Annotated in this window: 66 protein-coding genes and 1 tRNA gene; 27 read left to right on the top strand and 40 right to left on the bottom strand. The window is 66.6% G+C overall.

The genetic code is table 11. The features are described from left to right. Positions 1-46: 46 nt before the first annotated feature. The 3 genes from XINFAN_RS10610 to ptsP all read left to right on the top strand — a co-directional run bounded on the left by XINFAN_RS10610 (position 47) and on the right by ptsP (position 5384). Complete coding sequence (locus tag XINFAN_RS10610) at positions 47-1459, top strand: FAD-binding oxidoreductase (RefSeq protein WP_124086696.1); 1413 nt, start codon at positions 47-49, stop codon at positions 1457-1459. Between the two features lie 406 nt (positions 1460-1865). Further along, positions 1866-3125, top strand: coding sequence for an aspartate kinase (locus XINFAN_RS10605; RefSeq protein ID WP_124086693.1), 1260 nt, complete (start codon positions 1866-1868; stop codon positions 3123-3125). A gap of 15 nt (positions 3126-3140) precedes the next feature. Beyond that, positions 3141-5384: a phosphoenolpyruvate--protein phosphotransferase gene (gene ptsP / locus XINFAN_RS10600; protein ID WP_124086691.1), complete on the top strand. Its 2244-nt coding sequence runs from the start codon at positions 3141-3143 to the stop codon at positions 5382-5384. A gap of 130 nt (positions 5385-5514) precedes the next feature. On the opposite strand, the gene XINFAN_RS10595 is transcribed toward ptsP, so the two are convergent. The 5 genes from XINFAN_RS10595 to XINFAN_RS10575 form a co-directional block, all read right to left on the bottom strand. Beyond that, the gene (locus tag XINFAN_RS10595) at positions 5515-6477 is read right to left on the bottom strand and encodes an ABC transporter substrate-binding protein (protein WP_124086688.1); all 963 of its coding nucleotides are present in this window, start codon (positions 6475-6477) and stop codon (positions 5515-5517) included. 74 nt (positions 6478-6551) lie between these two features. Further along, complete coding sequence (locus XINFAN_RS10590) at positions 6552-7523, bottom strand: ABC transporter permease (RefSeq protein WP_124086685.1); 972 nt, start codon at positions 7521-7523, stop codon at positions 6552-6554. Then, on the bottom strand, positions 7516-9018 hold the full coding sequence (locus XINFAN_RS10585) for a sugar ABC transporter ATP-binding protein (protein ID WP_233352188.1): 1503 nt from the start codon (positions 9016-9018) through the stop codon (positions 7516-7518). The genes XINFAN_RS10590 and XINFAN_RS10585 overlap by 8 nt, the downstream gene beginning before the upstream one ends. Then, the gene (locus XINFAN_RS10580; RefSeq protein ID WP_199286403.1) at positions 9015-10154 is read right to left on the bottom strand and encodes a Gfo/Idh/MocA family protein; all 1140 of its coding nucleotides are present in this window, start codon (positions 10152-10154) and stop codon (positions 9015-9017) included. The genes XINFAN_RS10585 and XINFAN_RS10580 overlap by 4 nt, the downstream gene beginning before the upstream one ends. After that, positions 10155-11213, bottom strand: coding sequence for a sugar phosphate isomerase/epimerase family protein (locus tag XINFAN_RS10575; RefSeq protein WP_124086679.1), 1059 nt, complete (start codon positions 11211-11213; stop codon positions 10155-10157). A 136-nt stretch (positions 11214-11349) separates the two neighbouring features. Here XINFAN_RS10575 and XINFAN_RS10570 point away from each other — a divergent pair, with 136 nt between their 5' ends. From XINFAN_RS10570 to XINFAN_RS10560, 3 genes are all read left to right on the top strand, one after another. Beyond that, positions 11350-12360, top strand: a complete 1011-nt coding sequence (locus tag XINFAN_RS10570; protein WP_124086677.1) for a LacI family DNA-binding transcriptional regulator — start codon at positions 11350-11352, stop codon at positions 12358-12360. Between the two features lie 250 nt (positions 12361-12610). Beyond that, positions 12611-13777, top strand: a complete 1167-nt coding sequence (gene ctaA / locus XINFAN_RS10565) for a heme A synthase (RefSeq protein WP_124086674.1) — start codon at positions 12611-12613, stop codon at positions 13775-13777. Next, positions 13777-15255: a carboxypeptidase M32 gene (locus XINFAN_RS10560; protein WP_124086672.1), complete on the top strand. Its 1479-nt coding sequence runs from the start codon at positions 13777-13779 to the stop codon at positions 15253-15255. Before ctaA ends, XINFAN_RS10560 begins: the two co-directional genes overlap by 1 nt. A gap of 151 nt (positions 15256-15406) precedes the next feature. Here XINFAN_RS10560 and XINFAN_RS10555 read toward each other — a convergent pair whose 3' ends face one another. From XINFAN_RS10555 to XINFAN_RS10535, 5 genes are all read right to left on the bottom strand, one after another. Then, positions 15407-16096: a phosphoribosylanthranilate isomerase gene (locus XINFAN_RS10555; RefSeq protein WP_124086669.1), complete on the bottom strand. Its 690-nt coding sequence runs from the start codon at positions 16094-16096 to the stop codon at positions 15407-15409. Continuing rightward, on the bottom strand, positions 16093-16455 hold the full coding sequence (locus XINFAN_RS10550) for a LapA family protein (protein ID WP_233352187.1): 363 nt from the start codon (positions 16453-16455) through the stop codon (positions 16093-16095). The genes XINFAN_RS10555 and XINFAN_RS10550 overlap by 4 nt, the downstream gene beginning before the upstream one ends. A 549-nt stretch (positions 16456-17004) precedes the next feature. Continuing rightward, complete coding sequence (ihfB, locus tag XINFAN_RS10545) at positions 17005-17286, bottom strand: integration host factor subunit beta (RefSeq protein WP_124086668.1); 282 nt, start codon at positions 17284-17286, stop codon at positions 17005-17007. A 157-nt stretch (positions 17287-17443) separates the two neighbouring features. Next, positions 17444-19123, bottom strand: coding sequence for a 30S ribosomal protein S1 (gene rpsA / locus XINFAN_RS10540; RefSeq protein WP_124086665.1), 1680 nt, complete (start codon positions 19121-19123; stop codon positions 17444-17446). A gap of 521 nt (positions 19124-19644) precedes the next feature. Beyond that, positions 19645-20259 carry a (d)CMP kinase gene (locus XINFAN_RS10535; protein WP_124086662.1) on the bottom strand — a complete coding sequence of 205 codons (615 nt, stop codon included), beginning with the start codon at positions 20257-20259 and terminating at the stop codon, positions 19645-19647. 175 nt (positions 20260-20434) lie between these two features. Here XINFAN_RS10535 and trpB point away from each other — a divergent pair, with 175 nt between their 5' ends. Beyond that, positions 20435-21667: a tryptophan synthase subunit beta gene (gene trpB / locus XINFAN_RS10530; RefSeq protein ID WP_124086659.1), complete on the top strand. Its 1233-nt coding sequence runs from the start codon at positions 20435-20437 to the stop codon at positions 21665-21667. Between the two features lie 336 nt (positions 21668-22003). Here trpB and XINFAN_RS10525 read toward each other — a convergent pair whose 3' ends face one another. Together XINFAN_RS10525 and XINFAN_RS10520 are read right to left on the bottom strand one after the other, a co-directional pair. After that, positions 22004-22396: a group III truncated hemoglobin gene (locus XINFAN_RS10525; protein WP_124086657.1), complete on the bottom strand. Its 393-nt coding sequence runs from the start codon at positions 22394-22396 to the stop codon at positions 22004-22006. 62 nt (positions 22397-22458) lie between these two features. Continuing rightward, positions 22459-22836 (bottom strand): DUF2237 family protein, encoded by a 378-nt coding sequence (locus XINFAN_RS10520; protein ID WP_124086654.1) that lies wholly within the window; start codon positions 22834-22836, stop codon positions 22459-22461. Between the two features lie 278 nt (positions 22837-23114). Between XINFAN_RS10520 and ileS the strand changes: the two genes are divergently transcribed. Continuing rightward, positions 23115-26063, top strand: coding sequence for an isoleucine--tRNA ligase (ileS, locus tag XINFAN_RS10515; RefSeq protein ID WP_124086642.1), 2949 nt, complete (start codon positions 23115-23117; stop codon positions 26061-26063). Between the two features lie 89 nt (positions 26064-26152). On the opposite strand, the gene XINFAN_RS10510 is transcribed toward ileS, so the two are convergent. After that, positions 26153-26359 carry a hypothetical protein gene (locus XINFAN_RS10510; protein WP_124086639.1) on the bottom strand — a complete coding sequence of 69 codons (207 nt, stop codon included), beginning with the start codon at positions 26357-26359 and terminating at the stop codon, positions 26153-26155. Between the two features lie 97 nt (positions 26360-26456). Here XINFAN_RS10510 and XINFAN_RS10505 point away from each other — a divergent pair, with 97 nt between their 5' ends. From XINFAN_RS10505 to XINFAN_RS10475, 7 genes are all read left to right on the top strand, one after another. Next, positions 26457-27380, top strand: a complete 924-nt coding sequence (locus tag XINFAN_RS10505; RefSeq protein ID WP_124086637.1) for a LysR family transcriptional regulator — start codon at positions 26457-26459, stop codon at positions 27378-27380. A gap of 75 nt (positions 27381-27455) precedes the next feature. Beyond that, positions 27456-28046: a DUF1176 domain-containing protein gene (locus XINFAN_RS10500; RefSeq protein ID WP_124086635.1), complete on the top strand. Its 591-nt coding sequence runs from the start codon at positions 27456-27458 to the stop codon at positions 28044-28046. Then, positions 28043-28489 carry a methylated-DNA--[protein]-cysteine S-methyltransferase gene (locus XINFAN_RS10495; protein ID WP_124086633.1) on the top strand — a complete coding sequence of 149 codons (447 nt, stop codon included), beginning with the start codon at positions 28043-28045 and terminating at the stop codon, positions 28487-28489. Before XINFAN_RS10500 ends, XINFAN_RS10495 begins: the two co-directional genes overlap by 4 nt. Positions 28490-28555: 66 nt before the next feature. Continuing rightward, positions 28556-29392, top strand: a complete 837-nt coding sequence (locus tag XINFAN_RS10490) for an EamA family transporter (RefSeq protein WP_124086631.1) — start codon at positions 28556-28558, stop codon at positions 29390-29392. 226 nt (positions 29393-29618) lie between these two features. Continuing rightward, entirely contained in the window at positions 29619-30311 is a 693-nt protein-coding gene (locus XINFAN_RS10485; RefSeq protein WP_124086629.1) for a DUF484 family protein, read from the top strand. Between the two features lie 26 nt (positions 30312-30337). Continuing rightward, positions 30338-31240, top strand: coding sequence for a tyrosine recombinase XerC (locus XINFAN_RS10480; RefSeq protein WP_124086732.1), 903 nt, complete (start codon positions 30338-30340; stop codon positions 31238-31240). A 36-nt stretch (positions 31241-31276) separates the two neighbouring features. Next, positions 31277-31981 (top strand): CDP-alcohol phosphatidyltransferase family protein, encoded by a 705-nt coding sequence (locus tag XINFAN_RS10475; RefSeq protein ID WP_124086626.1) that lies wholly within the window; start codon positions 31277-31279, stop codon positions 31979-31981. Between the two features lie 135 nt (positions 31982-32116). Here the strand turns inward: XINFAN_RS10475 and fsa are convergent, their stop codons facing one another. Further along, positions 32117-32770 (bottom strand): fructose-6-phosphate aldolase, encoded by a 654-nt coding sequence (fsa, locus tag XINFAN_RS10470; protein WP_124086624.1) that lies wholly within the window; start codon positions 32768-32770, stop codon positions 32117-32119. A gap of 140 nt (positions 32771-32910) precedes the next feature. Between fsa and XINFAN_RS10465 the strand changes: the two genes are divergently transcribed. Then, positions 32911-35100: a primosomal protein N' gene (locus XINFAN_RS10465; RefSeq protein ID WP_124086621.1), complete on the top strand. Its 2190-nt coding sequence runs from the start codon at positions 32911-32913 to the stop codon at positions 35098-35100. Between the two features lie 191 nt (positions 35101-35291). On the opposite strand, the gene XINFAN_RS10460 is transcribed toward XINFAN_RS10465, so the two are convergent. Both XINFAN_RS10460 and XINFAN_RS10455 read right to left on the bottom strand, forming a co-directional pair. Further along, a complete protein-coding gene (locus tag XINFAN_RS10460) occupies positions 35292-36353 on the bottom strand; it encodes a quinone-dependent dihydroorotate dehydrogenase (protein WP_124086618.1) in 1062 nt (353 codons plus the stop codon). Continuing rightward, positions 36350-36688 carry a DUF952 domain-containing protein gene (locus XINFAN_RS10455; protein ID WP_124086616.1) on the bottom strand — a complete coding sequence of 113 codons (339 nt, stop codon included), beginning with the start codon at positions 36686-36688 and terminating at the stop codon, positions 36350-36352. Before XINFAN_RS10455 ends, XINFAN_RS10460 begins: the two co-directional genes overlap by 4 nt. Positions 36689-36842: 154 nt before the next feature. On the opposite strand from XINFAN_RS10455, the gene XINFAN_RS10450 reads away from it, so the two are divergent. Both XINFAN_RS10450 and XINFAN_RS10445 read left to right on the top strand, forming a co-directional pair. Then, positions 36843-36916: transfer RNA gene (locus XINFAN_RS10450), tRNA-Gly, on the top strand. 168 nt (positions 36917-37084) lie between these two features. Then, positions 37085-38356, top strand: coding sequence for a tyrosine-type recombinase/integrase (locus tag XINFAN_RS10445; RefSeq protein ID WP_124086614.1), 1272 nt, complete (start codon positions 37085-37087; stop codon positions 38354-38356). On the opposite strand, the gene XINFAN_RS10440 is transcribed toward XINFAN_RS10445, so the two are convergent. The 18 genes from XINFAN_RS10440 to XINFAN_RS10360 form a co-directional block, all read right to left on the bottom strand. Next, positions 38338-38547, bottom strand: a complete 210-nt coding sequence (locus XINFAN_RS10440) for a hypothetical protein (protein ID WP_124086611.1) — start codon at positions 38545-38547, stop codon at positions 38338-38340. The two genes, XINFAN_RS10445 and XINFAN_RS10440, sit on opposite strands and share 19 nt — an antisense overlap. Further along, on the bottom strand, positions 38547-40709 hold the full coding sequence (locus XINFAN_RS10435; protein ID WP_124086609.1) for a DNA cytosine methyltransferase: 2163 nt from the start codon (positions 40707-40709) through the stop codon (positions 38547-38549). The genes XINFAN_RS10440 and XINFAN_RS10435 overlap by 1 nt, the downstream gene beginning before the upstream one ends. Continuing rightward, positions 40702-41124, bottom strand: coding sequence for an ASCH domain-containing protein (locus tag XINFAN_RS10430; protein WP_124086607.1), 423 nt, complete (start codon positions 41122-41124; stop codon positions 40702-40704). The genes XINFAN_RS10435 and XINFAN_RS10430 overlap by 8 nt, the downstream gene beginning before the upstream one ends. Further along, complete coding sequence (locus XINFAN_RS10425) at positions 41117-41374, bottom strand: hypothetical protein (RefSeq protein ID WP_124086605.1); 258 nt, start codon at positions 41372-41374, stop codon at positions 41117-41119. Before XINFAN_RS10425 ends, XINFAN_RS10430 begins: the two co-directional genes overlap by 8 nt. Continuing rightward, positions 41367-41630, bottom strand: coding sequence for a hypothetical protein (locus XINFAN_RS10420; RefSeq protein ID WP_124086602.1), 264 nt, complete (start codon positions 41628-41630; stop codon positions 41367-41369). Before XINFAN_RS10420 ends, XINFAN_RS10425 begins: the two co-directional genes overlap by 8 nt. Beyond that, positions 41627-42046, bottom strand: a complete 420-nt coding sequence (locus XINFAN_RS10415; protein ID WP_124086600.1) for a hypothetical protein — start codon at positions 42044-42046, stop codon at positions 41627-41629. Before XINFAN_RS10415 ends, XINFAN_RS10420 begins: the two co-directional genes overlap by 4 nt. Continuing rightward, positions 42039-42464 (bottom strand): DUF4326 domain-containing protein, encoded by a 426-nt coding sequence (locus XINFAN_RS10410; protein WP_124086599.1) that lies wholly within the window; start codon positions 42462-42464, stop codon positions 42039-42041. The genes XINFAN_RS10415 and XINFAN_RS10410 overlap by 8 nt, the downstream gene beginning before the upstream one ends. Then, positions 42457-42723, bottom strand: a complete 267-nt coding sequence (locus XINFAN_RS10405) for a hypothetical protein (RefSeq protein ID WP_124086597.1) — start codon at positions 42721-42723, stop codon at positions 42457-42459. Before XINFAN_RS10405 ends, XINFAN_RS10410 begins: the two co-directional genes overlap by 8 nt. Further along, entirely contained in the window at positions 42723-43010 is a 288-nt protein-coding gene (locus XINFAN_RS10400) for a hypothetical protein (protein ID WP_124086595.1), read from the bottom strand. The genes XINFAN_RS10405 and XINFAN_RS10400 overlap by 1 nt, the downstream gene beginning before the upstream one ends. After that, positions 43010-43201, bottom strand: coding sequence for a hypothetical protein (locus tag XINFAN_RS10395; protein WP_124086592.1), 192 nt, complete (start codon positions 43199-43201; stop codon positions 43010-43012). The genes XINFAN_RS10400 and XINFAN_RS10395 overlap by 1 nt, the downstream gene beginning before the upstream one ends. 61 nt (positions 43202-43262) lie before the next feature. Beyond that, positions 43263-43418: a hypothetical protein gene (locus tag XINFAN_RS21700; RefSeq protein WP_160144591.1), complete on the bottom strand. Its 156-nt coding sequence runs from the start codon at positions 43416-43418 to the stop codon at positions 43263-43265. 3 nt (positions 43419-43421) lie between these two features. Further along, positions 43422-43859, bottom strand: coding sequence for a tellurite resistance TerB family protein (locus tag XINFAN_RS10390; protein WP_124086589.1), 438 nt, complete (start codon positions 43857-43859; stop codon positions 43422-43424). 131 nt (positions 43860-43990) lie between these two features. Beyond that, positions 43991-44869: a DUF2303 family protein gene (locus tag XINFAN_RS10385; RefSeq protein ID WP_124086586.1), complete on the bottom strand. Its 879-nt coding sequence runs from the start codon at positions 44867-44869 to the stop codon at positions 43991-43993. Positions 44870-44898: 29 nt separating this feature from the next. Beyond that, positions 44899-45231 carry a YfdP family phage-associated protein gene (locus XINFAN_RS10380; RefSeq protein ID WP_124086583.1) on the bottom strand — a complete coding sequence of 111 codons (333 nt, stop codon included), beginning with the start codon at positions 45229-45231 and terminating at the stop codon, positions 44899-44901. A 2-nt stretch (positions 45232-45233) separates the two neighbouring features. Beyond that, the gene (locus XINFAN_RS10375) at positions 45234-45428 is read right to left on the bottom strand and encodes a hypothetical protein (RefSeq protein WP_124086580.1); all 195 of its coding nucleotides are present in this window, start codon (positions 45426-45428) and stop codon (positions 45234-45236) included. An 11-nt stretch (positions 45429-45439) separates the two neighbouring features. Continuing rightward, on the bottom strand, positions 45440-45634 hold the full coding sequence (locus XINFAN_RS10370) for a hypothetical protein (protein WP_124086577.1): 195 nt from the start codon (positions 45632-45634) through the stop codon (positions 45440-45442). Then, complete coding sequence (locus tag XINFAN_RS10365) at positions 45631-45888, bottom strand: hypothetical protein (RefSeq protein ID WP_124086572.1); 258 nt, start codon at positions 45886-45888, stop codon at positions 45631-45633. The genes XINFAN_RS10370 and XINFAN_RS10365 overlap by 4 nt, the downstream gene beginning before the upstream one ends. Continuing rightward, the gene (locus XINFAN_RS10360) at positions 45885-46109 is read right to left on the bottom strand and encodes a hypothetical protein (protein WP_124086569.1); all 225 of its coding nucleotides are present in this window, start codon (positions 46107-46109) and stop codon (positions 45885-45887) included. The genes XINFAN_RS10365 and XINFAN_RS10360 overlap by 4 nt, the downstream gene beginning before the upstream one ends. A 77-nt stretch (positions 46110-46186) precedes the next feature. On the opposite strand from XINFAN_RS10360, the gene XINFAN_RS10355 reads away from it, so the two are divergent. Next, positions 46187-46540 (top strand): hypothetical protein, encoded by a 354-nt coding sequence (locus XINFAN_RS10355; RefSeq protein ID WP_124086566.1) that lies wholly within the window; start codon positions 46187-46189, stop codon positions 46538-46540. Positions 46541-46543: 3 nt separating this feature from the next. Here the strand turns inward: XINFAN_RS10355 and XINFAN_RS10350 are convergent, their stop codons facing one another. The 4 genes from XINFAN_RS10350 to XINFAN_RS10340 form a co-directional block, all read right to left on the bottom strand. Further along, positions 46544-46747 carry a hypothetical protein gene (locus XINFAN_RS10350; protein WP_199286402.1) on the bottom strand — a complete coding sequence of 68 codons (204 nt, stop codon included), beginning with the start codon at positions 46745-46747 and terminating at the stop codon, positions 46544-46546. Positions 46748-47191: 444 nt separating this feature from the next. After that, positions 47192-47365, bottom strand: a complete 174-nt coding sequence (locus tag XINFAN_RS21695) for a hypothetical protein (RefSeq protein WP_160144590.1) — start codon at positions 47363-47365, stop codon at positions 47192-47194. 40 nt (positions 47366-47405) lie between these two features. Continuing rightward, a complete protein-coding gene (locus XINFAN_RS10345) occupies positions 47406-47666 on the bottom strand; it encodes a hypothetical protein (protein ID WP_124086561.1) in 261 nt (86 codons plus the stop codon). Positions 47667-47702: 36 nt separating this feature from the next. Continuing rightward, a complete protein-coding gene (locus XINFAN_RS10340) occupies positions 47703-48353 on the bottom strand; it encodes a LexA family protein (RefSeq protein ID WP_124086559.1) in 651 nt (216 codons plus the stop codon). A 393-nt stretch (positions 48354-48746) separates the two neighbouring features. Here XINFAN_RS10340 and XINFAN_RS21690 point away from each other — a divergent pair, with 393 nt between their 5' ends. After that, a complete protein-coding gene (locus tag XINFAN_RS21690) occupies positions 48747-48914 on the top strand; it encodes a hypothetical protein (protein ID WP_160144589.1) in 168 nt (55 codons plus the stop codon). Positions 48915-49010: 96 nt separating this feature from the next. Continuing rightward, positions 49011-49214, top strand: a complete 204-nt coding sequence (locus XINFAN_RS10330; RefSeq protein WP_124086557.1) for a hypothetical protein — start codon at positions 49011-49013, stop codon at positions 49212-49214. Positions 49215-49222: 8 nt separating this feature from the next. Here XINFAN_RS10330 and XINFAN_RS10325 read toward each other — a convergent pair whose 3' ends face one another. Then, positions 49223-49504 (bottom strand): hypothetical protein, encoded by a 282-nt coding sequence (locus XINFAN_RS10325; protein WP_124086554.1) that lies wholly within the window; start codon positions 49502-49504, stop codon positions 49223-49225. Positions 49505-49685: 181 nt separating this feature from the next. Between XINFAN_RS10325 and XINFAN_RS10320 the strand changes: the two genes are divergently transcribed. Then, positions 49686-50105 carry a hypothetical protein gene (locus XINFAN_RS10320; protein ID WP_124086551.1) on the top strand — a complete coding sequence of 140 codons (420 nt, stop codon included), beginning with the start codon at positions 49686-49688 and terminating at the stop codon, positions 50103-50105. 31 nt (positions 50106-50136) lie between these two features. Here the strand turns inward: XINFAN_RS10320 and XINFAN_RS10315 are convergent, their stop codons facing one another. Continuing rightward, complete coding sequence (locus tag XINFAN_RS10315) at positions 50137-50355, bottom strand: hypothetical protein (protein WP_124086547.1); 219 nt, start codon at positions 50353-50355, stop codon at positions 50137-50139. 373 nt (positions 50356-50728) lie between these two features. On the opposite strand from XINFAN_RS10315, the gene XINFAN_RS10310 reads away from it, so the two are divergent. From XINFAN_RS10310 to XINFAN_RS10290, 5 genes are all read left to right on the top strand, one after another. Then, entirely contained in the window at positions 50729-50941 is a 213-nt protein-coding gene (locus XINFAN_RS10310; RefSeq protein WP_124086544.1) for a hypothetical protein, read from the top strand. Next, positions 50938-51204: a hypothetical protein gene (locus XINFAN_RS10305; protein ID WP_124086541.1), complete on the top strand. Its 267-nt coding sequence runs from the start codon at positions 50938-50940 to the stop codon at positions 51202-51204. Before XINFAN_RS10310 ends, XINFAN_RS10305 begins: the two co-directional genes overlap by 4 nt. Then, positions 51201-51893: a hypothetical protein gene (locus XINFAN_RS10300; protein WP_124086538.1), complete on the top strand. Its 693-nt coding sequence runs from the start codon at positions 51201-51203 to the stop codon at positions 51891-51893. Before XINFAN_RS10305 ends, XINFAN_RS10300 begins: the two co-directional genes overlap by 4 nt. Next, entirely contained in the window at positions 51890-52492 is a 603-nt protein-coding gene (locus XINFAN_RS10295) for a hypothetical protein (RefSeq protein WP_124086535.1), read from the top strand. The genes XINFAN_RS10300 and XINFAN_RS10295 overlap by 4 nt, the downstream gene beginning before the upstream one ends. Next, positions 52489-52918 (top strand): hypothetical protein (locus XINFAN_RS10290; protein WP_148087145.1); only part of this gene is annotated, 430 nt, incomplete at its 3' end. The genes XINFAN_RS10295 and XINFAN_RS10290, both read left to right, overlap by 4 nt.

Genomic DNA, 52918 nt, shown 5'->3' with positions numbered 1-52918 from the left:
TTTCTTCGAAGAAATCGGCGCCACCCGCGCCGCCCGGAGGATTCTGATGCTGAATCCCTTCGATGCGCCGTTCCGCGCCCGCCTCGCAGCACTTCTCCCGGAGGGCACCCTGCGAGAGGCCGCGCCCCGCCATCTGGCCGAGCCGCGCGGGCGCTGGCAGGGGCGGCCTGGTCCGCTCGCCGCCCCCCGAACCACCGAGGATGTCGCCACGATCCTTGGCGCCTGCAATGCCGCGCGCGTCGGCGTGGTGCCCTGGGGCGGCGGCACCGGCCTCGTCTCGGGCCAGGTCATGCCCGACGGCCCGCTGCCGCTGATCCTGTCGCTGGAGCGGATGACCGCTTTGCGCGGGCTCTGGCCCGGCGAGAACGTGATCGCTGTCGAGGCCGGGATGACGCTTGCCGCGGTGCAGGACACGGCGCGGCAGGCGGGGCGGCTGTTCCCGTTGTCGCTCGCCTCGGAAGGCACCGCGACCATCGGCGGCAATCTCGCGACCAATGCCGGCGGAACACAGGTGTTGCGCTACGGCACCGCGCGCGAGCTTTGCCTCGGGATCGAGGCGGTCTTCGCCGATGGCAGGGTGATGCGGGGCCTGAAGCGGCTGCGCAAGGACAACACCGGCTACGATCTGAGGGATCTGATCCTCGGCTCGGAAGGCACGCTCGCCGTGATCACCGCCGCGAGCCTGCGGCTTTACGCGCCGCCCGCGCAGAGGCTGGTCGCGCTCATGGCGGTGCCGTCTCCCGCCGCCGCGCAGGGCCTGCTCGCGCTTTGCGAGGATCGGGCGGGCGGCCTCGTCAGCGGGTTCGAGCTGATCTCGCGCATGGGCTTCGATTTCCTCGCCGAGACCGGCCATGACATCCGTCCGCCCTTCGATCCGCTGCCGGACTGGATGGTGCTGATGGAACTCGGCCTGCCGCCGTTGATGGACGGCCCGGCCACCATGGCCGGGATTTACGACGAAGCGGCGCGGGCCGGGCTGGCCCTCGACGGCGTGATCGCGCAGTCGGAGGCCCAGGCCGATCAGCTCTGGGCGATGCGCGAGGCGATACCAGAGGGCAACCGCCGCATCGGCTCGATCTCCAGCCACGACATTTCCCTGCCGCTCGGCGCGATCCCCGACTTCATCGCTGCGGCGGGCGAGCGGCTGCGCGCCATGGCCGACATCCGCATCAACTGCTTCGGCCATCTCGGCGACGGCAATCTGCATTTCAACCTGTTCCCCGCGCGGGGGCACGGGCGGGGGGATTACGCGCCGCTTGCCGCCGCGCTGTCGGATGCGGTGCATGAGATGGTGGCGGCATATGACGGCAGCATCTCGGCCGAACACGGGATCGGCCGGCTGAAGACCGCCGATCTTGCGCGCTACGGCGATCCGGCCCGGCTGGCAATGATGCGCGCGGTGAAGGCGGCGCTGGATCCGGCCGGCATCCTGAACCCGGGCGCGGTGCTTCCCTTGTGACGATGACGGCCCCGCCGGGGGGTAACCAGCGGGGCCCAGGGGTGACGTCTGACGGTTTGCGGCTGTCAGCCGCCTGTTGCAGGCAGTCTTGCCGGCGGGGTGGGCCGGCAGGAACAGGTTTAGGCTGATTCTCGTTGCAAAAGGGTTAATCCGCGCGAAGCCGCCCGCGCCGCCAACGACCCCGCAGGCGGCGCGCCGGCCCTGCCCGCAGAAAGCGCAAAGTGGTTTTCATCCTGACCCAAATACCCCCGCCGGAGGCATTCCGCGCGTCAGCAAGGAAACCGGCCTCCCCCGCCTGCCGCCGCGCCGATTCCGCCCTTACGGCCCCTTGCGTGTGGGGGCGGGGTTCGGTAGGAAACCGGCGATTTCGACGGGCGCCCCTGCCCGCGGCCTCTCGGGAGGAACCATGCCGCTTCTGGTGATGAAATTCGGCGGAACTTCGGTTGCGGATCTCGACCGCATCGCCAATGCGGCGAAGAAGGTGCAGCGCGAGGTCGAGCGCGGCTATGACGTGATCGTCATCGTCAGCGCGATGTCGGGCAAGACCAACGAGCTGGTGGGCTGGGTCGAGGGCACCTCGAAACTCTACGATGCGCGCGAATACGACGCCGTGGTCGCCTCGGGCGAGAATGTCACCGCCGGGCTGATGGCGCTCAGGCTTCAGGAGATGGGCGTTCCCGCGCGCTCCTGGCAGGGCTGGCAGGTGCCGATCAACACCACCTCGGCCCATGGTGCGGCGCGGTTCGTCTCGATCCCGCGCGAGAACCTCGACGCCAAATTCGCCGAAGGCTTCCGCGTCGCCGTGGTCGCGGGTTTCCAGGGCCTCAGCCCCGAGGGCCGGGTCACCACTTTGGGCCGCGGCGGATCCGACACCACCGCGGTGGCCTTCGCCGCCGCCTTCGGGGCCGAACGCTGCGACATCTACACCGATGTCGATGGCGTCTACACCACCGATCCGCGCGTGTCGTCGAAGGCGAGGAAGCTCGACAAGATCGCCTTCGAGGAGATGCTGGAACTGGCATCCCTCGGCGCCAAGGTGCTGCAAACCCGCTCGGTCGAGCTGGCGATGCGCTACAAGGTGCGGCTGCGGGTGCTGTCCTCCTTCGAGGATACCGACGAAAACTCTGGGACCCTGGTCTGCGACGAGGAGGAAATCATGGAATCGAAAGTCGTCAACGGCGTCGCCTTCTCGCGCGAGGAAGCGAAGATCACCCTCTTCACCATCGAGGACCGTCCCGGCGTGGCCCAGGCGATCTTCGGCCCGCTGGCCGATGCCGGGGTGAATGTGGACATGATCGTGCAGAACATCAGCGAGAAGGACTATGACGAGCACCATTCCGGCGCCGTCACCGACATGACCTTCTCCTGCCCGATCGGCCAGGTCGAGCGCGCGAAGAAGGCGCTGGAAGAGGCGCTGGCCCGCGGCGAGATCAAATATGACGAGCTGATCATCGACACCGATGTGGCCAAGGTCTCGGTCGTCGGGATCGGCATGCGCAGCCACGCGGGCGTCGCCGCGCGCACCTTCCGGGCGCTTGCTGCCGAGAATATCAACATCAAGGTGATCGCCACTTCCGAGATCAAGATTTCGGTGCTGATCGACCGGAAATACCTGGAACTCGCGGTGCAGGCGCTGCATGATGCGTTCGAGCTTGAAAAGGCCTGATGCAGCGGAGGGCTGATGCCCGAACGGACCGAGAGTGAAAGCCGCAGGCTCTTGCGCCGCCTGCGCGATGTGCTGGCGACGCCCGGAAAGGGCCAGGACCGGCTGGACCGGATCACCCATCTGATCGCCGATTCCATGGCGACCGAGGTCTGTTCGGTCTATCTGTTCCGCGACGAAGAGACGCTGGAACTGTTCGCGACCGAGGGGCTGAAGAAAAGCGCGGTCCACAAGACCCGGATGCGCCTTGGCGAGGGGCTGGTGGGCCGTGTCGCGCGCTCGGGCCTGCCGGTGAACACCGCCAATGCGCCAGCGGAAAAGGGCTTCCGCTTCATGCCGGAAACCGGGGAAGAGATCTTCTCGTCCTTCCTTGGCGTGCCGATCCAGCGGGTGGGCGAGAAGATCGGTGTCCTCGTGGTGCAGTCGAAAGAGGCGCGCACCTTCTCGGACGACGAACTCGATGCGCTGGAAGTCGTGGCCATGGTGCTGGCCGAGATGACCGAACTCGGCGCCTTTGCGGGCGACGACGGCACCGGCCAGGCCCTGCACCGCCAGTCGCTGATGTTTCGCGGCACCAGCGGCCAGGAGGGCGCCTCCGAGGGACGGGTCTGGCTGCACGAGCCGCGCGTCGTCGTCACCAATCCGGTGGCCGATGATCCGCTGACCGAGATCGACCGCATCCGCGATGCCGTGGGCCAGTTGCGGGTCTCGATCGACGATCTGCTGGAGGCCGAACATCTCGACAAGGAACAGCGCCAGGTGCTGGAGGCCTATCGGATGTTCGCCCATTCGCGCGGCTGGCTCAGGCGGATGGAGGAAGACATCGCCCATGGCCTTTCGGCCGAGGCGGCGGTGGAGAAAGAGCAATCCGCCGCCCGGGCGCGGCTGGAGCAGGTGCCCGACGCTTACCTGCGCGAACGTCTCCAGGATCTCGACGACCTGTCGAACCGGCTTCTCAGGATCCTGACCGGGCAGGGGCAGGACACCGGCGCCGCGATGCCCGAGGATCCGATCCTGATCGCGCGCAACATCGGCCCGGCGGAACTGCTGGAATACGGCCGGCGGCTGAAGGGCGTGGTGCTGGAAGAGGGCTCGGTCGGCTCGCATGCCGCCATCGTCGCGCGGGCGCTGGCGATCCCGCTGGTGATCCATGCCGAACGCATCACCGCCGAGGCGCTGAACGGCGACCATATCCTCGTCGACGGCGATCAGGGCATCGTCCATCTGCGCCCCGAGGAAACCGTGGCCCGCGCCTTTCGCGACAAGATCGCCATGCAGGCCGAGGCGCAGAAGCGTTACGCGTCCTTGCGCGGCCTTCCGGCCGAGGCGAAATGCGGCGCGGTGATCGCGCTGCACATGAATGCCGGGCTGATGGCGGATCTGCCCAGCCTTGAGGGCTCGGGCGCCGAAGGGGTGGGGCTGTTCCGCACCGAGCTTCAGTTCCTGATCCGCAACAGGATGCCGAAACGTGCCGAACTCGCCTCGCTTTACAAGAGGGTGATGGAGGCGGCGCATGGCAGGCGCGTGGCCTTCCGCACGCTCGACATCGGCTCGGACAAGGTGCTGCCCTATATGAAGCCCAACGACGAGCCGAACCCGGCCATGGGCTGGCGCGCGATCCGGGTCGGGCTGGACAAGCCCGGGGTGCTGCGGATGCAGCTTCAGGCGCTGATCCGGGCGGCGGCGGGGCGGCCGCTGACGATCATGTTCCCCTTCATCACCGAGTATGAGGAATTCATCGAGGCCCGCGCCCTGACCCTGCGCGAGGTGCATCGCGAGAAATCGCTTGGCCATCCGGTGCCCGAGCGGCTGGAGATCGGCGCGATGTGCGAGACGCCCTCGCTGGCCTATGCGCCGCGGGCCTTCTTCGAGGCGGCGGATTTCATCTCGGTCGGCGGCAACGATCTGAAGCAGTTCTTCTTCGCGGCGGATCGCGAGAACGAGCGGGTGCGGCGGCGCTACGACACGCTGAACCTGAGCTTCCTGAGCTTCCTGTCGGGCATCGTGCGGCGCTGCGACGAGGTGCAGACGCCTTTGTCCTTCTGCGGCGAGGATGCCGGCCGCCCGGTCGAGGCGCTGGCGCTGGCCGCGCTCGGTTTTCGCAACCTGTCGATGCGCCCGGCCTCTATCGGCCCGGTCAAGGCGCTGATCCGCCGGATCAGCCTTGCCGAGGTGCGCGCGGTGCTCGACGAGGCGCAGGCGGCGGGCGATGCCAGCGCGCGGCCCCGGCTGATGGAATGGCTGTCGCGTCAGCCCGAATAGGGGGCGCAACCGGGGGGCCCGGCCCGCGGCGACCGCTTTTCCGTGGGGCTTTCCTTATCGGCTTTGCAGGTTCAGCACGGGCAGCGCCCGGAGGCCCCCGCCTATCCGGCGGGGGCGCCATCGGGCCCGGTCAGAACGGGCTGTCGGGGAAGTAGAACCGTTCGGCGTTCTCCGGCGTGATCAGGGTCGAGCCGATGATGAACCGCCCGTAGACCGGCGTGGACGACACGAAGTTCAGCGCCGTCATCTCGATTGCCGAAGAGATCAGTGCCGGCGGATAGGTCACGTTCACCGGCAGTTGCGGATCGCTGTCCATGATCCGTTTGACGATCTCTTTCATCCCGGCGCCGCCGATGATCCACATCTCGTCCTTGCGGCCGGCCTGTTCGATGGCGGCCATGGCGCCGATGGCCATGTCGTCATCCGCCGCCCAGACCGCGTCGATCTGCGGATATTTGGACAGGTAATCCTGCATCACCGTGAAGGCCTTGTCGCGGTTCCAGTCGCCGTGCTGCTTGTCCAGCACCTCGATGCCCGAACCCTCGATGGCTTTCTCGAAAGCGTCCACCCGCTCGTTGTCGAGCGTGGTGGCGATGCCGCGCAGGATCACGATCTTCGCGCCCTCGGGCAGGTTGGCCTTGAAATATTCGCCCGCGACGCGGCCGAAAGCCTCGTTGTCGCCCGCGACATAGAGGTCTTCGATCCCCTCGACCGAAAGGCCGCGGTCCACCACGGTGACGAATTTCCCGGCATCCTTCACCGCCTTGACCGGGCCGGTCAGCGGCTCGGATTCAAAGGGCAGCACCACCAGCGCGTCGATGTTGCGGGTGGCAAGCATATCCTCGATGTCCGAGACCTGTTTGGCGGATTCTCCGGCGGTGGCCAGCACGAAATCGAGCTGCGGATAGGTCGCTTCCAGCCGCGCGATGGTCTGCTGGGCATGCCAGTTCAGCCCGCCCATGAAACCATGGGTGGCCGAGGGGATCGACACCCCGATGACGTAAGTCCTGTCGTCCTGGGCGACGGCCGTGGTCGCCAGCCCGGCGGCCAGCGCCAGCGCCGCCGATGCGCCGAAGAATTGTCTGCGTTTCATGGTATTCTCCTCCCTCTGTGCCACGCGGAACGCGCGCGGCGGGTTGATCGCCCCCGGGGGCGGGGGCCTTCGGTTCACCGCCCCTCGGCGGATGTCTTCTTGCGCTGCAACACCACCGCCAGCACGATGATGACGCCCTGGATCGCGCCGTTCAGATAGGGCGAGACCAGGTTGGCGAGGTTCAGGATGTTCCCGATCAGGCTGAGGATCAGCACGCCCACCACCGTGCCCCAGACCCGGCCGAAGCCGCCCTTCAGCGCGGTGCCGCCGATGATCACCGCGGCGATGGCCTCCAGCTCCCACAAAAGGCCGGTGGAACCCGAGGCGGAACCGAGCCGCGGCACATAAAGGATGGTCGCCAGCCCGACCAGCAGCCCGAGGAACACGTAAGTCATGAGGCGGATCCGCTCGACCCGCACCGCCGAATAGCGCGCCACCTTGTCGTTCGATCCGATGGCCTCCGCGTAGCGGCCAAACCGGGTGTGGCGCATGGCGATCTCGCCGATTACCACGACCAGGGCGAAGGTGATGATCGGCCAGGAGATGCCGAAGATGCCGCCGTAATAGATCGGCCCGATATATTCGCGCATCGCGAAATCGAGCGACAGCGTGCCGCCGTCGGCAAGCCAGGTCACCAGCGAGCGGAAGATCCCCATGGTGCCCAAGGTGACGATGAAGGGCTCGATCCCGACGCGGGTGACGAGAAGGCCGTTCGCCAGCCCCGCCAGCAGCCCCACGGCCAGGGCGGTGCCGATCCCGATCAGCGCCAGCGGCAGGCCGACGCCAAGCTGCGGTTGCAGCGCGTTCATCGCCAGGATCACCATCCCCGCGACGAAAGCCGCCATCGAGCCGACCGAGAGATCGAGCCCTCCGCTGGTGATCACGAAGGTCATCCCGACCGCGATCATGCCGATGAAGGCCGAGCGCGCCAGCACATTGGTGATATTCGCCGCCGACAGGAAATTGTCGTTCAGCGAGGCGCCCAGCACGATCAGCAGGATCAGCGCCGCCAAAGGCCCCAGGGTGGAGAGGGAGAGATTACGCATTCTCGCTGGCCTTTTCGCTTTCGCTGGTGCCCATGACCAGCCGCACCACGGCGGTCTCGGTGATCGCCGCGCCCTCCAGCACGCCCGCCACCCGGCCCTGCCGCATCACGAGGATGCGGTCGGAAAGGCCGAGGATCTCGGGCATATCCGAGGAAATCACGATCACGCTCAGCCCTTCGCGGGCGAGGCGGTCGATGAAATGGTAGATCTGGCTTTTGGTGCCGATGTCGATGCCGCGGGTGGGCTCGTCGATGATCACGATCTGCGGCTCGGGCAGCATGGTCTTGGCCAGCAAGAGTTTCTGCTGGTTGCCGCCGGAAAGGTTCCCCACCGCCATGTCGCGCTTCGGCGCCCGGATGTCGAAATCCTGAATCGCCTTGCCAAGGGCGGCCTCCTCGGCCTCGCGCGAGAGAAACGGGCTGCCGAAGCGTTTCAGGGTGGAGAGCGTCAGGTTCTCGCGCAGGCTCTTGTCGAGCAGGAGACCGCGTTCCTTGCGGTCCTCGGTCAGATAGGCGAGGCCGTGGTCTTCCGCATCCGACAGCGAGCGGAGCGTGACGGGGGCGCCGTTGCGGCGCAGGGTGCCGGTGTGCGGGCGCAGCCCCACCAGCCCCTCCGCGAGTTCCGTGCGGCCCGAGCCGACGAGGCCGGAGATGCCCAGCACCTCGCCGCGGCGCAGCGAGAAGCCGATGCCCTCGACCAGCGGCGGCACCGCGAAATCCGCGACCTCCAGCACCACCGGGCCGAAGTCGCTGCGCCGCGGCGGGTAGATGTCCTTCAGATCGCGGCCGACCATGGCAGTGGCCATGCAGTCCTCGGTCAGCTCGCCCCTGAGCGCCCGGCGCACCACCGCGCCGTCGCGCAAGACGGTGATGCGGTCGGCCAGATGGTTCACCTCCTCCAGCCGGTGCGAGGTGTAGAGGAGCGCGACGCCGGCCGCCCGCAGCCGCTCGATCTGGCGGAACAGCACCTGCACCTCATGCGAGGTCAGCACCGCCGAGGGCTCGTCCATGATAAGCACGCGCGCGTTGCGCGACAGCGCCTTGGCGATCTCGACCATCTGGCGGTCGGAAACCGGCAGATCATGCACCCGCGCATCCGGGCTGACCCGGCATTCGAGCTGGTCGAGCAGCGCCTGCGTCGCGTGGCGCATCGCCTTGTGGTCGAGGAAGAAGCGCCCCATCTCGCGCCCGAGCCAGATGTTCTGGCTGACGCTCAGGTCCTGGGCGAGGTTGAATTCCTGGTGGATCACCACGACGCCCCTGGCCTCGGCCTCGGGTCCGCTGCGGAAGGGGGCGGGGGCGCCGTCCAGCAGCACCTGGCCCGAGGTCGGTTCGAGGAAACCGCCGAGGATCTTCATCATCGTCGATTTGCCGGCGCCGTTCTCGCCGATCAGCGCATGGACCTCGCCGGGGTGCAGATCAAAGTCGATGCCGTGCAGCACCTCGATCGGGCCGAAGCTTTTCGTCACATCCTTCAGGGCGAGGGCAGGGGTCACAGCGTCACCCATGCCGCATTGCGCCGCGCCGACTGCACGCAGGCCGCGACGAAGCGCATCCCGCTGAGGCCCTCGGCGAGGGTGGGATATGTCACCTCCGGCCCCGGCGCCTCTCCCGCCTCATGGGCGCGGATGGCGCGGGCGGCCTCAGTATAGAGGGTGGCGAAGGCTTCCAGATAGCCCTCGGGATGGCCGGCGGGAATGCGGGAGACGCGCGCCGCCGCCGGATCGGCTCCGGCGCCGTTGCGGCTCAGCAGTTGCTTCGGCGCACCGAGCCGGGTGAACCACAGCCGGTTCGGGTCTTCCTGCGCCCATTCCAGCCCGCCCTTGTCGCCATACAGCCGCAGGCGCAGCCCGTTCTCGTTCCCCGGCGCGACCTGGCTGACCAGCAGCGTGCCGCGCGCGCCACCCGCGTAGCGCATCAGGATATGGGCGTTGTCGTCCAGCACCCGGCCGGGCACGAAAGAGGACAGGTCGGCGGCAATCGCCTCCGGCTCCGTCCCGGTCACGAAACCGGCGAGGTTCCAGGCATGGGTGCCGATGTCGCCGAGCGCGCCGCCAAGGCCCGCGCGGGCCGGATCCACCCGCCATTCGGCCTGTTTCGAGCCCGCCGCCTCGGCCGGTTCGGTCAGCCAGTCCTGGAGATATTCGACCTGCACCAGCCGCAGCCGGCCCAGATCGCCGCGCGCCACCATGGCGTGGGCCTGGCGGATCATCGGATAGCCGGTGTAATTATGGGTCAGCACGAACAGCGCCTTCGACTGTTCCGCCACCTTCGCCAGCCGCTTCGCCTCGGCCATGGTGGCGCTCAGCGGCTTGTCGCAGATCACATGGATGCCGCGTTTCAGGAATTCGATGGCGGGCCCGGCGTGCATGTGGTTCGGCGTCACGATGGCGACGGCCCGGATGCCGTCTTTCCGCCGGGCCTCGCGGATCGCCATCTGGCGGTAATCGTCATAGACCCGGGCCGGATCCAGCCCCAGTTCCGCCCCCGAGGCGCGCGACTTCTCCGGCGTGGCGGAAAACGCCCCCGCCACCAGCCGGAACTGACCGTCCAGCCGCGCCGCGATGCGGTGGACGCCGCCGATGAAGGCCCCCTGTCCGCCGCCGACCATGCCGAGGGGGATCCCGCGCATCTAACCCTCCAGCCCCAGCATGCGACGGTTCGCGGCGCGGTCGGTGCCCGCATTGGCGAAATCGTCGAAGGCCTTGTCGGTCACCCGGATGATGTGGCGTTTCACGAATTCCGCCCCCTCGCGGGCGCCGTCCTCGGGGTGTTTCAGGCAGCATTCCCATTCGACCACCGCCCAGCCGTCGAAGCCGTATTGCGTCAGCTTCGAGAACACCGCGCCGAAATCCACCTGGCCGTCGCCGGGGCTGCGGAAGCGGCCCGCGCGGTCCACCCAGGACTGGAAGCCTCCGTAGACGCCCTGCCGCCCGGTCGGGTTCAGCTCGGCATCCTTCACATGGAACATGCGGATGCGCGAATGGTAGATGTCGATATGCGCCAGATAATCGAGATGCTGGAGCACGTAATGCGACGGATCGTAGAGCATGCAGGCGCGCGGGTGGTTCCCCACCCGGTCGAGAAACATCTCGTAGCTGGCGCCGTCGTGCAGATCCTCGCCGGGGTGGATCTCGTAGCAGATGTCGACGCCTTCCTCTTCGGCATGGTCGAGGATCGGGCGCCAGCGCCGCGCCAGTTCGTCGAACGCCTCTTCCACCAGCCCCGGCGGGCGTTGCGGCCAGGGATAAAGGTAGGGCCAGGCCAGGGCGCCGGAAAACGCCGCCATCGCCTTCAGCCCAAGGCGGCGCGAGACGGTCAGCGCCTTCTTCACCTGATCGGTGGCCCAGTCCTGCCGGGCCTTCGGATTGCCGCGGACATGCGGGGCGGCGAAACCGTCGAAAGCCGCGTCATAGGCCGGGTGGACGGCGACAAGCTGGCCCTGGAGATGGGCGGAAAGCTCGGTGATCGCAACGCCCGCCCCGGCGGCCTGACCGGCGATCTCGTCGCAGTAATCCTGCGATCCGGCGGCGCGGTCGAGGTCGAGAAAGCGCGCATCGCCCGAAGGCACCTGCACGCCGGTATAGCCGAGACCGGCGGCCCATGTCGCGATGGCGGGCAGCGAGCTGAACGGCGCCGCCTCCGCCGAGAATTGTGCGAGGAACAGGCCGGGGCCTTTGATCGTTCGCATCCTGCCCCTCCCCAAGCGTGATGTAATCGGTTGCATTCAGGATAGGCCTGTCATGTAATCGGTTGCAATATGATTCCCGCAACCCGAGCGCGGAATTGCGATTGTCTGCCGCAAGGCCCGGGCTTAGGGGTGGCGCATGAAGAACGACCGGCCACGGATCAGGGATGTCGCGCGCCTGGCGGGGGTTTCCACCGCCACGGTCAGCCGGGTGCTGTCCAATCCGGGCGTCGTCAGCCAGCAGACGCGGGCCTCGGTGCAGAATGCCATCGCCGCGACCGGCTACCGGCTGAACGAGGCGGCGCGCAACCTGCGCCACCGCCGCACCGGGGGGATCGTCGCGCTGGTGCCGAACCTCGCCAATCCGTTCTTCGCGCAGATCCTGTCGGGGATCGCCTCGGTCCTCGGCCCGGCGGGCTACAATCTGCTGATCGCCGATACCGGGCCTGACGGCGCCGGACGGCTGCTCGATTATGCCGAGCCGTCGCGCGCCGACGGGCTGATCGTGCTGGACGGCGCGCTGCCTGCCCATGCGCTGACCGGCCGCATCCCGCTGGTCGAGGCCTGCGAATGGGTGCCGGGCCTGTCGGCGCCCCGGGTCAAGATCGACAACCGCGCGGCTGCGGGGCTGGCGGTGGACCATCTGGCCGACCTCGGCCACCGCCGCATCGGCCATGTCGCCGGACCGCCCGGCAATGTGCTGAGCATCGCCCGCCTCGGCGGCTGGCGCGACCGGCTGAGCGCGCGCGGCCTGACGCCGGACGAGGCCGCGATCTGGCAGGGCGACTTCTCGCTCGATTCCGGGCAGGCGGCGGCGGCGGAATGGCTGGCGCAGCCCCCCGGCCAGCGCCCGACGGCGGTCTTTCTGGCCTCGGACGCCATGGCCTGCGGCTTCATCGCCGAGGTGCAGCGCCACGGTTTCACCGTGCCGCGCGACCTGTCGGTGGTGGGCTTTGACGATATCGAACTGGTCAGCCATGTCTCGCCGCCGCTGACCACGATCCGCCAGCCGCGGTGGATGATCGGCCGGGTCGCGGCCGAGCGGCTCCTGCGGCGGCTGGAGACCGGCGACACCCTGGACGACGACACGATCCTGCCGGTGGAGCTGGTCGTCCGTGGCAGCACCGCCCCGCCCGCGCCCGGGGTCTGACGGGCGGGCCTGGTGCGCCGCCGGCCTTGAAGCCGGACGCGGGGGGGCCCTGGTGTCGCGCCGCCGGCCTTGAAGCCGGACGCGGGGCGGGCCTGGTGTCGCGCCGCCGGCCTTGAAGCCGGACGCGGGGGGGCCTGGTGTCGCGCCGCCGGCCTTGAAGCCGGACGCGGGCGGCCTGGTGTCGCGCCGCCGGCCTTGAAGCCGGACGCGGGGGGGCCTAGTGTCGCGCCGTCACGAAGGAAGGCGCGAGATGGCCGGAAAACGCAGCATTTTTGAAGAAGTCGCGGCAGAGCCGCAAAAGCCGCAGACGGTTGGCGGGATGATCGACACCGGGGCCAGGGGCGCGCGGTCGGCGATCCGGCTCTGGCTGATCCTGCTGTTCCTGCTGGTGGTCGCGATGATCGTCGTCGGCGGGCTGACGCGGCTGACCGGCTCGGGGCTTTCGATCACCGAATGGCGCCCGGTGACCGGGGCGATCCCGCCGATGGATGCCGCGCATTGGGCGGCCGAATTCGAGAAATACCGGCTGACCCCGCAATACCAGCTCGCCAATGCCGGGATGACGCTGGAGGAGTTCAAGTTCATCTATTGGTGGGAATGGGGCCACCGTCAGCTGGGCCGCCTGGTCGGGCTGATCTGGGCCGCGGGTTTCCTGTGGTTCTGGGCCAGGAAATCCATCCCCTCGGGCTGGACCGGGCGGCTTTTGCTGGTGGGCGCGCTTGGCGGCCTTCAGGGCGTGATCGGCTGGTGGATGGTGGCTTCGGGGCTGACCGGGCAGATGGTCGCCGTGGCCTCTTACCGGCTGGCCACGCATCTGGGGCTGGCCTTCGTCATCCTTGGCTTTCTCGGCTGGTATGTGCTGCTTCTGGGCCGGACCGAGGCGGAACTGATGACCGCGCGGCGCGGGCGCGAGGCGAAGCTGTTCTCGCTCTCCACCGGGCTGATGCATTTCGCCTTCCTCCAGATCCTGCTCGGAGCCCTGGTTGCCGGGATCGACGCGGGCCGCGCCTTCCCGACCTGGCCGCTGATGGGCGAGGGCTTCTTCCCGCCCGACGCCTTCTACGCCACCGACATGCAGGGCAATGTCCTGCCGGTCTGGCATGCGTTCTTCGAGAACCCGGGCCTTGTGCAGTTCATGCACCGGATGGCGGGATATCTCTTGTTCGCCTTCGGGGTGGTGGTCTGGCTGAAAGGCCGCCGCTCGGCCCATGGCCGGACCCGTTTCGCCTTTAACATGGTGATGGCGGTGCTGGTGGGGCAGGTGGCGCTCGGCATCGCTGCGGTGCTGACGGCGGCGCATCTGCATGTGGCGATCACCCACCAGATCGGCGCGGTGATCCTGTGGGTCATGATCCTGCGCGCGCGTTACCTCTCGCAATATCCGGTTGCGGGTTCGATCAGGAAAGGAACCGCCTGATGGCGAAGAACGCCTATGAATCATTGCTGTTCCACGCCCGCGAGACCGCGGCGCTGGAACAGGTGGCGGGCCGGCTCGGCTGGGACCAGGAGACGGTGATGCCGCGCGGCTCGGCCGCGCAGCGCGGCGAGGAGCTGGCGGCGATGGAGGGCGTGCTGCATGCGCGCCGCACCGAACCGCGCATCGCCGAATGGCTGGCCGGGGCAGAGCCCGCCGATGAGGTGGCCGCGGCGCAGCTTGCGAAAATCCGCCGCGCGCATGAGCGGGCGCTGAAGGTGCCCGCGCGGCTGTCGCAGGAGATCGCCCGCGTGACATCGCTCGCGCAAGGGATCTGGGCCGGGGCCAGGGCGCGCGAGGATCTGGCGGGCTTCCTGCCGGTCCTCGGCGATGTGGTGCGGCTCAAGCGCGAGGAGGGCGCGGCGCTCGCGGGCGGCGGCGACATCTACGACGCGATGATCGACGATTACGAGCCCGGGATGACCGGCGCGGAAATCGAGACCATGTTCGCGGCGCTGCGGCCCCGGCTGGTCGCTTTGCGCGAGAGGATCCTCGGCGCGGCGTATCATCCGCCGGCGCTCGACGGCAGTTTCGGCGCCGATGCGCAACTGCGGCTGAGCCGCGACCTCGCCCAGGTTTTCGGCTACGATTTCTCGCGCGGGCGGATCGACATGGCGGTGCATCCGTTCTGCTCGGGCGGCGGCAACGACGTGCGCATCACCACCCGCGTCGCCGAGGCCGATCCGTTCAACTGCCTTTACTCCACCATCCACGAAACCGGCCATGCGGCCTATGAGCAGAACATCGACCCCGATTACCTGCTGACCCCGATCGGCGGCGGCGTCTCGATGGGCGTGCATGAAAGCCAGAGCCGGATCTGCGAGAACCAGCTCGGGCGCTCACGCGCCTTCACCGGCTGGCTCTTGGAACAGATGCGCGAGCGGTTCGGCGAGTTCGGCGTGACCGACCCTGGCGTGTTTTACGCCATGGTCAACCGTGTCGGCCCCGGCTTCATCCGCACCGAGGCCGACGAGGTGCATTACAACCTGCATATCATGATGCGCTTCGATCTGGAGCGCGCGCTGATGGGCGGCGATCTGGCGGTGGGCGATCTGGAGGCGGCCTGGAACGACCGGTTCCTTGCCGACTTCGGCGTGGCGGTGGACCGGCCCTCGCATGGCATGTTGCAGGATGTGCACTGGTCGGTCGGGCTGTTCGGCTATTTCCCGACCTATACTCTGGGCAACCTCTACGCCGGCTGTCTGCACAAGGCGCTGCGCGCCGCTCTGCCCGATCTGGACCGCGACCTCGCGGCGGGCGATCTCAGCCGCGCGAACGACTGGCTGCACGAGAACCTGCGCCGTCACGGCGGGCTTTACCAGCCGCGGGAACTGATCACCCGCGCCTGCGGCGAGGCGCCCTCGGCCGGGCCGCTGCTGGACTATCTGGAAGAGAAATTCGCCGGGCTCTACCGGCTCTGAGCGGGGCGAAGAACCCGGGCCTGGTTGGCCTGCATTGTCACGATAACCGCTGGGGGGATCGTCGGGGAATGTCCTGAACATCGTCGTCGGCAGCGCCCACGCGCCGGTGGGAGACGGTATTTTTCTGCCGCTCCGGCGAAAGGAGGCACCATTAAACCCCGGGATCAAACGCCCGGCGCAGTCTCGGCACGTCGTCCGGCTTCGTCGCGGCGGCGACGAAAGCGGCGATCTTCGCGTGATCCTTGATCCCCGGCGCGCTTTCCACGCCCGAGGAGACATCGACCTGGCGCGCATTGGTCAGCCGGATCGCCTCGGCCACGTTTTCTGCGCTCAGCCCCCCGGCCAGCATCCAGGGCCTGAGCCAGCGTCTTTGCGCCACCAGCCGCCAGTCGAACGAGAGGCCGTTGCCGCCCGGCAGCGCCGCGCCTTTCGGCGGCTTCGCGTCGATCAGCAACTGATCGGCGGCGAGCGCATGATCCATCAGCCCCGCCAGATCGCTCTCATCGGCCACGCCCACGGCCTTCATCACCGGCAGGCCGTAGCGCGCGCGCACCTCGGCCACGCGCGCGGGCGTCTCGGCCCCGTGCAACTGCCACATGTCCAGCGGTACATCGGCGAAGATCGAATCCAGCGTGGCGTCGTCGGCATCGACCACTAGCGCCACCTTGCACAGGCCCGCAGGCGCCGTAAGGGCGGCCGCGCGGGCCTCGTTGATGCTGACGTTCCGCGGCGATTTCGGGAAGAACACGAACCCCGCATAACCCGCGCCCGATGCGGCCACCGCGCGCACATCCGCCGCGCTGCGCAGCCCGCAGATCTTGACGCGGATGGCGGCGCTCATCGCCGTTCGTCCTCGGCCAGGATCGCCAGAACCTGATCCTGCGGCGGCACCAAATGGCTGTCTTTCAGCACCGCAAGCTCACGCTCCAGCCGGGCGACGGTGCGGGTCTGCTGCTTCGCGGCCTGGCGCAGCCGCAGCTCGCGCAGCCATTCCCAGACAAAGCCGACAAGGATCCCGAGCCCGACCGAGCCGAGGATGATGACAAACAGCGGCATGGTCCAGCCGGCGCCCAGGCCAAGCATTCCGCCCATATCCTCGGGCAGAAGCCGCAGCGTGACCGGGCCGCGATTGGCCAGCGCCAGCGTGAGCAGGAGAAGGCCCAGCAGACCGATGAAAAGAAGGCGCAAGTATCGCAGCATATCGGCCACCCCGTAACCCAGTCACCGGCCCGGCGGGCCGCTTTCGCCGAATATCGGCCGCAACGCGGCAGGGTTCAACCCGCCGCTGCGGGGATCGGAGAAAATTGAAAGCGGGCCGGGGCGGGAAACGGCGGCGGGCCGGGGCCAGTGTGCCGAAGCCCGCGCTGGCGAGGCGCAGCGGTCCTCGCGACGGTGGAGACGGAGCGAACAGCCGCGCGGAAATGACGCGCAGGCGGGGGCGCGGAAAACAGCCTGGACGGTGGGGCAGGGCGGGAGATGCAACCGGATGGCGGGCCGCGCGCGCTGCGGGCGGGCGTAAATGAGGCGAATCGCACAGCATCCCGGGCGGAAAACCAGGGAAGCGACGCCCCCGGGCGCAGGAGGCTGGCGGGAAGAGCGCGAAAGGCCCAGGCCGCAGCCAGACGGAAACGACGAGAATGGCGCAGCGGGCCGGAGATTCTGCTGTGGCCCGACTGTGGCCCGACGCCGGGGCGCCCTGGCGCGGGTTTGCCGGGGAAGCAGCCCGCGAGCGGGCTGCCCGCAAAACCCTCAGTCGGAATTCAGCCGGTCGCGCAACAGCTTGCCGGTCTTGAAGAAGGGGACGCGCTTGTCCTCGACCTGGACCGCCTCGCCGGTGCGGGGGTTGCGCCCGACACGCGCGTCGCGCTCCTTGACCGAGAAGGCGCCGAAACCGCGCAGCTCCACCCGGTCACCACGGGCAAGGGCCTCGATGATTTCCTCGAAAACGGTGTTCACGATCCGCTCGACATGGCGTTGGGTCAGATGCGGGTTGTCGTCCGCGATCTTCTGGATCAGTTCCGAGCGGATCATCTTTCCCCCCTTAGGCGCCTTACCGGCTGTCCGGTGCCGCTAATAAAAACAGAAAATCTGCACGAGGCAAATGAAAACAAGCACCTGGCGGCATTGGTGCAAAGAAAAGGCCCCGCCGGGGGCGGGGCCTTTCGGATTGTTTCGCCTGTGGCGCGGATCAGTTGCGTTCCTTGAGCGCGGCGCCGAGGATGTCGCCGAGGCTCGCACCCGAATCAGACGAGCCGTATTGCTGCACGGCTTCCTGCTCTTCGGCGATCTCGCGGGCCTTGATCGACAGACCCAGCTTGCGGGTCTTGCTGTCGACGTTGGTCACGCGCACATCCACCTTGTCGCCGGTCTGGAAGCGCTCGGGGCGCTGATCGGCACGGTCGCGGGCGAGGTCCGAGCGACGGATGAAGGACTTCATGCCGTTGTATTCGACCTCGATGCCGCCGTCTTCGATCGCGGTCACATTCACGGTGATGATCGAGCCGCGTTTCACGCCGTCGATCGCTTCCGAGAAGGTGTCTTCGCCCAGAGCCTTGATCGAGAGCGAGATCCGCTCTTTGTCGATGTCGACTTCCGAGACCGAGGCCTTGACGATATCGCCCTTGCGGTATTCCTGGATGGCTTCCTCGCCGCGCTTGTCCCAGGACAGGTCGGAAAGGTGGACCATGCCGTCGATATCGTTGTCGAGGCCGACGAACAGACCGAATTCGGTGATGTTCTTGACTTCGCCTTCGATGGTCGAGCCGACCGGATGGGTCTCGGCAAAGACTTCCCACGGATTGCGCATGGTCTGCTTGAGGCCAAGGCTGACGCGGCGCTTGGCCGAGTCGATCTCCAGCACCATGACCTCGACCTCTTGCGAGGTGGAGACGATCTTGCCGGGGTGCACGTTCTTCTTGGTCCAGGACATTTCCGAGACGTGAACCAGACCCTCGACACCGGCTTCCAGCTCCACGAAGGCGCCGTAATCGGTGATGTTGGTGACGCGGCCCTTGTGCACCGACGAGATCGGATAGGCTTTCTCGACCGCATCCCACGGATCGTTCTGGAGCTGCTTCATGCCCAGGCTGATACGGTGGGTTTCTTTGTTGATCTTGATGACCTGGACCTTGATGGTCTCGCCGATCGACAGGATCTCGGACGGGTGGTTGACACGGCGCCATGCCATGTCGGTGACGTGCAGAAGGCCGTCCACACCGCCCAGATCGACGAAGGCGCCGTATTCGGTGATGTTCTTGACCACGCCGTCCACGACCTGACCTTCATGCAGGTTGCCGATGACTTCGGCGCGCTGCTCGGCGCGGCTCTCTTCCAGAATGGCGCGGCGCGACACGACGATATTGCCGCGGCGGCGATCCATCTTCAGGATCTGGAACGGCTGTTTCATGCCCATCAGCGGGCCGGCGTCGCGCACGGGACGCACATCGACCTGGCTGCCCGGCAGGAAGGCCACGGCGCCGCCGAGATCGACGGTGAAGCCGCCCTTGACGCGGCCGAAGATCGCGCCTTCGACGCGCAGCTCATCGGCATAGGCTTTTTCCAGACGGTCCCAAGCTTCCTCGCGGCGGGCTTTCTCGCGCGAGATGACGGCCTCGCCGCGGGCATTTTCCACGCGGTCGAGATAGACCTCGACGGTGTCGCCGACATTGATCGAGGGCGCTTCGCCGGGGTTCGCGAATTCCTTCAGATCGACGCGGCCTTCCATCTTGTAGCCGACGTCGATGATGGCCTGGCCCGCCTCGATGGCGATGACCTTGCCCTTGACGACCGAACCCTCTTCGGGGGTGTCGATCTCGAAGCTCTCTTTCAGAAGGGCTTCAAATTCTTCCATAGCGTTTTTGGCGCACATGCAGTTTGATCCTTTTTCGGTGTTTACAGGCCATGCGGTTGGCTCCGCCGGTCTTTGGTGGCCCCTTGCAACGGCGCTGCACCCGGTAAAACCGGAATGACACGACTCATGCACGGGATGGGCGGGCTATAAAGCCAAACCGCCTTGCCGGCAAGGGAAACCGGGCCGGCGCTACGGCCCCGGCGCGGCTCCGCCGGAATCCGGCTCGCTGCCCGCCATGCGCAGCGTCAGATAATTGCCGGGATCCCTGGTCTCGGCCCCCTGCATCGCGCCGCGAAAGCCGAAGCTGTTGAACACCCCGACCGCGACACGCCCGCCCTCGGGGACAGCGATGTCGAGAGGCGGCGTCGAGCACCAGTCGATCCGCGCCTCGATCCGGGCCGGTCCGGCGGGGGGGGGCGATCAGCACCCAGCCATGGCGCTTCAGCTTCGCCATCTCGCAGCCGTTGACGAAGATCCGCCAGGCGCGGAAGAAATCATGGCGGCCTGGGCGGCGGATTTCGATCTCGCCCATCCGCATCTCAGCCATGACCGGCCCGCGCCAGCGCCGCGCGCACCTGCGTCCCGGCGGCGTCCAGCGCCGCCTCTGCGCTCATCGCGCTGGTGTCGATCAGCACCGCATCCGCCGCGGGCTTCAGCGGCGCATCGGCCCGGCCCATGTCACGCGCATCGCGCGCCTTCACGCCTTCCAGCACCGCCTCATAGCTCTGCGCCGCCGCCTCGCCGCCCAGTTCCAGCCAGCGCCTCTGCGCGCGCACCTCCGGGCTGGCGGTGACGAACAGCTTCACCTCGGCCGCGGGGCAGATCACCGTGCCGATGTCGCGCCCGTCGAGCACCGCCCCCCCCTCGCGCCGCGCGAAGCTGCGCTGAAACGCCAGCAAAGCCGCCCGTACCCCGGGGATCACCGCCACCCGGCTCGCGGCCTCGCCCGCCTCCAGGCTGCGCAGATCCGCGCGCATGAGGTCCGCCTCGCTCAGGGCTTCCGCCGCCGCCACCGGATCGCCGCCCTTCACCCCCACCGCGCGATACAAGAGCCCGGTGTCCAGATGCGCGAAGCCGAAGCGCTCCGCCAGCGCCCTGCCGATCGTGCCCTTGCCCGCCGCCGCCGGCCCGTCGATCGCCACTGTAAAGATCATCCCGCACATCCTTCCGGCCTCATTTTCTGTCTATAAATATCCCGGGGGTGAGCCGCAACGCGGCGAGGGGGGTGAAGATGCAGGCGCCATCGGTCCGAGCCTGCATCTTCGGGCCCCCTTTTCTCCGCCTGCCGGGGGCGCTACACCGGACCCCGTAAGCGCGAGGGAAAAAACCATGGCCGAAGACGGGATCAACAGCTTCATGACCGGGCCGGACGAGCAGGGCCGGTTCGGGATCTTCGGCGGCCGGTTCGTCTCGGAAACGCTGATGCCGCTGATCCTCGATCTCGAAGCCGAATACGAACGCGCCAAAACCGACCAGAGCTTCTGGGACGAGATGGCCGATCTGTGGAAATACTATGTCGGCCGCCCGAGCCCGCTCTATTACGCCCCGCGCCTCACCGAACATCTCGGCGGCGCGAAGATCTACCTCAAGCGCGAAGAGCTGAACCACACCGGCTCCCACAAGATCAACAACGTGCTGGGCCAGATCCTGCTCGCCCGCCGGATGGGCAAACAGCGCATCATCGCCGAGACCGGCGCGGGCCAGCACGGCGTCGCGACCGCCACGGTCTGCGCGCGGTTCGGGCTGAAATGCGTGGTCTATATGGGCGCCCATGATGTCGAGCGCCAGGCGCCGAACGTCTTCCGCATGCGGCTTCTGGGCGCCGAGGTGATCCCGGTCACCTCGGGCCGCGGCACGCTGAAGGACGCGATGAACGACGCGCTGCGCGATTGGGTGACGAATGTGCGCGACACGTTCTACTGTATCGGCACCGTCGCCGGCCCGCATCCCTATCCCGCCATGGTGCGCGATTTCCAGTCGGTGATCGGGCGCGAGACCCGCTGGCAGCTTGAGGAACAGGAAGGCAAGGGCCGGCTTCCCGACACCGTGATCGCCGCGATCGGCGGCGGCTCGAACGCGATGGGGCTGTTCCACCCGTTCCTCGACGATCCCAGCGTGAAGATCATCGGGGTCGAGGCCGGCGGCAAGGGCGTGGACGAGCGGATGGAGCATTGCGCCAGCCTGACCGGCGGCCGCCCGGGCGTGTTGCACGGCAACCGCACCTATCTGTTGCAGGACGACGACGGCCAGATTCTTGAGGGTTTCTCGATCTCGGCCGGGCTCGACTACCCCGGGATCGGGCCGGAACATTCCTGGCTGCATGACATGGGCCGGGCGGAATATGTCTCGGTCACCGACGATGAGGCTTTGGCGGCGTTCCAGCTTCTGTGCCAGACCGAGGGCATCATCCCGGCGCTGGAACCGAGCCACGCGCTGGCCCATGTGACCAAGATCGCGCCGGCGCTGCCGAAGGATCACATCATCGTCGTCAACCTCTCGGGCCGCGGCGACAAGGACATCTTCACGGTGGCCCGCCATCTCGGCGTCGAGATCAAGGGCTGAACCGCCCGGCGGTCGGGTAGCTGCGGGGGCGTGACCCTCGGGATGCGCTTCGCTGCTGCCCAATTTCGGCAGGAGGCTTGAGGAGGACCGCGAAATCCTTGGGGTTCGGAAGGCTTCGCCGTTCACCGGCGCGGGCTTGCCGCCAGACAGCATCCAGCCGCTCCCGAAGAATTTCGCGCGGCTGGCCTCGGCCCGCCCCCGCCGGTTGGTGACGACCCGCGGCGCTTTCAGGGCGAATACGAAATGCCTGGGCGTCGCGAACTGTTATCGGCGGAACGCGGCGGGCTTGTGCGAGCCGGGCCTTCCCCGTTCCCCCTCAGGATAGCACAGACAGACTCAGCTCAGCTTCGGGATCCCGCCGTAGTCCTGGAGGCCGAGGCTCAGCCCCCGCCCGATCCGGTGCGCCAGCGCCGACCAGGCGCTCGCGGTTTCGGGGGAGAGGCGGCGCGCCAGCACCTCGTCGAACAGTTTCAGCCAGGGGATGAACATCCCCGGCCGCACATTGCCCGCCGCCTTGTGGACCGCCATCGGATTGCCGTCATAGCTGCGCTCGAACAGGATCGCGTTGCGCCAGAAGGCTGCGATCTTCGCCTCATGCGCGGGCCAGTCGGCGACATGGGCGCCGAACACCGGCCCCAGCACCGGATGCGCGCGGATCAGCGCGTAGAACTCGGTGACCACGCCTTCGATCTGAATGTCTGAAATGGGAAAGCGGGGCGGAAGGCTCATGGGGTTTTCCTGCGGGAAATGTCGCAAAAGGGAAAGCGGGCAGGATGCCGCAGCCCGCCCCCTCAGCCCTCGTCGTCGCTGGCATAGAGCCGCAGCACCTCGATCGGCACCACATCGAGCGTGGCGTGATGGGTCGCGCGCAGCCGCAGCCGTGGTGCGGCGCCTTCCTCATGCGCTTGCAGGAAGCGCGTGGCGCAAAGACACCAGTGATCGCCCGGCTTCAGCCCGGCAAAGCCGAATTCGGGGCGCGGGGTGGACAGATCGTTGCCGAGATATTTCGACAGCGCCAGAAACTCGGCCGTCATCTCGGCGCAGACCGTGTGCATCCCCTGATCGGTCGGGCCGGAATTGCAGCAGCCGTCGCGGAAGAACCCGGTCAGCGGTTTCGCCGAACAGGCCTCCAAAGCCCCTCCGAGCACATTGACCGACGGATATTTCATCGCGCCTCTCCGCTTGCCTCATGCCCCAGCCTGGGCGCGTGGCGCGGCGGGGTCAACCCCGTGCGCACCCGGATCGGCGGCCCTCTGGACCGCACAAAAACCCCGTCCTATAAGCGCGGGCATGACCTGTCGCCTCGCGATCCTTCCCTGGCCCTCCGGTGGCCGAATTAGCGGCCCGGCGCGCTGACCCTCAGCACGCCGGGAGAGTCCGCCTGACCGCTCGCCAGACGGGGCCTCTGCGCCCCAAAGACCGCCCAAAGATCGAAGGATCGCATCCTATGTGCGCCGACACCACCGAGACCGCCACCGAAACAACCGTGGACTACCGCGACACCGTTTTCCTGCCCGAGACCGAGTTCCCGATGCGCGCCGGCCTTCCCGCGCGCGAGCCGGAATGGCTGGCCCGGTGGGAGCGGCTGAACATCTACCACCGCCTGCGCGAGAAAGAGGGCCGTCCGTCCTTCGTGCTGCATGACGGCCCGCCCTATGCCAACGGCCATCTGCACATCGGCCATGCGCTGAACAAGGTGATCAAGGACATCATCAACCGCAGCCATCAGATGATGGGGATGGATGCGCGCTACGTTCCCGGCTGGGACTGCCACGGCCTGCCGATCGAGTGGAAGATCGAAGAGCAATACCGCGCCAAAGGGCTGAACAAGGACGATGTGGATATCATCGCCTTCCGCCAGGAATGCCGCCGCTTCGCCGAGGGCTGGGTGGATGTCCAGCGCGAGGAGTTCAAACGGCTCGGCGTCTACGGCAACTGGGAAGACCCCTATCTGACCATGGCCTGGCATGCCGAGGCGGTGATCGCCGCCGAATTCATGAAACTTCTGATGAACGGCTCGCTCTATCAGGGATCAAAACCCGTGATGTGGTCGCCGGTTGAAAAGACCGCCCTCGCCGAGGCCGAGGTCGAATATCACGATCACACCAGCCATACGATCTGGGTGCGCTTCCGCGTGGCCTCGGCGGCGCAGTTCCCCGAGCTTGACGGCTGTATGAACACCGATCTCTTGCAGGCCTCGGTGGTGATCTGGACCACGACGCCCTGGACCATCCCGCAAAACCGCGCCGTGGCTTACGGTCCGGGGATCGGCTACGGGCTTTACCGGGTCGATCAGGTCGCCGAAAAATCCACCGCGACCGTGGGCGAGACGCTCGTGCTGGCCGACAGCCTTGCGGAAAGCGTGCGCGAGGCGGCGAAGGTCGAGGCCTGGACCCGGCTGCGCGACGTGGCCCCCGCCGAGTTCGGGGGCATGATCCTCGCCCATCCCTATCGCGGGGCGGAAGGCGGCAATGGCGAATGGGATTACGACGTGCCGATGCTGCCCGGCGATCACGTCACCGACGACGCCGGCACCGGCTTCGTTCATACCGCGCCGAGCCATGGCGACGACGACTACCAGCTTGGCCTGAAATACAGGCTGCCGATGACGTATAACGTCACCGAGGACAGTTCCTACCGTGCCGATCTGCCCCTGTTCGGCGGCCAGCATGTCATCCTGCCCGATGGCAAGGAAGGCCCGGCCAATGTCTCGAACATCAAACAACTGGCTTACGCGGGCGCGCTGCTCGCAAAGGGCAAGGTGAAGCACAGCTATCCGCATTCCTGGCGCTCGAAAGCGCCGGTGATCTTCCGCAACACGCCGCAATGGTTCGCCGCCATCGATCATGTGCTGGCGGACGGGATGGGCGAGTTCGGCGACACGATCCGCAAACGCGCGCTGACCTCGATCGAGGATCTGGTGGAGTTCACCCCGGTCTCGGGCAAGAACCGCCTGCATGCGATGATCCAGAACCGCCCCGACTGGGTGCTGTCGCGCCAGCGCGCCTGGGGCGTGCCGCTGACCTGTTTCACGAAAAAGGGCGCGAAGCCGACCGATCCCGATTTCCTTCTGCGCGATGAGACCGTGAACGCCCGCATCCTCGCGGCTTTCGAGGCCGAGGGCGCCGATGTCTGGTATCTGCCCGGCTTCAAAGAGAAGGCGCTCGACGGCATCGCCGATCCGGCGGACTACGATCAGGTGTTCGACGTGCTGGATGTCTGGTTCGATTCCGGCTCGACCCATGCTTTCGTGCTGCGCGACCGGGCGGACGGCACCGAGGACGGCATCGCGGATGTCTATCTGGAGGGCACCGACCAGCATCGCGGCTGGTTCCATTCCTCGCTGCTGCAAGCCTCGGCCACCCGCGGCCGTGCGCCTTACCGCAATGTGGTGACGCATGGTTTCACGCTGGACGAGAAGGGCATGAAAATGTCCAAATCGCTCGGCAATACCGTCGGCCCGCAAGAGGTGATCGGCGAATATGGGGCCGATATCCTGCGGCTCTGGGTGGCGCAGACCGATTACACGCTCGACCAGCGGATCGGGAAGGAAATCCTGAAAGGCGTGGCCGACAGCTACCGCCGCCTGCGCAACACCATGCGCTTCCTCCTGGGCGCGCTGAAAGGGTTTGACGAGGCCGAGCGGGTGGACCCCGCCGACATGCCCGAGCTGGAACGCTGGGTGCTGCATCGTCTGGCGCAACTGGATGCCGAGGTGCGCCGCGAATATCGCGCCTTCAACTTCTCGGGCGTGTTCCAGACGCTGTTCAACTTCGCGACCGTCGATCTCTCGGCCTTCTATTTCGACATTCGCAAGGATGCGCTCTATTGCGACGCGGCCGACAGCCTGCGCCGCCGGGCCGCGCGGACGGTGCTGGATCTGTTGTTCCGGCGGCTCGCGACCTGGCTTGCGCCGATCCTGCCCTTCACCATGGAGGATGTCTGGCTCTCGCGGCTGCCGGGCGAGGAGTCCTCGGTCCATCTGACCGACTTCCCCGACACCCCCGCCGGATGGCGCGACGAGGCGCTGGCCGCGAAATGGGAGAGCGTGCGCGCCGCGCGCCGCGTCGTCACCGGCGCGCTGGAGGTGGAGCGCACCGCCAAGGTCATCGGCGCCTCGCTGGAGGCGAAGCCCGTGGTCCATGTCGCCGATACCGCGATTCTGGCCGCGCTGAACTCGGTCGGGTTCGCCGATGTCTGCATCACCTCGGGCATCACGCTCTCTGATGCGCCGCAGCCCGCGGGGGCGTTCGCACTGGCCGACGTGCCCGGCGTGGCGGTGGTCTTCGCCCCGGCCGAGGGCGCGAAATGCCAGCGCTGCTGGCAGATCCTGCCCGATGTGGGCAGCCATGCCCATCCCGGCACCTGTGCCCGCTGCGACGCCGCACTGGCCTGATCCGGGCGCAAAACGAAAAGGACGCCGGGGGCCATGCCTCCGGCGTCTTCAGTTGTCCGGGTCCGACAGGGAAGCCGGCCGGGGGATCCTCAGATCGCGTTGCGCAGGCTGATGCGCGCCGACCGGCGCGGGTCGGCAAGCTGCGCGGCATAGGTTTCGGGCAGCAGGCCCTGGTGCATGGCCTTCAGATCGTCGCGGGTCAGGCCGATATCGTCCAGCAACCGATCATTCCCGCGTTCCAGCAGAAACGCGGTCGAGCGGCGAAGCTGCATCAGCGACATCAGACGGGTGAACATTCGGGCCTCCATTGGTTACGGCTTGTTCTCTCATGCGGTTTGACATTTCTCAAACGAATAGATTTAATGGGTGGTATTGATAAAAGTGATGGGTTCGATGGCAGGGGTTCCGCTGGAAAGCGATCTGATGCGCGGCTTTCTCGCCGTGGCCGAAACCGGCTCGGTCACCTTGGCCGCGGCGCGGCTCGGGCGGACGCAATCGGCGGTCAGCCTGCTGATCAAACGGCTGGAGGACAACCTGAACCAGCCGCTGTTCAACCGCCTTGCGCGCGGCGTCAGCCTGACCGCCCGGGGCGAGCAGCTTCTGCCCTATGCGCGCCGGGTGGTGGCGCTGCTGGATGACGCCGCCCAGGCGCTGCGCGAAAAGACCCTGACCGGCCCGGTGCGGGTGGGGATCCCCGACGAATATTCCGGCACCGTGCTGCCGCGCGCGCTCGCGGCCTTCGACGAGCGGCACGAGGGGTTGCAGGTCTCGGTGATCTGCGACCATTCCGAACAGCAGCTTGCGGCGCTTGAGGCGGACGAGCTGGACCTCGCGGTGATCCACGACACCAGCTATTTCGAGAAGGGTGAGCTGCTGATGACCGATCCCACGGTCTGGGTGACCTCGCTCGCCCATTCCCAGCATCTGCGCCATCCGGTGCCGGTGGCGGTCTACCGCGATTCGGAATGGTGCCGGACGCTGGCGCAGCCCTCGCTGAACCGGCAGGGGATCGACTGGCGCCCGGCCTGGCATTGCACGGTGGCCAGCGCTTTGCGCAATGCGGTGACGAACGGCATGGCCATCGCCGCGCTGTCGCGCAGCACCATCCCGCTGGGCTGCCGGGAGCTTACGCCCGAGGACGGTTTCCCGCCGATCGATTCGGCGCGGGTCTTGTTGCGGCGCAACCCGCGCGGCACCTCGCCCGCGATCGAGGGCATGGCCGCGGTGCTGCGCGAGGCCTTCCGCCCGCTCGCGGTGCCCTCGCCCCGGGGCGAGCCGCCGGCGCCCGAGGCGGCGATCCTCGCCCCCTCGCGCTGAGGGAAAAACCCGACCCGCAGCCCGGTTGGCGCGCCGCCCGCCTTGTGCCAGGCTGCGCCGTAAAAGGGAGCCCCCATGCGCCGCATCCTCGCCTCCGCCTTCGTGACCCTTGCCGCGCCGGCCCTGGCCCAGACCCCGCCCGACACCGCGAAGGCGGTGCAGGTGTTCTCGGCCGCCTTCGCCGACACCTGCTCCGGCGCCTTCCTCGAAGACGGGGCGCTGATCCATGAGCCGCAGCGGTTCGACGTTCTCGCGCCCTCGGACTGGGGAGAGCCGGCGCCGGTGGTGGTCTGGCAGTTCTGGTGCGGGGCAGGGGCCTACAACATCCAGCACCTTTTCCTGATCCATACCGATTACCGCGGCATCCATCCCGCCGCGCTGCCCGCGCCGGAGTTGCGGGTGGAAAACGAGGATCCCGAGGATTTTGAGAGCCCGGTGAAATCCATCGACATCATCGGCTGGACCGCCAGCGTCCTGGCGATCAACGCCGAATTCGATCCCGACCGGCTGGAGATCCGCGAAACCGGCTACTGGCGCGGCATCGGCGACGCCTCGAACACCGCGGTCTGGCGGCTGGTGAACGAGGGCTTCCGCCTCATGCGCTACGATGTGGACGCGAGCTACGACGGCGAGGTCAACCCGGTCACGCTGGTGAGCTTCGAGTGAGCGCCACCTTTGCCTCGCCCTTCGGCCCGCTCTCTCTGCGCGACGACGGCGCGCGGCTGACCGCGCTGGTCTGGGGCGAGGGCGGGGCAGAGGCAACGCCCCTCCAGGCCGAGGGGCTGCGCCAGCTGGCGGCGTTTTTCGAGCGCCGGCTGACCCGGTTCGACCTGCCGCTGGACTGGGGGACCGGGCTTCACGAAAAGGTCCGCCGGGCGATGGCGGCGATCCCTCTCGGCGAGACCCGCCGCTACGGCGAGATCGCGGCGGATGTGGGGGCGCCCGCCCAGGCCGTGGGCCAGGCCTGCGGCGCCAATCCGCTGCCGATCCTGATCCCCTGCCACCGGGTCCTGGGCGCGAAGGGGCTGGGCGGCTTCTCGGCCCCGGGGGGCGTGGAGACCAAGGTCGCGCTCCTGCGCTTCGAGGGCGCGGCGGGGCTGCTGATCTGATCGCCCTTGCCGCCGGCCCGCCGCCATGCGAGGCAGGATGCAAAGAAACTGTAACGGTCGCGCATCTTGTCCCTGGGTGTCTTTCTCGCCGTTCTGGCGGCGGCTTTTCTTCACGCGCTCTGGAATGCGCTGATCAAGCTCGGCACCTCGAAGGTCGGGGCGATGGTGATCCTGTCGATCCTCGAAGTGCCGATCGGCCTGGCCGTCGTCGCCTTCGCCCCGCCGATCGACCTTGCGGCCGTTCCCTGGGTGATCGCGGCGGGGCTGACGCATTTCGCCTATAAGTTCTTTCTCAGCTACGCCTATGACCGCGGCGATCTGAGCCGGGTCTATCCGATCGCCCGCGGCGCCGCGCCGATGATCGTGGCGCTGGTCGGCGCGGCGGTGCTGGCCGATACGGTCACCACGCGGCAATATGCGGCGATTGCGGTGCTGGCGGGCGGGATCCTGCTGATGGCGCGCGGCGTCTTCGCCAGCGGCGAGAACCGCCGGCTGCTGCCCTTCGCGCTCGGCTCGGCGCTGGCCACCGCGACCTATACGCTGATCGACGGCACCGGCGCGCGGATCTCGGGCAGCGCGGTGGCCTATGTGGCCTGGGTTTTCGTGGCCGACGGGCTGATCTTCTCGGTGGGCATGCTGGCCTGGCGCGGGCGGGCGGTGCTGCCGATGCAGGGCCATGCCTGGCGGATGGGCGCGCTGGCCGCGGCGGCCAGCTATGGCGCCTATGCGATCTCGATTTGGGCGATGACGGTGGCGCCGATCGCGCTGGTGGCGGCGTTGCGTGAGACCTCGATCCTGTTCGCGGTGCTGATCGGCTGGCTTGCGTTCGGCGAGCGGATGACCGGCGAGAAGGCCCTTGCGGCGCTGGTCATCGTCGCCGGGGTGATCCTGAGCCGGATGTAGCGGAAGGGGGCCCTGCCCCCGTCGCGGCCGGGGCCGCGACTCCCCCGGGGTATTTGGATCAGGGTGAATGGGGCTTTCAGGCCGGGATAAATACGCCCGCCGGGAGGCAGATCTGCCACGCGCAGCCCGGCCGACATGGACGGGCGCGCGGAAAAGGGTTCCGCGGGCTTTCCTTTTTCCGTTATAGTCGGCGGCAAATCAGCCAAAAGAACCGGGCAGACCGCATATGATCGAACCTGACCTGCGCGACCGCATTCTGGCAGAGCCCGAGAGCCTGCTGGAGGATCGCGACGTGATGAACGCCCTGGTGGCCGCGAACGAGCGCGCCATGGGGGCCAATATCGTCGATCTGCGCGGCATCGCCATGCAGCGGCTGGAGACAAGGCTGGAGCGGCTGGAGGACACCCACCGCTCGGTGATCGCCGCGGCTTATGAGAACCTCGCCGGGACCAACCAGATCCACCGGGCGATCCTTCAGATGCTCGATCCGCTCGGGTTCGAGGAATTTCTGACGACGCTCGCGGGCGATGTGGCGGCGACCCTGCGGGTCGATTGCGTGCGGCTGGTGCTGGAGAGCCGGCAATCGGGCGAGGATCCGGCTTTGCGCCGTCTGGGCGACGTGCTTTTCGTGGCCGAGCCGGGTTTCACTGCGCGCTATCTCGCGGGCGCGCGCAATGCGCCCCTGCGGCCGGTGACTTTGCGCCAGGTCATGCCGGAGAGCGATCTGCTCTACGGTGACCGCGCGGGGTTTATCCGCTCCGAGGCGCTGCTGCGGCTTGATTTCGGCCAGGGCAGGCTGCCGGGGATGCTGGTCCTTGGCGCCGAGGATCCGCATCAGTTCCGTGCCACCCAGGGCACCGATCTGCTGGCATTCTTCGCCGGCGTCTTCGAGCGGACCATGCGCCGCTGGCTGTCGTGAGTGGCCCTCCGGTGCCCTCCGCGCAGATGCGCGCGGCGCTGGACGAATGGCTGGCGCAGATGGTGGCGCTGAAGGGGGCGTCGAAGCATACGACCGCCGCCTACCGGCACGATGTCCTCGGCTGGCTCGGTTTCCTCGCGCAGCACCGCGGCGGGACGGAAGGCGCGGCGATGACGCTTGACCTTACCCAGGCCGAGATGCGGGCATGGATGGCGCATGAGCGCGGCCGGGGTCTCTCGGCGCGCTCGCTCGCCCGGGCGCTTTCGGCGGTGAAGAGCTTCACCGGCTGGCTGGCGGACCGGCGCGACGAGGAGGCGCCGGTGATCCTCTCTACCCGCGGGCCGAAATTCCGCCGCCGCCTGCCCCGGCCCCTGCCCGAGGACAAGACCGCCGAGATCATCGGGATCACCGGCGAACAGGCGCGCGAGGACTGGCAGCAGGCGCGCGATCTGGCGGTGGTGACGCTGCTTTACGGCTGCGGGCTGCGGATCTCGGAAGCCCTGTCGCTGAAAGGCGCCGATCATCCGCTGCCCGAGGTTTTGCGCATCACCGGCAAGGGCGGCAGGACCCGGCTGGTGCCGGTGCTGCCCGCCGCGCGCCGCGCCGTGGCGGATTACGCCGATCAGTGCCCCTGGGATCTGCCGCCCGGAGAGGCGCTGTTTCGCGGCGCACGCGGCGGCCCGCTCAGCCCGCGGGTGATCCAGCTCGCGATGGAGCGCGCGCGGATGCAGCTCGGCCTGCCCGCGACCGCCACGCCGCACGCCCTGCGCCACAGTTTCGCGACGCATCTTCTGTCCGCGGGCGGCGATCTGCGGGCGATCCAGGAATTGCTCGGCCATGCCTCGCTCTCCACCACCGAGGCCTATACCGCGGTCGATGCCGCGCGGCTGATGGAAGTCTATTCCCGGTCCCATCCCCGCGCCGGGTGATTGCCTTCGGCGCCGGTTTGCTTCATGAGTTTTCCCATGTCCGATCGTTACAAGGCCCTTTCCGTCCATCTGCTCACCGCCTCGGGCGCGGTGCTGTCGATGCTGGCCATGCTCGCCGCCGTCGAGGCGAAATGGAGCCTGATGTTCCTCTGGCTGGTCTTCGCGCTGATCGTCGACGGGATCGACGGGCCGCTGGCGCGCAAATACCAGGTGCAGAAGAACTGGCCGACCTATGACGGCGTGCTGATGGATCTGATCGTCGATTACCTGACCTATGTCTTCATCCCCGCCTATGCTTTGTTCAAATCGGGGCTCCTGAGCGGCTGGACCGGCTGGATCGCGATCATCGTCATCGTTTTCGGCTCGGTGGTCTATTTCGCCGATACGAGGATGAAGACGAAGGACAAAAGCTTCGCGGGCTTTCCCGCCTGCTGGAACATGGTGGTGCTGGTTCTGTTCGCCGTCGCGCCCTCGCCGGGGGTGATCCTGACGCTGGTGGTGCTGCTGACGGTGGCGATGTTCACCAATCTGAAATTCATCCACCCGACGCGGACGAAGCGCTGGCGCGAGGTTTCGCTGCCGGTCTCGGTGGCCTGGATCGTGTTCGCGGGCTGGGCGGCCTGGGTGGATTTCGCCGAGGGCAGCCTTGCGCATTGGGGGCTGATCGTCACCTCGCTCTATCTCGCGCTGGCCGGAATCGCGCAGCAGGTCATCCCGGAAGGCATCCGGCGCGTGAAATAACCCGGCGCGCGCGCCGCCGCCCGGCGGAGGCCCCCGCCGGAAGCATTCAGCTCAGGATGAAATTCCCATTCACCCTGACCGAAATACCCCGGGGGAGTCCCTGAAAGGGACGGGGGCAGGGCCCCCGCATCCTCGTCAGAGGATTTTCTGCCCGGTTTTCGCCCAGTCCTTGTTGAACTGCTCCAGGCCCTTGTCGGTCAGCACATGGCTGGCCATCGCCTTGATCACCGAGGGCGGCGCGGTCATCACATCGGCGCCGATCAGCGCGCATTCTCTCGCGTGGTTCAGCGTGCGGATCGAGGCCGCCAGGATCTGGGTGTCAAAGCCGTAATTGTCGTAGATGGTGCGGATATCGTCGATCAGTTCCAGCCCGTCGAGGCTGATGTCGTCCAGCCGCCCGATGAAGGGCGAGATGAAGGTCGCGCCCGCTTTCGCCGCCAGCAGCGCCTGGTTGGACGAGAAGCACAGCGTCACGTTGACCATCTTGCCTTCGCCGGACAGCACCTTGCAGGCTTTCAGCCCGTCCCAGGTCAGCGGCACTTTCACCGCGATATTCGGGGCGATTTCGGCCAGTTTCCGGCCCTCGGCGATCATGTCAGCGGCCTTTTCGGCGACCACTTCGGCCGAGACCGGACCTTCGACGAAGGAACAGATCTCTTTGGTGACCTCAAGGATGTCGCGGCCCGATTTCAGGATCAGCGACGGGTTGGTGGTCACGCCGTCCACCATGCCCAGATCGTGCAGCTCTCGAATGGCATCCACATCGGCGGTATCGACAAAGAACTTCATGGCGTCATGCTCCCTTGGGGCAGATCAGGGGGTGGAGTGAGGGGATCGGGGGCGGTATTAGCGGAAAGCGCGCCGGGGGGAAAGAGGTTCCCGGCAGGGAATGTTTGCGCTAACGGAAAATTCCCGGCAAAGAGGGTGCGATGACTGAGCGGATCTTCTCGGAAGGCGAGACCGTCGCGGTGCTGACGACCGAGCCTCTGGGCCCGTTCCTCGACTATCGCGCGCCCGGGGGCGGCTGCGGAACCGGCGATTTTGTCGAAGTGCCGCTCGGGCCGCGCCGGGTGCTGGGCGTGGTCTGGGGCCCGGGCGAGGGCGGTTTCGACCCGGCCCGGCTGCGCAGCATCGCGCGGGTGCTCGACGTGCCGCCGATGCGGGCCGAGCTGCGGACCTTCCTGAGCCGCGCGGCGGATTACACCATGACCTGGCTGCCGGCGATGCTGCGGCTTGCCACCCGCTCGCCGGGGCTGTTCGACCCGCCCGCTCTGCGCCGGGTGTTGCGGCTTTCCGGCCCGGTGCCGAACCGGCTGACCGAGGCGCGGCTGAAGGTGATCGAGGCGTTGCGGTCTTTCGGCGCCGCCCCCGTCACGCCGGGAGAGCTGTCCACGGCGGCGGGGGTCTCGGCCTCGGTCGTGCGCGGCCTCGTGAAACTCGGGGTGATCGCCGAGGAGGAGGCGCCGCGCGATCTGCCCTATCCGCGGCTGAACGCCCGCGCGCCCGCCCGGCTGGAGGGCGATCAGGTCGAAGCCGGGGCCGCGCTCGCGCAAGCGGTGGCGGCGGAGAATTTTCAGGCGGTGCTGCTGAAAGGCGTCACCGGCTCGGGCAAGACCGAGGTTTACCTTGAGGCGGTGGCCGAGGCGCTGAGGCGTAACCGCCAGGCGCTGGTGCTCTTGCCGGAAATCGCGCTGACCGCGGATTTCCTCGCCCGGGTCGAGGCCCGCTTCGGCGCGCGCCCCGGCGAATGGCATTCCGGCGTGACCCAGACCGAGCGGCGGCGGCTGTGGAAGATGGCGGCGGAGGGAGAGGTCGGCCTCGTGGTCGGCGCGCGCTCGGCCTTGTTCCTGCCGTTTCAGGATCTCGGGCTGATCGTGGTCGATGAGGAACACGACACCTCTTACAAGCAGGAGGATGGCGTCCTCTACAACGCCCGCGACATGGCGGTGCTGCGTGGCTCCATCCTCGGCTGCCCGGTGGTGCTGGCCTCGGCCACCCCCTCGCTGGAGAGCTGGGTGAACGCCGATCAAGGCCGTTACGCGCGGCTGGACCTCACCACGCGCTACGGCGCCGCCGAGATGCCCGCGATGCGCGCGATCGACATGCGGGCCGAAAAGCTGCCCTCGGACCGCTGGATCTCGGAGACGCTCGCAAAGGGGGTCGAGGACCGGATCCGCGCGGGGGAACAGTCGCTTCTGTTCCTCAACCGCCGCGGCTATGCGCCGGTGACGCTCTGCCGCGCCTGCGGCCAGCAGATCGGCTGCGACGATTGCGATGCCCGGATGGTCGAGCACCGTTTCCTCAAACGCCTCGTCTGCCACCAATGCGGCGCGACGAAGCCGGTGCCGCAAAGCTGCCCCTCCTGCGGCGTCGAGGGGCGGATGGCCGCCGTCGGCCCCGGCGTCGAGCGGCTGGCCGAAGAGGTGACGGCGCGCTTCCCCGAGGCGCGGCTGGCGGTCTTGTCCTCGGACCTGTTCGGCTCGGCCCGCGCGCTGAAAGAGCAGATCGCCGCCATCGCCGAAGGCGCGGCCGACATCATCATCGGCACCCAGATCGTCGCCAAGGGGCATAACTTTCCGCTCTTGAAGCTCGTCGGCGTGATCGACGCCGATCTGGGTCTCCAGGGCTCTGACCTGCGCGCGGCCGAGCGGACGTTTCAACTGATGCGCCAGGTGGCGGGCCGCGCGGGCCGCGCGGGGGCGCCGGGCGAGGCCTGGCTCCAGACCCACCAGCCCGAACATCCGGTGATCCGCGCCATCCTCGGCGGCGATGAGGAGGCCTTCTGGAAGGCCGAGGCCGAAGAGCGCCGCGCCGCCGGAGCGCCGCCTTTCGGGCGGATGGCCGGGATCATCCTCTCGGGCCCGGACCTGCAACCTCTGTTCGACTATGGCGGCGAACTCGCGCGCGCCGACGCACCCCTGCGCCGGATCGGCGCCGAGGTCTTCGGCCCGGCCCCGGCCCCCGTGGCCCGGGTGCGCGGGCGGCATCGGGTGCGGCTTCTGGTCAAGGCGCCGAAAGCCGCGCCCTTGCAGGCGGCGCTGGCGCATTGGATCGGCCAGGTGAAACAGCCCAAAGGGATGCGGCTCGCCATCGACATCGATCCGCAGAGCTTCATGTGAACCCGCCGGGGCGCAAGAGCGACCCCCTGCGCAAAGGCTATCGCGAACCCGCGTTCCTTGTGGATAAGGAGGGCCATACCTCCACGGGAAACCCGGAGTCAGCACCGATTTTCAGACGGTTCGTGCAGGCAGGGCCAGGGACAGCGGGCGCGGGCGTCTTTTCTTGCGCGGCGGAAGAGGGGGTCGCGCGCTCAGAGCCAGCGGTCGCGCCCGGTTCCCACCGCATCCGCGACCGTGGCGAAACCCTCGCGCGCAAGGATGGCATCCAGCCCGCGCAGGATGCGGGGGATCAGCGAGATCCCCTCATAGACCATGGCGGTATAGATCTGCACCGCCGAGGCCCCGGCGCGGATCTTCTCGAACGCCTGTTCTGCCGAGCCGACGCCGCCCACCCCGATCAGCGGGATGCGCCCCCCGGTCAGCGCGGAGAGCCGCGCCAGAACCCGGGTCGAACGCTCGAACAGGGGGGCGCCGGACAGACCGCCGGCCTGATCCCGCGCCGCGCTGCGCAGCCCCTCGCGCGAGAGCGTGGTGTTGGTGGCGATGATCCCCGACAGGCCCGAGGCCAGCGCCACTTCGGCGATGCCCTCCAGATCGGCGGGCTCCAGATCCGGCGCGATCTTGAGAAAGACCGGGATCGGACGGAGAAGCGCGGCGCGCGCCTCCATCACCCCGGCAAGCAGCGCGGCCAGCGCCGCGGGGCCCTGAAGATCGCGCAGTTTCTCGGTATTGGGCGATGAGACATTGACGGTGGCGAAATCCACATGGGGCCCGCAGGTGGCAAGCACCCGGGCGAAATCGCTGGCACGATCCGCGGAATCCTTGTTCGCGCCGAGGTTCAGCCCGACCGGCACCGGCCCGCGCACGCGGGCGGCGAGGCGGGCGGCAATCGCCTCTGCCCCTTCGTTGTTGAAGCCGAAACGGTTGATCGCGGCGCGGTCCTCGCTCAGCCGGAACAACCGCGGTTTCGGATTGCCTGGCTGCGGGCGCGGCGTCGCGGCGCCGACCTCGATGAAGCCGAAGCCCGCGCGGGTCAGCGCCGCCAGCGCTACCGCATTCTTGTCGTAGCCCGCCGCCAGCCCCAGCGGGTTCGGCAGCGCGAGCCCCGCCAGTTCGCAAGCCAGCCGCGAGGAGGTGACCGGGCCGGGCAGCGGCGCCAGCCCCATCCGCAGCGCGGTCAGCGACAGCGCATGGGCGCGTTCGGGGTCGCAGCGGTGCAGAAGGGCAAGGCCCGCGCGTTCGGTCAGGCTCACAACACACCTTCGGGGAAAATATGGCCGGTGACGCCAAGCGGCAGCGATTTGTCCCAGACCACATCCGCCAGCCGCAGCGGGCGGTAGAGATGCGGAAACAGCGCGCCGCCGCGCGAGGGCTCCCATTTCAGCGCCGGGCCGAGCGCCTCGGCATCGCAGGCCACCAGCACCAGATCGCTTTCGCCGGCGAAATGCTTCTCGGCGGTGCCGGCCACCTGGGACGGCGTCGAGAAATGGATGAAACCGTCGTCCAGATCGACAGGGGCACCCGCGGTCTCGCCCGCGGCGCGGAAGGCGTCCCATTCAGGGCGGCGAAGGATCTTGAGGATCAGCATGGCCCGCTTCCTGCACATCATGGCCGCCCGCGTCAATGGGTCAGTGGGGGGCCAGCGCGCGCGAAAACCTGCGGCAGGCGGCTTGCAGAGGCGGGAAAAGCCCGCTATCTGAAAGCCACAGCGCAGGGGCGCCGGATGGCTGCCCCCATGGAATGCGGGCGTTGTGTAATGGTAAGACCCTAGCCTTCCAAGCTAGAGACACGGGTTCGATTCCCGTCGCCCGCTCCAGTTCCAGAACAATCAGAAATCGCGATATATACAATCATATCAACGGGTTACTGGTCATTTTGCTTCTCACCTTTGCCGTTCAGGTTGGCCTGAGACGATTTTCCGGTAACTCATTTTGTGCATCATTTCCGCTTTGATAACGGGCTTTCCCGCTCTATCACTTGCGATATGAGCATTATTCGACGCGGCAAAACCTATTACATCAAGCGCCGGGTGCCGGTGCGTTACGAGCGTGTCGAGGAGCGGCCCTGGTATGTGGCTTCCCTCAAAACAGATTCATTTCGGGAGGCTGAGGCGAAAGCCGCGGTCGTCTGGGAGAACTGCATTCAGGGATGGGAGGCCCGCCTTTCCGGTCGTTCGGATGATGCGCTGGCACGCTTCGAGGCCGCTCGCGACCTCGCCCAGACGAGGGGTTTTGCCTACCTTCCGGCAACTCAGGTTGCAAGACGCCCGCTCTCTGAACTTCTGGACCGGGTGGAGGCAATTCCTGACGCAGGCGACCCGCGCGCGATGCGGGTTGATGCCTCCGCTATGCTCGGTCTCGCGAAGACCCCGCAGCTCAGCATTTCAAAGGCGCTGGAGATTTACTGGGGGCTTGCTGAAGAGCGGGTCCACGGGAAAGACCCGAACCAGATGCGGATCTGGCGCAACCAGCGCAAGCGCGCGGTCGCGAACTTCCTGGAAGTCATCGGCGATCTGGCCATCGATCAGATCAATCGGGATAACATGCTCGATTATCGCCAATGGTGGTGGGAGAGGATCCGCGACGAAGGCCTGACGGCCAACAGCGCAAATAAGGATATCTCCACGCTGGTCAGCATCCTTCGCACCGTGAATGAAATGAAGCGCCTGAAGCTCGATCTTCCCTTCGAGCGCCTGGCGTTCGCAGAGGGAGAGCAGAATACGCGCCTGCCTTTCAGCGATGAATGGATCCTCGATCATATTCTCCGGAAGGGCGCGCTGAACGGAATGAATGACCAGGCGCGCGGTATCCTGCTGGTGATGATCAACACCGGATGCCGCCCCGCCGAGATTGCAGGCCTGCTGCCTCAGCACATTCATCTTGATCACGATGTCCCACACATATCCATCGAGCCGGAAGGGCGTCAGCTCAAAACGCCACATTCACGGCGAAAGTTGCCGCTGGTCGGGGTTAGCCTGAAAGGCCTGAAGGAACACCCCGAGGGGTTTCCGCGCTATCGCGCCAATGGCTCACTAAGCGCGACCATAAACAAATTCATGCGGGAAAACGGTCTGATGCAGTCCGATGAACACAGCATGTACGGACTGAGGCACAGCTTTGAGGATCGATTGCTGGCTGCGGGCGTGGATGAGCGCATCCGGGCTGACCTCATGGGGCACAAATTGAAGCGCGAACGATACGGTGCGGGGGCCTCTCTTGAGATGTCGGCCGGTATTCTTCAGTCAGTGGCGTTCTGAGTGGCAAGAAGCCGCCGAGCAGCTGAAACAGGATCATTGGCCTGCATTGCTTCGGCGGCACGCAGTTCCCTGTCGAGGCGCTCAAAGATTACCAGCGCCGCCCGATCATCCATTGCAATGACTGCCACCTTGGCATGAGCGCGGCGCAAGCGCTCGATGCAAATGCCCTGATAGAGGAAGGGCCTGCCCATTAAGCCGCCTCCTCCCTCACAATCAGATGGGCGCAGTTAGCCCTGACCAGCGCCTCGGCCAGCGGCGGGCAGACACTGTTGCCGCAGCATGAGACCTGCACGTCCTTCGGAAAGGGCCGGAAGGTCGGATTGTCGCCGTCCAGCCCCTCCCAGACCCCCTCGATCACATAGTGATCCGGGAAGCCCTGCGCGCGGAACAACTCGCGCGGGGTCAGCATCCGCATCCCGACATCGACGATCACAAACTCGGCGCCGTCGATCGAGAGCGTGACGAATTCCCGATCATCCCAGAGGCCGTATTCGCGCAGCAGATCGGCGACGGCCCGGGCCTTCGGCTCATGCTCAGGACCGAAGGGCGGGGCGGCCAGATCCGCCTGCATATGGGCCAGCCGGTCCTTGACCGTGATCGTATGCGCCGGCTCATCCATGCGGGCGCCGTCGCCGGTGCCGTAGTATTTGGCGAACCATGCGGTGGTGAGGTTCTGGTGGCTGCCGCTCGCGCAGATGGTGGAAAGAGGATCCCCGGCGGGTCGGCCGGGGTTGACGCCGCCGATCCGACGGCTGTCGTTGTTCTGCTGGGCGAGGAACGCGGCCACGGGCGCGTGTTTCACGCCGCCCGCGACAACGGTGCCGAGCGGCTTGCCGATATCGAGGGCGCGGGCCTCCTGGCCGGGACGCTCGCCATAGCCGGTCTGGATCATGCTGGCGGCGATCAGGGCGCTGTGGTTTCCTTCGGCCAGCACGGTCGGGTGCGGCCTGTCGATCGGTGCCATGCGCCGCGACGATCCCTTGAGGCTCAGAAGATGCGGCGCAACCAGCGCGTGCTGGATCCCTCCCACGGTAACGGTGCCGAGGGCTTCCTCAAGCGAGTATTCCCGCCGTCCTCCGCTGTAGCCGTGGGCGAGGCTGGCGAGACAGGGGGCAATCAGGCCGAGCGGCGCGGCGCCACCGGGCTTCTTGATCCAGCTGTTCGCGGTGACCGTCGCCAGCGGGTCGCGCAGATCCTGTCGGGTTGCGCCGCCGTTGAACCGGGTGATGCTCGGGGCGATCAGGGCGTGGCGGTTTTCGACTGTGACAGTGCGCAGCGGGTCCGCCAACTCGGCCCCGCGCACGCCGCGCCCTTCGCCATGGCCGTAATAGGTGGCCAGCGCCGGTGTGATGACGCAGGCGTCGGCTTTGGTCGTGATCGTGGCAAAGGGTTCGTCGCCACCGCGCGGGCGGCTCTGACCGGCGCGGCCGCCGCAGCCGACGATGCTGGGCACCACCAGCGCCTTCTCGCCGCGGTGAGCGCCGGTGATCGTGCGGATGGGTTCGGCCAGATCCTCTTCCCGGCCACCGTGGGTCAGGTTGACGATGAAGGGCCGCTCGGCCTCCAGCACATAGCGGGCGATGCCGCGCGCGATCCGGTGCAGCGTGTTCGGCTTCAGCGGCCGCTGCGCGCGCAGGCCGTGCTTATCGAGGATTTCGGCCCGGCTGTCGAAGATGGAGGGGCAGGGCTCGCGCCAGTCGATGCACTCGGCCGCGCTGCGCCATGGCAGCAACTTGCCCTTCCTGACCGCAGGGCTTTTCGGATCGCCATGGGTGGGCTTCGGCCAACTGATCGGCTGGCCGTCGCGGCGCGCGACCAGAAACCACCGCTTGCGGATGGTAGGAGCGCCGTAGTCGCAGGCGCGCAGCTCGCGCCACTGGACGCGGTATCCGGCCTTCCGCAGCCGCTTCAACCAGAGTTCAAAGGTCACCCCGGCCAGCTCTTTGATCGGCTGGCCGTCCTCGCCGAGCGGACCCCATGTCACGAATTCCTCGACGTTCTCCATCAGGATCACGTCGGGTTTCACGTGCTCGGCCCATTTGACCACGATCCATGCGAGATCCCGGATATTCCGGTCGCGTGGGGCGCCGCCCTTGGCTTTGGAGAAATGCTTGCAGTCGGGCGAGGCCCAGAGCAGCCCGACCTTGCGTCCCTTCGCCACCTCGGCCGGTTCGACATCCCAGATGTTGCTGTCCAGATGCAGGGTCTCGGGATGGTTGGCGGCGTGCAGCGCGAGGGCGGCGGCGCTGTGGTTGATCGCGACATCGGGCGAGCGGCCGAGGGCCAGCTCGATCCCGGTCGAGGCGCCACCGCCGCCGGCGAAGCTGTCGATGATCATGGGGAAATCAAGCATCGGAGCCTCCCGATTCCTTCAGGTTCTTCCGCCAGTCGAAAAAGTTGAGCGCGCCCTTGACCGGGATGAATTCGACCGGGCGGACGTTGGCGAGGACGATCCCGAAGGGGCCGAAGAACCACGGGCTGGGGTGCGACCGGACGCAATCCACGATCTCGGCCGTGCCGATGATGCCGCCGCGCGGCAGATTGGCGGGTTCGGGGAGCATGAGATCAAGGTCGTCGGTGATGAAGTCGAATGCTCGCCACCACTCGGCCTGCGTCATACCTTTGGCTGCATGGATGCAGATCGGGCCGCGCTTAAGTGTTTCCCATGTGCGGTTTTCGACAGGCTTGCCCAGATGGATGATGGCATAGGCCCAAGGCTGGCGGATCGACAGGGCGAGGAGCGGCAGGCCGGGAAAAGGGTCAGCCATCGGCCTTCTCCCCCTCGATCAGGCGCGGATCGCTGACCGGCTTCGCTGCACCTTCCAGCGTCTTGATCGCCTGCATGTAGAACCGCACGCCGTTGAAGATCTGCTTGGCGAGGGCGGCCCGGGCGAGGGCTTCGGCGGGGCTGATCCTTCCGGCGCGTTGCTCGGTCAGATCATGCGCGAGGCCGGTGATCACGTCGCGCAGGCCGAGGCTGTCGGCAACCGGGGTGGACACATAATCACGCTCAGCCATAGAGAGGCCCCATGTTTTGCGAGGCGCGATAAGCCTCGATCTGCAACATTTCGGCCAGCGCGCCGATCTGCTTCGCCAGGCGCTGGTCGGGGTTTCGGACGTAATAGCTCCCGGTGCGCAGGGTCTGATCCTGTTCGCAGCTCCAGCAGATGGGCGGTATGTCCATATGATCCCGCGACTGCCAGGGGGGAGGCCGCTCTTGCAGGCAGATCGCGCAGGTGAAGGGGGCAGGCCGGGGCGGATAGATCGCCATCATGCGGCCCTCCTGATCCGGGCGAGGCCGCAGAAATCGCGAAAGTCCAGCTCCAGGCTATCGCTCGCGCGCAGAAAAGCCTCGTAGAAGGCTTTCCCGCGAGAGCGGGCGATGATGGTCATTTCGAAGCCGATCAGGCTGACCGTCCACGCGCGGTGCGGATCCCTGATCGTGCGCAGGTGGTCGCGCAACGCGGCCCGGCCGGCGTCATTGACCGAGAAATACCGCATCCCGGTGAAGGCGCCGCAATCGTCCCAATGGCCCGAGGCTTGAAACGCCTCGATCCGCCTTGGGCAATCGGTCGCGAAATAGTTGCGGTAGGTTTCCCGCATCGGGTCGAAGGGGCGGCCCAGGGCATGGTCGATATGGTCCATGGCCTTGTTGCGCAGGTAGCGGTTGATGCTTGGGTTCTCAGCCATTGGCGATCCTCATCAGCGTATCGGCGTGGCAGGGAGAGCCGGGCCGGCACCAGCAGGCGAAATTGCAGCCCCGGAAGCGGGGCAGCATGTCCAGCACGAGGCTGCGCAGATCGGTCAGGCTGTCGCGGATCAGATACTCGCCCGATGGCGACAGGTTCTCGGGCATCAGGATCGTGCCGTCGCGCAGCCAGGTCGCGTGCGCGGTCACCGCGTCCACCACTGTCATGGCCTTCGGCATCGGCGACCAGATCGACCAGATCGATCGGCCCGGGCTGCTTCTGGTCAGCAGATGGAGCTTGCCGGGTTCCCCCGCGGCCCAGGGGTTCCCGAGGGCCGTCGCTCGATCGCAACGCACGGCACCCGGCGGCATCCGCCAGCCGCGGGCACGCGAGAGCTGGAGGCGGGCAGGGTCAGCCATCAGCGGCATCCGGCTTCGGCAGACGGGACTGGTTGGACAGACGGATATCGCGCCGGATTTCGATCTCGTATCCGCCGCGACGGCCCGCGCCGCGGCGGATGCTCCAACTGACCCCGTTCAACGGCTTTCCATCGGCGCCGGTCCAGCCAGCCTGTTCGAGTGCATCGGTTACGAGACGGACTTTCAGATCGTCCTCGGCGATGCTGCCGCGGTGCATGACGATATTGGGGTCAATCAGATATCGGCGGGGGTCAGACATCAGATCTCTCCCGCCAGAACGCGCCGATCATGTTCGGCCTGCCGGTCCTTCGCGCTGTCGAAAAACAGGGCAGCGTTTTCATTCAGCACCCTGACGATGCGCTGCATCGTCTCATCGGGGTCCGACCACATTTCGGGCGGCATAATCAGCAGCGGAGCGCGCAGGCTGTAGCTGGTTTTGCCGTCCTTGTTTTTCCTAGGCTTGTCGCCGCAGACGATGGCCTGCGCCCCGCGCTTCGGGATGGTGCAGGCCGTGGACTCGACGGTGAAATAATCGCGGTCAAACATCACTCGATCCCCCGCGTGATCGGGTGCCGGGGCAGCACGTTGTCGAGGACGGCGTTCGCATCGACCACGCTCAACCCAAGATTGGCGGCGCGGCGCATCAGGCCCGCCCTGTCGTCATCGTTCAGGCGGCCGCCGGGCGTGGCGCGTTTCGCGGCCGAGACGATCTGGGCGAAGGTGGGATGTTGCGTCATGTCGGGGTCCTCGTTGGTGGCGCTCGGGATGCCGGCCCGCGCGGGGCCGGTCACCGGAGCGTCAGGGCCGCGCGAGTTTCGCGGCGAGCCAGACCAGGCCCACGGTCAGACCGTCGATGATCAGGTCGACCATCGACGGGGTGAAGAACCTCAGCCCGGCCAGCGTCAGGGCCGCGCTGGTGGTCCATTGCAGGGCGTGGGTGCGCAGCCAGGCCATGGGTCAGCCGAGATAGCGGTCGACGGACAGGCCGACGATCTGGCCGATGTCGTTGAGGGCCTTGCGCTCTTTGTCGCCAATTTCGCCATCAGCCATCGCGACATCGATCGCGATCACCAGCAGCATTTCCAGATCGTCGGCCGTCGATTTCGCCTTCGCTTCCTCGACCTCACGCTTGAGCCCGAGGCGACCGGAGAGGCCGGATTTCGCCCGCTTCGCCTGCTTGTCGAAGGCGGTTTCGATCTGGGTGCCGCTGAACGCAACCGAAAGGGTTTCGTGGTTCAGCAGGCGGTCGAGCGCGATGGTTGCCTCATCATCGGACAGATCGCCATCGGCGGCGCCGACCATGACGCAGGCGGCGCAGATGCCTTCCAGCAGATCGGTCTTGCCGTTCAGACGGGCGGCGCTGCCGGACAGCTTCTCTTTGAGACGTGCAAACACAGGACTTTCCTTTCAGGATTGAGCCGCGGCGCGGCGGGGGGGGGATAAAAACCCCGGTGGCAAGTCGGGACAGGTGCGCCACCGGGGGAAGTCGGCGCGGGGCAAAAGGCAGCCGCGCACCGGCGAAAGGGTCAGCCTTCGCGGCCGATGAACACCGGCAGGCCGGTTTCCTCGGATGCCGTGTAGGCGATTTCGGTGAAGTGGGCGCGGCGGTGGTATTCGACCCGGTGCCATTCCAGCCTGAACTGAACCGCACCACTGGCGGCACGCCAGCGGAAGCGCGCCTCTATATCCGAGGGCTGTTCGCCGTTGTAGAACGGGATCCGCAGCGTGATCTTCTGCGGGACGATCACGTCATGGGTCGCCCGGCTGTCGCTCTCGAAGAAGATCTTCCGGTCGCCGTTGTCGAGCCGGGTCGAGGATTTGTAGGTCTGGCCGACCGTCGCCTCGAAGTCGCGGCTGATCTCGATCAGGGTTGCGGGGTCGGGCAGATGCACGTCGCAGGAATTCTCTTCCAGGAAGCGCGCGAAGGTCTCCTGATCGTGGAAACCCTTCTGCACGAACGCATCCCACCGCATGAACTCCTCGGACGGGCGCAGCTTCAGGGTGGCGCTGTGTTCGTTCGGCCCGGTGCGCAGAGCCTGATCGCTGTCCTGATTGTGGTGGTGCCAGTCGAGCCGGGCCGAGATCGTCAGCGCGTCGTAGTCGGCGATGATGATCGACCGGCTGTCCGAATAACGGTTGGCATAGGCCGAGAGTGAGGCGCGATCGTCGACGGTGACGCGCTGGCGGGGGAACGGATCGAGGCGCGCATCGTCCTCCAGTTCGCGCAGGGTGAATTCTTTCGGCAGGGTGGCATATTTCCTGCCGTCCGGGCCTTCGAGGATCGGATCGGCGAGGCGCGCGCCCCGCAGGATGGTTTCCAGCGTCTCGCCGGGGTTCCTGATGTCAAAGCCGGTCTGGATCGTCAGCTCGGCCAGCGGCTCTGCGGTGGGGTTTTCGGGTGCCATAGGGGTCTCCTGTCTGGCGAGGGGGGGGGTCAGGCATCCATCGAGCGGCGGCGCTCGATCTCGTCCTCAATGTCCATCTGCCGCGGGTCGCGCCGCGTCAGCCGGTTGTCGTCGCTGACGAAATAGATCCCGGTGCCGAGCGCGCGGGCGGGCTTCTTGATCGTCAGGTTCGGGGTGATTTCGATCTGGCCGGCCTTGTTGACCTTGAAGTCAAAGGTCAGCGAGAGTTTCCCCCCCGCGCCGGTTTGGCCGATCGCCTCCATCAGCTCGTTGAGCTTCTGGTTCCCCTCGTCCAGCAACTCGCCGCGGCGGAAGCTCTGGATGAATTCGGGGAAATTGAGTTCGTTCCGGGGCGCGGCCATGATCAGCCCCTCGCCTCGATGGCGGCGCGGACGAGGCAGTCCTTCGCCTCCAGCAGCTTGCGCAAGCCCGCGGTCTTCTCGGCGCCTTCGGGCAGGAGCCTGTCGAGTTCCTGCGCCAGTTCGCCGACCGGGCGGCTGACCGCTTGCAGGTCGGGCGGCAAGTGCCCGTATTCAAACCATTTCAGAAGACGGTTCATGTCCGGTCCTTTCAGCAGCAGCCCGGCGGCAGGCCGGGCGAGGTGAGATTGAGAAGGGTGATCAGCACCGCCCGGCCGCCGATTACGGCGAGGGTGGACAGCAGCAGGATCAGCGCCGCGGCGGTGCCCAGATCGAGCGCGGCTGCGATGGTCATGCGGCGGCGGTGCCGGCGCAGGGGTTCGGACCAGGAGGCGCGCGGCATCATGCGGCGTCTCCGGTCCCGGTCGGGGCAACGGCGCCGCCGCTTGCGTCGGGCGAGAGGGTGCCGTGCAGCTCCTGCAACAGACGGTCCTGATGCTCCGGCGGCACCTCGACGATGCCACGCACCCTCGGACCCATGCCCGAGGTGGTTTTGATCCGCAGATGGCCGCCATGGTGCACGGTGTCGGGGCGGTCGGGGCTGGTGTTCGGGGTCCAGCGGCCGAGGGCTGAGACGGTTTCGAAATACCAGAGCCTCATGCCGCCGACCCTCCCGGGGCCGTGAATGGATCGAGCGGCGGCCAGCAGGGGCGTGCCGGTTGAGGGAACGGGATCACATTGCGCCGCGGCGCCTCGGCTGATTTCAGGATGTGGCGGGCAATCCGCTCATTCAGCGCGCGATGCGCGGGCGAGATCGTCAGGTCGGGCCGCGCCAGCGTGCGCCGGGCGTGCTCGATCTGGTCGGGGCGATAGTCGGGCACGAGAGCCTCCATCGGGGTTGAGAAAACCCGGGCCGCAGCTAGAGTGCTGCGGAGGTTCAGGGCAAAAGGGCGGCGAAATGTCTGAAGGCGTGGATATCGGTAAACTCATGGCGGCCTATGTCGCGGCGCGGAGCGCCTTCTCTGAGGCCGACAGTGCGGCAGACGCTCTCCACGACCGGCTGGCTGCGGCCGTAAAAGGCGTATCTCACAGCCGGAATCACCGGGCCTACGGCGGTGTCGCCCGGACTTTTGACGCGGGCACCGTGCCGCAATGGGCTGCTGCTATTCCGACGGCCGACGAGGTTATCGCCATTGGCAGCAGGTGGAGAGAGGCGCGGGCAAAGGTCCGGGCTGCCTTCAACGCGCTGCCGGTTGACGTGCGAGGGCACGTCAAGGCTCTTCCGAGTGGCGCCGATGCTCCGCATGCGTGACGCCTAGCCCGCGGCGGGCGGTGCGTCTGCGGCGCTCAGTGCCTCGACATTCCACCATTTTTCGACCGCGCGGCCATTGGCTGCGCGGTAGCGCACGAGGCATTGCGTCGAACTCGTGAGGTAGATCGCATGTCCGATCACCTGGCCGGTCTCGCCGGAGCAGGTGATCGAGACGTGCTCGCCAAGGGTGAAATTGGGGGTGGTCAAGGGTGCCTCCATCGGGTTGCGATGCCAGCCCCGCGATTTGTCCGGATTGGGCGTCTTCAGCGGGGGTGGTGGGGAGGCATAATATCGGTAATAAAACCGAAGTCAACAGAATGCGGTAATAAAACCGATTATCGTTGCGATGTTCGCTGGTCTCGTGGCAGAATCACCCGGCCGGCGCTGTTGCCGGGGAACAGCAAAAAGCCCGCCGGAGCGGGCTGGGGAGGGGTGATGGGTGATAAAAAAACTGAGCGCGCAGTTTTCTGGGCAATGCTGTTTGTCGTCGTCAGCCTCGGCCTGTCGTTGTGGGTGCTGTCAGGTGGTTTGAGATAGCCCGACAGGCAATCATCAGAATCAGCAGTGCCATGTGCGTCGCAGCGAGCCAGATGAATATGTTTGCCGTACCATCGGGCGACAGGTTCAGGCGAGACAGCAATATAAATATGATCAACCCGCCATAAGACACAATTTGTGATATCCGCTCATGGGGCCTGGCTTGAGGGCGATATCGAGTATCTTTTTGCAGTTCTCGGGTGATGTGATCGCAGCGTTTAGGAACGCACCACCAGCCATTGCGTAAGATGCAATCAGAACCGTAGCTATAATTTCAAGGATGCTCATTCTTCTCCCCTCAATTTCCCCCGCGCCGCCGACACCATGTTTATGGCTTGGTGATCTGGTTTTCGGCGATGGCATGCAGTAAATCGTTGTTGTCGAACATCACGAAAATGGGTCCGAACACGCCGATGCTCGCCACCGGGCCGCCGATGGCGAGCGCCAGAGCGACGGTCGGCGACAGCATATCCAGCCCCCAGCCCAGAACTCCCGCAGCCGCGCTGCCCGCAAACAGCAAGGCGAAGACGAGGGCGGTCGCCGCCTTGTAGACTTCGATAATCAATGTTTTTCTAGGCTTTTGGGCCATTACTTTTCCTCCTGCATACTGAACCTGTGGCAGGTTTCATAAATCCAGCATCGTTCGATGCACCCTGCCAACTACCAAAGCTGGTCCGACGAACTTGGGTGGGTCAATGGGTAGGTAGGATCGGGGCTGAAATGGCGGATCCGCTTTGGGGTCATACGCTTTGTAGGTCGCTTCTCCTGTTGCTTCATCGGCGACGACGTAGCACTTACCTGAAACTAGGCCTCTGTCGTTCATATTAACAATAATGACGGAATCGTGCGGGCTGATCTTGTTCATGGAATTTCCATCAACCCTGAGGGCTATCCACCTTCCAGGGGGTAAGTCGGCCACATAAATCCGCGGGAAGTTCTCAAAATCGATAATTCCGTCTTGTTCAGCCAGTTGTCCGGCGCTGACCCAAGAGATCAAGGGGACGGGGTCGACACCGGGCACCGGGAGCGCGCGTGGGTCGCCTTCGCCGGCGATCAGCCATTCGGCGCTGACTCCCATGGCGTGAGCAACCTGCTCGACCTTGAGCGCTGTCGCTCCGATCCTCTGCCCCGCATCTCTTGAGCGGATCCAGTTTCGAATGGTGTCTGGGGAACCCGTCGCCCTCTTCCCGAGTGACGAAACGGTCACCATGTCGCCTGATCCTCGCCGGTCGGCGATCCATGCTTCGATGCGAGCAAGAATTGCGAGCATATCCATGCGGTTTTTCTACCGAACCGGGTGAGAACAGCCATCGGTAAGATCACCGTTGACATGTCGGTAATATAACCGATATTGGGCGGCATGTGCTCTATTGATCACCTCATCTTTGTGGCGGATGCCTACAAGGCTGCCACTGGCGTCACCGAAGACAAGACTGTTTCGCATCGGGTGTTCGGTGATGCGAAGAAGCTGAGGGCTCTTCGGATAGGCGCGGATATCACCACCCGGAGGTTGTGGTCCGCACTTTTGTGGTTTTCGGAAAATTGGCCCGAGGGTCATAGCAAGCCCCGAATTCTCAACGAGAAGGATGTTCTTTTTGGTGTGTCCTCCCCCGACGAACAGGACGCCGCATGATGCCGTCCTTCCTGACCCTCTCACCGGAGAATGCACATGGATGCCGACCTGCTGCCGCTGGTTCTGCTGGCGATTTCGGCGGTGTCCGCCGTCGTGTCGATCATCGCGGCGCTGATCGCGCACATCGCGATGTCCCGCAGGAAGCGCGAAGAGCGGGAGGCGTTTCAGGCCGCCGCCAAACGGCGGCGCCGTCGGTCGCCGTAGCAATTCGGAACGCTCGTTTTCCATGGCCCGACCCTCGCACGGGCGCGGCCGCGCACCAAGGAAACAAGGTTTCCGTGGCCGACAGGAGGTTTTCGCATGCCCTCGCCTGACTATCCCAAACTGACCCTTGCCCAGGCGATCATCAAAGCCATCGCCGAGCATACCGGGCGTAACGTCCGCGGAGCCGAGGTCTATGCGTTCAGCGATTACGTCTCGGTCACCGCTGCGCTTGAAGAGGATGGATCCGTCAATGTGGAGTTTTCAGACCCGCTCGCTCCCGGCCCGGAGTTGCCGGCATGAGGACGGGCTCAAAGCTCCAGATCGGGCTGGTTCGGGTCTCCATGCCCGTCGTGGAGATCGCTGGTGCCGGGCGCACGCGGCTTGTCGCCAAGGATTTCGGAGATTTCGAGAGGGTGGACGCCCAGCATTGCTGCGATGCGGTGCTGGGGCAGGCCGAGGCGGGCGTATTTGAACACAGTGTCGGTTTGTGCGCCTGCCTCGATTTTGCTCCGTTTGATCGGGACGCGGTTGAGCTCGACCCCTGTATCCTCATCAAAAAACGTGGCCTCGCGGCCCCCGAACATGGGCATTGCAATTTCCTTTCTTGCGATGGCCATGCGCGGCGGGAGGGATTCCGCCCCTCTCGCCGCAACCAATCGCGGTTGTCTGGCCTGCCCCGGGCAAGCCGGGCCTCTGGCTCCCTGTCCACGCTGAGAATAGCGGTGATTCATGTCAAGTTGACGGGGCGCGCTCCGGTTGCGGAGGCGTGCCATGTCTGACCGCATGATGATCCGCGCACTGATGCAGGGGCTGGTCGATAAGGTCGGCGGCGTCGATGCCGCAGCCGCGCTGATCGGCGCCCGGCTTGGGACCGAAGTGTCCAAAGGATCGATCTCGAAGCGTAACAGCGGGCAACTGAGCTGGCCGCTGGATGAGATCATGGCGCTTGAGGATGCCGCCGGCGATCCCTGCGTGCGCCGCTGGCTCGCCCGGTCTCTGCCCGAGATCGCCCAGGGCCACAATCTGATGCAGGCTGCGGCCGAGGCGGTGCGCGAAAGCGGCGAGGCCGTCAGCGCCGCGATGGATTACGCCTCGGGGCGCGGCTGCCGCTCGACGGCGCGCAAGGAAGCGCAGGAGGCGCTGACCGCGGTCAAGGGCCTCGCCTCGTTGCTGGAGGCGGACGATGGCTGAGAGCAGAAACCATCCGCCTCCAGCGAAAGGTTCAAAGCAGGATCATCTGCCCGTCGCTCACGCGCGCCTCCCGGATGGCCTTACTGACCAGAAAGGGATGGGCGCCGAGCTGGTGGGCGATTTCGTGGATCAACTCACCTTCTTCACGCCGTCGACGTGCCCACTGCTCTTCTCCGGGGCCGAGATACTTGCGCCGGATCGTGATAGGATTAATCAGCACCCCGTCGAAGGTATGCAGATTCGTGGCCATAGGAATCTTCCTTTCCTGGCTGCGAGTGGATCGAGAGCTGGAATCTCGCGATCCACAGTTGGAGCTGCATTTGCGAACGGCGCAGCTTTGACCGGGGCGGGCATTTCTCAGGTGCCCGCCTCAATCCCTAAGTGGGAAAATTCCCAGTGTGCAAGAAGGAATAAGGTTCCGCACAACCTTGTGGGATGCGTGGGTGTTTTGTGGAAACTGGAACAACCTTACACAAGATATTGTGCCAAGCATGTGGGTGCGCACCGTCCTGATGGTCAAGAAGTTCCTTTCCCTCAGGCTTTTCCACGGGGTTTTCCCATAACCGCCGCGCTGGAAGTGCCGAAAAAAATTCCTTGACGCAGAGTAAACTGGAGAGAGCGCAATGACCCGGCGCTTCAGTCTCCTTCCAGCCGCGCGGGCCGGCCGGCTTACGCCCGAGCAAGCGGCGATTCTCGATCTGCAATCCGATCTGGCGGATCTGCGCGCCTGGCAACGGCAGGTCGAAGCCGATCGGGATCTGGCCGCCCCTCTCCCTGTGTTCCGAAGCTGCCGCTCGCGCAGCGTCGTTCTCTTTTTCAGCCGGAGGGTCGCATGACGAAGACGGTTGATTTCCGGGCTGATCTGGTGCCGTTCCACCGGGCGGTGGCCGAGATCATACAGTTGGCGCGCCAGCTCGGCCAACCGGGGCGCGAGGTGCTGGAGGCATTCTATAAGGCCCACGGGGTCAGCGGCTTTCATGTCGCAGGCCAGACAGTGCTGGTCGATGGTGTCGTCACCGTGCTGCGCGAACCGTCGCCCGCCGCCAAAGCTCTGCTGGAAGACCTGCGCCGCCGCGTGGGCGAGAGGGGGGCGGCATGACCGCCGCCAGCACCAAATCCCTGTTCCGTGCCACGAAGCCGAAGCCTGCCGCTGCGCAGGCGATGCTGGCTGATCTGCCGGTGGTGGTGCCCACTGACACCCGCGATCCGCTGGACTATGACCCGACGCCGCCGGATGCGACGGCGGCTTTTCTGGCAGTCGAGATCGACCACATCCGCGCGCATGGCGATCTGGTCTGGGAAACGGCGGTCGGGGCCGGGCACATTGCCCGGGTTCTGCTGGATCATGGGTTCGGTGTGGTGGGCTCGGACGTGGTGGACCGAGGCTGGCCCGGTCTCACGCTGCGCAGCTTCTACGATTTCAGGGCGGCCGCGGCTCCGATCCAGATCACCAATCCGCCCTATGGCGAGATCAACGCGCGCGACGGCCACGGCCGCTGGCTGCGCCAGGCGCTCGGCCTGCGCCCGGGTTATCTGGCGCTGTTGCTGAACGCGGATTGGGCTGCTGCGCGGATCAACGGGTTTGATGACCTGTTCAGCAGCTTCACGCCCTCGGTCGAATATCTGTGCTGCTGGAAGATCGACTTCCGGGGCGGCGGATCGCCGCCGCAGCGCAACAGCTGGTTTGTCTGGGATCTGAACCGCCCGCCCGTCGGGCCGAACGCCTGGCTGCGGCGGCGCCTCTATCGCGACGTGCCGGACAGCCGGCAGGGGGAGCTTTTCGCATGACCGAATATCTCACCCGCGAGATTGCCGCCGAACGCGCCGGGCGCTCGCTGACCAACCTCGAAGCCGCCATGTTGCAGTTCGTCGGCCTCGGCCGGGCCGGCCAGCCGCGCCTGACCGTCGATCATCAGTCGTTTGATCTGGACAATGATGGCCGGCCCTGGAGGCGCGAGCGGGCAGAATGGTATTGCGCGATGCTGGCAATCGCGCTCGCGCGGATGGTTTCGCGCGCACCGCATCCGGTCGCCGATCTGTCCGCCCTCACGGGATCGCCGGAGGCCGAGCTGGATAGGTTGCAGCACGAGGCACAAATCGCGGGTCTCGGGCGGCCGGTGACCGATCTGGTCTATCGCCTCAATGCTGCCATCACCGCCCTCCGCTCCCGACCTGTCGGGAAGGTGTGGCAACCCATCGACACGATGCTGGATCGGCGGCGCGTGCTGCTGTGGTGGCAGCCGCTGTCCTGCGCCATCATCGGCACGGTCGAGGATGGCACTCTGCGCCGTGGTGACGGCGGCACAACCCAAAATGAGATCGCGAATTGGGGCCGGTTTTTCCCGTTCTGGCACCCGCTGCCCGATGGGCCGGAGGGCGTGCCGTGACCATCCGCCCGATCATCGGCAAGGGCGTCAATCGCGCCACAGCGGTCTGTGACGGCTGCGCCCGCGAGGAAACCATCACCTGCGATTACGAGCGGTCGGCGAGTGGCGCCTGGCTCCCGAACGAGGGCCAGATCACCCGCAAGCTCTGCGCCCATGGCTGGGCCGTGGTGCGCGGGAAGCTGCATTGCCCCGCCTGCGAGGCGCAGCGGAAGGCTGCCGCGTCCGCGAAACCCGATCAGAAGGAGAAAGTCCCCATGGCTGTGAAGGAGGCCCCGGCCGCGCCGCTGCGCGAACCGGACAAGGCGATGCGCATCGATATCTTCGTCGCGATCTCGTCCTGCTACGATCTGGCTGCGCAGCGCTATCGCAGCGATGCCACGGATCGGTCGGTGGCCGAGGTCGTGGGGGGGGGGCTGCATGCCGGGG

Source organism: Pseudogemmobacter humi, from assembly GCF_900609055.1.
Lineage (GTDB): Bacteria > Pseudomonadota > Alphaproteobacteria > Rhodobacterales > Rhodobacteraceae > Pseudogemmobacter > Pseudogemmobacter humi.
The sequence above is the reverse complement of the archived record's forward strand: the minus strand, read 5'-3'. Positions and strand labels throughout refer to the sequence as shown.

Coding starts and splice junctions, on each gene's coding strand:
- XINFAN_RS10610 (WP_124086696.1), top strand. CDS start 47: ATGCTGAATCCCTTCGATGCGCCGTTCCGCGCCCGCCTCGCAGCACTT.
- XINFAN_RS10605 (WP_124086693.1), top strand. CDS start 1,866: ATGCCGCTTCTGGTGATGAAATTCGGCGGAACTTCGGTTGCGGATCTC.
- ptsP (WP_124086691.1), top strand. CDS start 3,141: ATGCCCGAACGGACCGAGAGTGAAAGCCGCAGGCTCTTGCGCCGCCTG.
- XINFAN_RS10595 (WP_124086688.1), bottom strand. CDS start 6,477: ATGAAACGCAGACAATTCTTCGGCGCATCGGCGGCGCTGGCGCTGGCC.
- XINFAN_RS10590 (WP_124086685.1), bottom strand. CDS start 7,523: ATGCGTAATCTCTCCCTCTCCACCCTGGGGCCTTTGGCGGCGCTGATC.
- XINFAN_RS10580 (WP_199286403.1), bottom strand. CDS start 10,154: ATGCGCGGGATCCCCCTCGGCATGGTCGGCGGCGGACAGGGGGCCTTC.
- XINFAN_RS10575 (WP_124086679.1), bottom strand. CDS start 11,213: ATGCGAACGATCAAAGGCCCCGGCCTGTTCCTCGCACAATTCTCGGCG.
- XINFAN_RS10570 (WP_124086677.1), top strand. CDS start 11,350: ATGAAGAACGACCGGCCACGGATCAGGGATGTCGCGCGCCTGGCGGGG.
- ctaA (WP_124086674.1), top strand. CDS start 12,611: ATGGCCGGAAAACGCAGCATTTTTGAAGAAGTCGCGGCAGAGCCGCAA.
- XINFAN_RS10560 (WP_124086672.1), top strand. CDS start 13,777: ATGGCGAAGAACGCCTATGAATCATTGCTGTTCCACGCCCGCGAGACC.
- XINFAN_RS10555 (WP_124086669.1), bottom strand. CDS start 16,096: ATGAGCGCCGCCATCCGCGTCAAGATCTGCGGGCTGCGCAGCGCGGCG.
- XINFAN_RS10550 (WP_233352187.1), bottom strand. CDS start 16,455: ATGCTGCGATACTTGCGCCTTCTTTTCATCGGTCTGCTGGGCCTTCTC.
- ihfB (WP_124086668.1), bottom strand. CDS start 17,286: ATGATCCGCTCGGAACTGATCCAGAAGATCGCGGACGACAACCCGCAT.
- rpsA (WP_124086665.1), bottom strand. CDS start 19,123: ATGTGCGCCAAAAACGCTATGGAAGAATTTGAAGCCCTTCTGAAAGAG.
- XINFAN_RS10535 (WP_124086662.1), bottom strand. CDS start 20,259: ATGATCTTTACAGTGGCGATCGACGGGCCGGCGGCGGCGGGCAAGGGC.
- trpB (WP_124086659.1), top strand. CDS start 20,435: ATGGCCGAAGACGGGATCAACAGCTTCATGACCGGGCCGGACGAGCAG.
- XINFAN_RS10525 (WP_124086657.1), bottom strand. CDS start 22,396: ATGAGCCTTCCGCCCCGCTTTCCCATTTCAGACATTCAGATCGAAGGC.
- XINFAN_RS10520 (WP_124086654.1), bottom strand. CDS start 22,836: ATGAAATATCCGTCGGTCAATGTGCTCGGAGGGGCTTTGGAGGCCTGT.
- ileS (WP_124086642.1), top strand. CDS start 23,115: ATGTGCGCCGACACCACCGAGACCGCCACCGAAACAACCGTGGACTAC.
- XINFAN_RS10510 (WP_124086639.1), bottom strand. CDS start 26,359: ATGTTCACCCGTCTGATGTCGCTGATGCAGCTTCGCCGCTCGACCGCG.
- XINFAN_RS10505 (WP_124086637.1), top strand. CDS start 26,457: ATGGCAGGGGTTCCGCTGGAAAGCGATCTGATGCGCGGCTTTCTCGCC.
- XINFAN_RS10500 (WP_124086635.1), top strand. CDS start 27,456: ATGCGCCGCATCCTCGCCTCCGCCTTCGTGACCCTTGCCGCGCCGGCC.
- XINFAN_RS10485 (WP_124086629.1), top strand. CDS start 29,619: ATGATCGAACCTGACCTGCGCGACCGCATTCTGGCAGAGCCCGAGAGC.
- XINFAN_RS10480 (WP_124086732.1), top strand. CDS start 30,338: ATGCGCGCGGCGCTGGACGAATGGCTGGCGCAGATGGTGGCGCTGAAG.
- XINFAN_RS10475 (WP_124086626.1), top strand. CDS start 31,277: ATGTCCGATCGTTACAAGGCCCTTTCCGTCCATCTGCTCACCGCCTCG.
- fsa (WP_124086624.1), bottom strand. CDS start 32,770: ATGAAGTTCTTTGTCGATACCGCCGATGTGGATGCCATTCGAGAGCTG.
- XINFAN_RS10465 (WP_124086621.1), top strand. CDS start 32,911: ATGACTGAGCGGATCTTCTCGGAAGGCGAGACCGTCGCGGTGCTGACG.
- XINFAN_RS10455 (WP_124086616.1), bottom strand. CDS start 36,688: ATGCTGATCCTCAAGATCCTTCGCCGCCCTGAATGGGACGCCTTCCGC.
- XINFAN_RS10445 (WP_124086614.1), top strand. CDS start 37,085: ATGAGCATTATTCGACGCGGCAAAACCTATTACATCAAGCGCCGGGTG.
- XINFAN_RS10440 (WP_124086611.1), bottom strand. CDS start 38,547: ATGGGCAGGCCCTTCCTCTATCAGGGCATTTGCATCGAGCGCTTGCGC.
- XINFAN_RS10435 (WP_124086609.1), bottom strand. CDS start 40,709: ATGCTTGATTTCCCCATGATCATCGACAGCTTCGCCGGCGGCGGTGGC.
- XINFAN_RS10430 (WP_124086607.1), bottom strand. CDS start 41,124: ATGGCTGACCCTTTTCCCGGCCTGCCGCTCCTCGCCCTGTCGATCCGC.
- XINFAN_RS10425 (WP_124086605.1), bottom strand. CDS start 41,374: ATGGCTGAGCGTGATTATGTGTCCACCCCGGTTGCCGACAGCCTCGGC.
- XINFAN_RS10420 (WP_124086602.1), bottom strand. CDS start 41,630: ATGATGGCGATCTATCCGCCCCGGCCTGCCCCCTTCACCTGCGCGATC.
- XINFAN_RS10415 (WP_124086600.1), bottom strand. CDS start 42,046: ATGGCTGAGAACCCAAGCATCAACCGCTACCTGCGCAACAAGGCCATG.
- XINFAN_RS10410 (WP_124086599.1), bottom strand. CDS start 42,464: ATGGCTGACCCTGCCCGCCTCCAGCTCTCGCGTGCCCGCGGCTGGCGG.
- XINFAN_RS10405 (WP_124086597.1), bottom strand. CDS start 42,723: ATGTCTGACCCCCGCCGATATCTGATTGACCCCAATATCGTCATGCAC.
- XINFAN_RS10400 (WP_124086595.1), bottom strand. CDS start 43,010: ATGTTTGACCGCGATTATTTCACCGTCGAGTCCACGGCCTGCACCATC.
- XINFAN_RS10395 (WP_124086592.1), bottom strand. CDS start 43,201: ATGACGCAACATCCCACCTTCGCCCAGATCGTCTCGGCCGCGAAACGC.
- XINFAN_RS21700 (WP_160144591.1), bottom strand. CDS start 43,418: ATGGCCTGGCTGCGCACCCACGCCCTGCAATGGACCACCAGCGCGGCC.
- XINFAN_RS10385 (WP_124086586.1), bottom strand. CDS start 44,869: ATGGCACCCGAAAACCCCACCGCAGAGCCGCTGGCCGAGCTGACGATC.
- XINFAN_RS10380 (WP_124086583.1), bottom strand. CDS start 45,231: ATGGCCGCGCCCCGGAACGAACTCAATTTCCCCGAATTCATCCAGAGC.
- XINFAN_RS10375 (WP_124086580.1), bottom strand. CDS start 45,428: ATGAACCGTCTTCTGAAATGGTTTGAATACGGGCACTTGCCGCCCGAC.
- XINFAN_RS10370 (WP_124086577.1), bottom strand. CDS start 45,634: ATGATGCCGCGCGCCTCCTGGTCCGAACCCCTGCGCCGGCACCGCCGC.
- XINFAN_RS10365 (WP_124086572.1), bottom strand. CDS start 45,888: ATGAGGCTCTGGTATTTCGAAACCGTCTCAGCCCTCGGCCGCTGGACC.
- XINFAN_RS10355 (WP_124086566.1), top strand. CDS start 46,187: ATGTCTGAAGGCGTGGATATCGGTAAACTCATGGCGGCCTATGTCGCG.
- XINFAN_RS21695 (WP_160144590.1), bottom strand. CDS start 47,365: ATGAGCATCCTTGAAATTATAGCTACGGTTCTGATTGCATCTTACGCA.
- XINFAN_RS10345 (WP_124086561.1), bottom strand. CDS start 47,666: ATGGCCCAAAAGCCTAGAAAAACATTGATTATCGAAGTCTACAAGGCG.
- XINFAN_RS10340 (WP_124086559.1), bottom strand. CDS start 48,353: ATGGATATGCTCGCAATTCTTGCTCGCATCGAAGCATGGATCGCCGAC.
- XINFAN_RS21690 (WP_160144589.1), top strand. CDS start 48,747: ATGGATGCCGACCTGCTGCCGCTGGTTCTGCTGGCGATTTCGGCGGTG.
- XINFAN_RS10330 (WP_124086557.1), top strand. CDS start 49,011: ATGCCCTCGCCTGACTATCCCAAACTGACCCTTGCCCAGGCGATCATC.
- XINFAN_RS10325 (WP_124086554.1), bottom strand. CDS start 49,504: ATGCCCATGTTCGGGGGCCGCGAGGCCACGTTTTTTGATGAGGATACA.
- XINFAN_RS10320 (WP_124086551.1), top strand. CDS start 49,686: ATGTCTGACCGCATGATGATCCGCGCACTGATGCAGGGGCTGGTCGAT.
- XINFAN_RS10315 (WP_124086547.1), bottom strand. CDS start 50,355: ATGGCCACGAATCTGCATACCTTCGACGGGGTGCTGATTAATCCTATC.
- XINFAN_RS10310 (WP_124086544.1), top strand. CDS start 50,729: ATGACCCGGCGCTTCAGTCTCCTTCCAGCCGCGCGGGCCGGCCGGCTT.
- XINFAN_RS10305 (WP_124086541.1), top strand. CDS start 50,938: ATGACGAAGACGGTTGATTTCCGGGCTGATCTGGTGCCGTTCCACCGG.
- XINFAN_RS10300 (WP_124086538.1), top strand. CDS start 51,201: ATGACCGCCGCCAGCACCAAATCCCTGTTCCGTGCCACGAAGCCGAAG.
- XINFAN_RS10295 (WP_124086535.1), top strand. CDS start 51,890: ATGACCGAATATCTCACCCGCGAGATTGCCGCCGAACGCGCCGGGCGC.